Here is a 57,671-nt window from a genome sequence, read left to right on the forward strand (position 1 = left end):
TACTCAATACTCAATACTCAATACTCAATACTCTATACTCCCTTTTTAGTCACCCTGAGCTTGTCGAAGGGCTCACTACTCAATACTTAATACTAACTACCCACCTCCCTATAAAGTTCCAACATTCCCTCAACCATAATAGCCTCATGATGCTGAGTGGCAACAGTCTCTTGGGCTTGCATTCTCATAACTTCCAACTTGGATTCCGGTAAACTTTGAACACGCCTTACAGCCTCTGCAATAGCTTGTGAATCCCGAATAGGCACTAAAAACCCATTCTCACCATCCCTAATCACCTCAGCCATACCGCCACAATTGGTACTAACCACCAAAGTGCCCAAGGCCATGGCTTCCAAAACCACATTGGCAATACCTTCCTCTACGCTAGGCAATAATAATAGGTTGGCATGTCTTATCAAACCTTGCACAGTTTCAAATGATTGCCCTCCTAAAAGCTGCACCTCCTGTTCCAATCCCAAATCACGTACCTGATATTGATATTCAATCATATTGGCGCCACCAACAATTACATACTTAAAAACAATGCCTGAATCTTTCAACAATTTACAGGCATCCAAAGCATAAGAATACCCTTTTTTCCAATGGGGACGCCCCACCGAAATCAACTGTAAAATTTTGGAATCTTTTGAAGCAACAGGGCTATCAATAGACTTCAAATCCAAACCACTATACACTACACGCACCCGTTCGGGCCTGGCACCATACTGTTGCGCTTCCAATCCAATAGCTTTGGACACCGCATGAAAGCCATCCACTTTTGGGAAACAACTTCGGTACATCGCAGCCACCTTTGCATCCGCAATAGGCGAATAATTAATATGGGCACCCCGCAAACTCACAACCAGCTTTATCCCAAAATCCTGAACCCATAGCCATTCTTCCAGTCCTTTCGCCCATTGCACATGAAACACATCAGGTTGCTGCCACAATACAGGATAACTCTTTACCTTGCTATACAAATCACTGCGTCCATGCGCTCTCAAAAAGGCATCCAAACGTCGTTTGTCCCGGCTTCTAAATAAACCCAACAACATGCTATAACGCAACAAATACCAAAACTTATAAAACCGGGAATTCCGATACCCCAATACACGAACCGCCTCTGGATATTTAGAAGCATGTTTTAAAACCCCAAATAACAACACGGTTACCCCCTCCTTAGAAAGCCCTTGGATAAGCCGCTCTATAAAAGTCGTGCTTGGAATCTCTCCAGAATAAATCGCAATTTTCAAAGGTCTTTTCAATAATAAAATTTTAAAATCTTGATTAATACTACATGGCAATCATAAGAACAGCTCCCATCCCGTTTTCTATATGCTTTAATCTTGGTTCTCGGTTCTTGGTTCTTGGTTCTTGGTTCTTGACTCTTTTCTCACGATTCTACTCTCCCCTTCATTATTCATTCTTCATTATTCATTATTCATTATTCATTCTTTATTATCCACCTGAACAAACATGTCCTGATCTCAGCCTGCCCTTAGCATCGCCGAAGGGTCGAAGGATCGAAGGACTCACTACTCCCTGTTCTCTTTCGTCTTGGCTCTTTGTTCTATATTCGTGGTTCTCCCCACTACTCCGTCATCCTGAGCTTGTCGAAGGACTCACTACTTACATAAGCCCTAAAATCCTCCGAAAACTGCAAGCTCGCCACCTCTCTTCCCAAAGCATTTACATGAATGGCATCATAAAAATAACTAGTGTCATTTAGTAAGGTACTGTGGTTGATAACATCATAGGAATCCCGCTCTACTATAGCTTCTTGCTGTGCATGGGGAGACACATAACAAACCAATTGAATACCATAGGAATCGCACAAAGCCTTAATTTTAGATACATAGGCATTTTTAAAATAAATGGATTTAGGTTTTCTAGAGCTAATCCTTTCAGAAGCTTCTCTTCTCACCGGGTAGGTATAGTTCCCTTCAGAATCAAAACGGTTACGCTTTGTAGGATCAAGCAAACTAATGATAGACGGATAAAACAATTCAGCATTATAATACCCTACGCCTGCCATGGGCAACCATTTAGAGAGCCCCGAAACACCTGCTTCTGTCCCCGAAAAAGAAGCGTAATAATCTGCAATATAATCTCGAGACACATAGGGTAAAAACCGATAATCATTACCACTCAACTCATAATGCACCACATCATAATCTTTAAGACTCGCGGCCAAAACACATACGTTACTCCGTTTTCCCGAGGCCAGAAAATGTTGCAACATCAAATATTGACTAGATATAGAAGTGTCATCCATTGCCAAATTAACACCCGAGGTCCCCAAAACAGAATCAATCACTTTAGTATTTAAAGTGGTCAATCCCGTACTGGCTCCAAGTACGATATAATCAAAATCCGAAGCACTCACACCATCAACCAAAAAGGAGGGTTTATAAAAATTCCCCTCGCGAAGCGCCCATAAACTCCCCATGGAAACCAGCATGGACACGCCGAAAATCCCAAAAACAATAATCCCGATACGTTTTAGAAATGCCGTCATTTAAAACTGAAAATAAATAAAATCCGAGGGGTTTTTAAACACCCCCATAAACACAATCAACACCCCAATAAAAATAGCATGATAGCGTGATAAACGTACTTCCTGCTGATTCCCTTGCACTGCTAAAAATTCATAAAGCCACAACACCAAAATCCCAACTACCGTAATAAGGGCAAACAACAAACTTTTGGAGTTTTTATAAAACACCCCCAAATGATGTCCTTCAAAACTAAAAATCTTCACCAACATATCCCAAGCAATAGTCACACTATCGGCCCTAAAAAAAACCCAGGCCAAGCACACCATTAAAAACGTCAATAGCATCGATGGAAACTGGTACCCGGCAAGTTGGGTGTCACGGCCATACTTCTGAGACAGTTTAAAAACCAAAGGCACTAGAAACAAAAAAGCATGCACAGCGCCCCAAACCAAAAAGGTCCAATTGGCACCATGCCATAGGCCACTCACCAAAAACACGACGCATATATTTCGGGCATGCATCCCTAAAGAACCTCTGGAACCTCCCAAGGGAATATACACATAGTCCCGAAACCATGAAGATAAAGAGATGTGCCAACGGCGCCAAAATTCCGAAATACTCCTTGAAAAATAAGGAAAGGCAAAATTGGTCTGTAATGAAAACCCAAACAAACGCCCCACCCCTATGGCAATATCCGAATACCCACTAAAATCACCATAAATCTGCACGCCAAACAACAACACACCTAAAAACAGTTCCGCGGAATTCAAAGCACCATAGCCCTCAAAAATTTGATTCACAAAAAACGCACAATTGTCAGCCACCACAACCTTTTTAAACAATCCCCAAATAATCAAAGAGATACCACTATGGGCAAAGTCTGCATCAAACCGTCTTGGCTTTGCAAACTGGGGTAATAAATGGGAAGCCCGCTCTATGGGCCCTGCCACCAATTGCGGAAAAAAAGCTACGAAGGTTGCAAACTGAATAAAATCACGGGTAGCTTCCAGCTGTTTTCTATACACATCAATCGTATAACTCAAGGTTTGAAACGTGTAAAAACTAATCCCTACCGGAAGGATAATCTCCAAGGTAGAAGCATGCATCTGTATCCCAAACAAGGACCAAGCATCAATCCAACTTTCTATAAAAAAATGGTAGTATTTAAAAAAGCCCAACAAGCCAAGGTTCACACATAGGCTTAATAACAGATAAAACTTCCGCTGTTTGGGATCTTCTGTATTGCGTAATTGAAGCCCTACAAAAAAATCAACAAGGGTACTCAAAAGGATCAAACCCAAAAACCGCCAATCCCACCAACCATAAAACACATAACTCGCCAACAGCAATAGAACGTTTTGCCTTTTCAGGGAACGCTTAAAAACAAACCAATAGAGCATAAACACTATGGGGAGGAACACGGCAAAGGTCAAAGAGTTAAATAACATATTGTATAATTAGTTCGTTGGAAACCACTGGGCCATTAAGGGCTGCTGTACCAAGTCATCCAAACCCTCCAGTTCCATCTTAAAAAAAGCATCCAAGTAGGCTCTTGTCCCTGGAGACACTTCAAAGATACCATCCTCTTTCAAAGGATTGATATAACCGTGCAATTTGTGTAGAATCCGATACTTAAAAGGCATATCAAAAGTGATGTCTGGAGGAAAAGGCACATTGTTGGAATAGCGATAATCCCCCCGTTTTCGTAACAGATGGTTTCTGAATAGCTGTAGCTTAATATATTTCGGAACCTTGGTCTTATTTCTATGGATCTTTAAGGCATCCACATCCAATTTTGAAGGATCTAGCCCCAAAAAATGGCATAATAGGTCACAAACCGCCTTGGGCCGCTCTCGTAAGGCTTCAAAAGTCACCACTTGAATTCGTTCAAAAGGAAGATATTTATAATAAGCCTCCAACTGCGATTTATACAAACTGCGTTTGATAATACTGTCTGGGTTAAAGCGCAACGTATCTTCCAAACTATAAATGGCACGACCAGACTTTAGTAAATGTAAGTAATTCGAAATGCAACGCTCTGTAGGATGCCGCAACACAAAAATCATTTTAATAGGTTTTTCCTGCATGCCAATACGCTTGGCCGCCAACCCCGAAGTCAAATAGGTAGTAGAATCTTCTCCCACCATTTTATAGCTACCTATCAAATCTTTAAATTGCTTAGTATACCAATCCCACATGTGCTCAACGCCATACGCCATGGATTGCGAGATCCACTGCTGTGCAGTTTCGTTATAAAACCCAAAATCGGGATGTTGCAAGATGCTATCCATATCAAAAAAACCCAACTCCTCATGGGCAATCCCCACATCTGGATGACTATTTAAAATAGCGTGTAAAGTCGTGGTCCCCGATTTCATCGCCCCTCCAATGATAAAATCAGGTAACAATTCTGGTGTATTTAACTTCCAATTCATTAAAACAATATATTTTGGTGCATCTGAAAACCAAATTTAAATTATGATATCATATAGAAAAACCTCTCTATCTAATGATGGCCATTCACTTTTCTACTCTATAAGTTTAGTAGCAGTTTACAATATAATTTTTCATGAGATCCAATAAAGCTATCCATAGAAAAATGCGCTTCACAATACCTTCGCAAGGCCAATCCTAAGGCCAAGCGGTCTCGGGCAGACAACGCTCGGAGCTCTTTGATTGCCTCAACCAACGCTGTAACATCCCCAGCCTTAAAACGGCATTGTGGAAAATCTTTAAGCACAAAATTAATCCCCGTGATATCCGAGCCCAATACGGGAATCCCCATACTCATAGCCTCTACTAATGCCATGGGCATCCCTTCCTTCCTCCCTTCATCCAAAGTGGGGATCACATATAGATCGGCCCCCGCCAAATAGGGCCGCACGTCCATTTGTTTCCCTACAAATTGAACCTGCGCTTCCAGCCCTAAACGTTTAACATGGGCTTTCATTGCAACCCCATAAGTAGTATCGTCTTTACCCACAACCGTGAGATGGACCTCTTGACTAGAAAATGTTTGAATAGCGGCAAGCAACACTTCCAAGCCTTTCACCGGCACTAAATTAGCAACCGTAACAACTTGAAAAACAGAATTTTCACACTTCCTACGATAATGCTCTGGGCTGTAATAATTGGTGTCCAATCCCAACGGAATCAATTGTTGCTGCTTTTTGTTTGGAAAATACCCTCGCATCTCCTCATTGATGGTAACAATATAATCGGCCAAATAACTTTTAATATACCAGTGTTTACTGGAATACCCCATCGCTTTTTTGGTATACATCCATCTCACCCCTACCATACGGGCAGCCAAAGCTTCGGTCCAATCATTGCTCCATTGCCAAGAATGAATCAAATCATACTGCTGCTGTTTATAAAACTTGGCAATCTCCCAAGCACGAAACAACAAAGAATAATAGGGCCTATAGGCCGTTTTGGTTGGAAACACATGAATGGGCACCCCCAAGGAGGCTATGGTTTTAAAAAAAGCTCCCTTAGCATTGCCACAAGCGATTTCAATGGCAAATTGGCTTCGGTCCAATCCTTTGATCAAATCATAAATCACCTTACCACTACCGGCGGTATCAAAATTAGAAGTGGTAAAAAGAATGCGCAGTGGTCTACCCATGGGCTAAGGTCCTTATAATTTTGGCCGGATTACCGGCAATAACCACGTTGGAGGGCACATCCTTAACAACTACCGAACCTGCTCCAATGGTTACATGGTCACCTATGGTAATATCTCCAATAATCACCACTTGGGCCCCAACCGTTACATGATGGCCTATGGTCGGTAACAAACTGTTATCATTCCCCTTATTGCCAATGGTCAATCCATTCCTGAATTGAAAGTTCTTGCCTATAGACTTAGCATTGATCACAGTGCCAAAAGGATGGTAACATAGCATGCCCCCGTCTATTGGAGTACTTTTAAATATCTTACTATGAAAATCTTTTGCAAATTGATAGTAATACCAAGGCTTCCTCTTGATACGCCAAAAAAACAAAAAAGCATATTCTGGGTAGTAGATCATCAAATGTTCAAACCTTTTTTTGGGCGTATTGGGCATTACATTACACCCTCTAACACTAATAGTAACATCAATATCCTGTTGAATAATCAAATTACCTTCGACATAGCGACGATATAAATGGGATACAATTATTTTTTTTAATACATGCTGCAGCAATTGCATAAACTATAAATCATTAATATGTCTTTCCAAATACCATTTTGACAAATAGTAAATATAAAATTTCAAAAGTGTTTGGTTAGGCAAAACAACTAAAATACTTAAATAACATTTGATATAAAAAGGAATTTTAACAGACTCTAAAGCTCTAAGTAATTCGGGGTAAATTCTAAGTCTATTCTTAAGCCCTTTGGTGTGAAAAAGTATTTTACCCAAGCCACTAAACAACTGCCTAAAGAGCAGATATTTAAATTTCTCAGGAACGGTATTATTCAAATAAAAAGGAAAATGTTCCTTTACTAGTCTATTCCAAGTATGAAAAATTAGTTCATTTTTTTTCTTTACTATTTGGGTAGTAGAGCGCTCATGCTTTCTGTATAAATACACATAAGCATCCAATTGCACAATGGGGCAGCTCATTCCCAGCTTAATATCAAACGCTGTATCTTGACCAATTCTCAATGCTTCATTATACCCCCCTATAATATCAAATACCGTTCTCCTATATAAAAAAGCAGGAGGACCGACAACTGTTTTTAAATCTTCAAACCAAATCAACCCCAGAGTTGGTGGCTGTACTAAACAATCATTAAATGTTTCATCCGTGGGTTTTGGTGTATTTTGGAGGTCCTTTTTAGATTTCACCATTTTTCCTACAACAGCTTGGGCGCTAGGATACTGTTTTAGGGCTGTCATCATCTTTGATATAGCATTCGGGTAAAGTTCATCATCCACATCAAAAAGATATACAAAATCTCCCTTGGCGTTTTGGATTCCCAAATTCCTACTGGCCCCAGCCCCTTGAACCTTTTGAAACAACAGTTGGACCCGTGTATCCCGCCTACACAATTCCTTTATGATACTAACCGAAGTATCCGTTGAATTATTATCCACAAACAGAATCTCAAAATCAACCACCTCTTGATCCAATATTGCCTGATAGGCTTGATGGATAAAGCCGGCCCCATTAAATACGGGAATAATCACAGATAATAACATATCCTTAAGCCATTCTTAGCAAACCCAATCCATACTTATGCTGTTCGGGACGTTCTATAAATTCATAATGCACATATCGTTCCTTCAGCTCTCCCCAAAGTCGATCCACATAACAGTCCATCTCATGATGGTAATCAGAGGCCACGATATCATGAAACCCAACATATCCCCCGGGTCTCACCAAAGGATGATACATTTCGAAGTCCTGCTTAACTCCCTCATAGCGATGATCCCCATCAATAAATAAAAAATCAATCGCGCGTCCGTTTAAAAGGGCGACCAGCTGTTCATAAGTTTCCATAGAATGCGAATCTCCTCTTAACAAATGCACGTTCCCTTCCGGATGGTCGTTTAAAAAAGACTTCAAAAATGGCACTTTATGCTCTGGGTAACCACCTCCATGAATACCTCCCGGCAAGTCAACTGAAATAAGATGAGTTGGCTTAAAATACCGAGCCCAAACAAAAAAGCTACCTCCCCGTTTAGTGCCTATTTCCACTACCACCTTCGGCTCAATTTGCTTCACCTTATCAGCAAACTCCTTAAATTCAGAAGCATACTGATGCATAGAAATGCGCCCATACAAGCCAAGCCCCTGATAACTTTTGGTAAAAGCATAAATGGAATCTATATCTTGAAATCCAAACGACTTCTTTAACTGATAAAGAGAGTAGAAATACTTAAAACGGTTCAAAAAAAGGGCTCTTTCCATACTGTAATTTAATTAAACTAAAAGGTGCCTTGATATTTCCTACAAAATAAAGATAAAGTTAACAACATACTAACGGGATGCGAATATTCCCTTGAATCCTTTTGATAAAACCCTTCTAGCTGGGCATCTACCACAGATTTGGGTACCAATCTTTGAAACTCAGCAGCATCCAAAAAGCCTTTCAAATGCTGCTCATTAGACTCCCCTACAAATTGTAACTCATAGTTACGTTGTACATATGGGGTGCCAACCATTCCTAAAAAGCTACGCTTTAGTTTGTGATATCCGCGATAAGGCAAATTAAAAGGGACTCTGTTATAATGGTAATTATTCAAATGAAATGGACGTTGAGCCTGCCAAGGTATACGAGACAAGGCTACATCTTGCTTGATATGGGCTATTTGCAAGCGCCTGTCAGCCAAATAGGCTTCGGGAACACGACAGATAAATTCTAACATTCTATGGTCATAATATGGCAAACAAATAGGGTGTGCTTCCTTAAAAACAGCTAAATTGGTTGTTGTCCAACGATGCGCCCACTGCTGAGTTTTAAAAGCTCGAGCCTTAGCACTCACATTGTCTATCTTAATCCTCGCAAGTGCAGTTTCCACACGCCCAAACAAATACTCCTTAAAACAACCTTCCAACTCCCAAACCTTCCATAAACTTTCAGCTAAGGCCATCCCTCCTGGCTTCACCATTTTTTTTAGGAGCAGAAAAGGCAAATCTCCTTCTTTAGTAAGTTCTGAGGCACCGCGGTCAAACAGCACATCTCCCCAATGTCCTAAGGCAAAAACGCCTTGCAAATCTTGCATTTGGGGAAAAACGGCCATTTGCCTAGGATGGGTAAATTCTGAATAACATCCAGTAATCTCAGCTAAATGCTCAATACTGCCCCATAAATATCCTCTCGGAATTCTAAAAGCTTTAAATTCAAACCCACAGGCCTGAGCAATTTTACGGGCTATCTTGGTTTCGGCATAACCGTTCGTAAACTCATAACTAAAAGCACTAACCGAATTACTATGCGCCTTCAACACCATAGCCAGACTACGGCTATCCAAACCACCAGACAAAGGCAAAATCACTTCTTGCCCTTCAAGCCCTTCTCGCATTATTCCGGTAAGCAAACTACTGTATTCTTCCAAGGCATCATCAAAACTTCTGGCCTTTGGTTCATAATACCAATGAAATCTAGGTGTACTGGAAACCAAACGCCCAGTTGAATCTAACACATGGTCATGTCCAGGTAACAAACAAACATGATCTCTCCAAAAAGTATCATCATCCATAAAAAAGCCCGTAGCGACATAAAGACAGATAGCCTCCAAAAAAAGCCTATGGGGTCCTTCTGTCTTGGCAAAATGATGACTGCTTGGTAATATAGGTAATTGTAGTTCCATAAATTCGTTTCGAAGATAAACATTCAGGCCGTTTTAAAACAGCCTATCAACAGAAAAGGACATACAAAGTCATAATCTAATACTTACCAAAGGGTTTCTTGAATTTTATTTATCAAATCCTTGGATACCTCATCAAACTTTCGGGCAAACAAAACCTCCTTTTGACCTTTCAACTCTTCATAATCACGCAAATCCAATACTACGGGAGTACTGCCACGCCCCTTGGTCCAATCAATATACCGTAAATTGCTATTGACAAGCTTATGCTTTAAAGGCGAATTGCACAACAGGGTTTGAAAGTATAGCTCCTCAGCACAAAAACTATACTGAAAGCGTTTCAAAAATTTAGGATGATCTTGCGTATACCTAACAACATATAACAATGACTCCCTAGTTAAGGACCAATAAGTAGACCCTCCATATAGCTCAGGAAATTCTCTGATTTGTGGGCGATCCAAACCAAGCTTCCGTTGTAACCGTACCAATTTTCGGATTAACCGTTTGTGCTTTTTAGCATCTAGCACATCATACAAATGAAAATACTTCAGGCGATCCATCCCCCCATAATGCCAATCCAAATTAGGCAAAGGTTTAAACCTTATATAATCTCGGTCAATTCCCTCAGGTTGCTCCTTAAAAATCCTTAAAAATTTTTCTTTTGAAACAACAGGCAAATCCTGGCCTGTGATAAGATGAAAATAAGAAGACGAAGCTTCTTTTAAAGCTTCCATGGCTAAAAAAAGATAGGCCTTTAAATGATTCACCCCTCCCCAATTAACTTTATATTTCTGGGTTAATAATCGTACCTGAGGCTTCTCCTTGAGTCTTTGAAAAACTACAGAATCATAATTTCCTTTCTTATCCAAATGAATATAAATCCTAAAAGAATCTTCTGTAAAAAAATCCACTAACCGCTCAAGCTGTTCCAAGTTCTTATAAGCGGTAATGAGAATGGCGTGGGTCATAAAGTTTTCTGATTACGATGCTATGATGAGTAAAGAAACAAATGACTCATAGTTCTATTTAAAACGCTTCTAAAAGTTGAAGACACACCAACAAAAGGCAAACAAATTAAAAGAAAACTAAAAAGTACTTTCAGTGTTAGATAAAAATCCAAGGGCCTCAACGAGATAAACAGCTTCCATACTTTAAGTAATTGGGGGCTAAATTCTGAAAAACCGAGCCCTCTAATAAAAATGAGTTTCTTAAACATCATACAGAAATATTTAGGATACAACTCTCTATCTACGAGCCCAATACATTCCATATCTGTTTTTAGTTGATAATCCTTTTTCTTAGAAATCTCCAAAGAGGAATACGTGCCCTTGTCATGAAAGCGGTAGGCTGCCGTTACAATATCCAAAAATTTTATTTTACCAATTCGAGACTGATATAATAGCATATAAACATCATCTCCAGGTACGGTTCTACTCAAGTCACTAAAGTCCCTATTTCTAAATATCTTGGTTGAAACTGGCACCATGGCAGGTAAATCCTTCGTTTCAAAATCTGTTCTTCTTCCTTCAGGAATCAAGCGTTCTTTAATAATAGTACCATTGTCTCTTATGGTACTGGAGTTGGTAAAACACACCTCATAATCCGGATGGGCTTCTAAAAAATCCACTTGCTCTTGTGTTTTATGGGGATCAATCCAGATGTCATCACCATCACACATAGCAATATAATCGCCTTGAGCAGCATTTAACAAATACATCAAGTTATCAATCATACCTAAATTTTTAGGCTGCTTTGCAAGGTGCACATTAACAAAGGAATGGTTACTGTTCTCAATCTTGCTTTTAACCAATTCATAAGAATGATCTTTAGAGCAATCATCAGAATAAATGAATTCAAGGTCAAAATTAACGGTTTGATTCAAGATCCCTTTTAAGGCCTCTAAAACAAATTCTTGATTATTATAAGTTCTTAAGCATATACTTAATAAAGGTTTTTTCATTTTATCAATTTTAATCAAGCTCGAGAAAGTATCTTAAGAAGATGGTCTTTGAGACATAAAGTATTAGCTTGGCTTTCATTTTTATGGTTTTACTTTACGTTATTTATAAGCGTTAATCGACACTTTTGATAGGCCTCATTTGCTTCTTTTAACAAATGTTCTGGTAGTTGTATATGAGAATGTCCAACCGTGGCTTTCAATACACCAGATTTTATATCTTCAAGAGGATCTCCATAAGCTATCACTCCTGTATCCTTAAATGTAGAATAGGTTGTTTTTAAAGGCGCTTCCAGTTGCAACCAATTTCCAATTTTTTGTAGCGTATTTTGAGGATTATCTACTAAATCCTCAGACTCAATATACAAATTTCCCGCTCCAGCCCTAAAAGACAGCGCTTCAAGCCTTAGTAATCTTTTACAATAATAAGAAGTGACCTTTTCAGGATTTTTATAACGTTTTACACCTGTTTTATACCCCATATTAATAATACTTTTTAGGGTATCCTCTGGCTCTCTCAACAAAAAAAGAATTTTCGGTTGCGCCTTTTCCAGAATGGAATCCGAAATATCATAATTATTTAAAATTTTATCCAAAAGGTATTTGTTCTTAAAGTCAGGACTTAAATCTATTGCTAACTTTAATTGCATGCGCAAAAGAGACATAGGTCCTTTATAAGGTTGATGCAGCTCTTTATAGCCACATATTTCAGGATTACTGCCTAAAATATGACTCAATACACTAGACCTGCTTCTCATATGACTGCAAACAAACAAATATTTCCTTTTTCCAAACAGGATGTCAGGATTTGCCATTAACATGGCCATTTTCTTGGCCTTTATATGTAGTGACATTTTAATTCAATTTTTGCATTTTGATTCTATAATAAATAATATGGGCTTCTCTCTCTAAAATCAATTGGACATAAAATATTTTAAACAGTTCTGATATTTTATTTGAGTCAATTATAATGCATATCTAAGAGATATACTTTTTTTAATTTTCTCGCCCCAACTTCATTTATTTATACTTTCATTAAAATTATAAAGTTCATTATACTGCTGAACCTCGTTAATTTCTGTTTGAAAAATTGTTTTGGCAGCCTCATTTTGAATGTACAGCCTAAGTTCATTATCATCAATTAAACATTTTGTTTTCAAAGCAAGCTCATCAAAATCATAAAACGAAAACAACAACCCATTTTTATGATCTTCAATAATTTCAGGTATTCCATCAGTTCCAGTGGCTACAACTGGAAAACCGCATTTTAATAGAAAATATAGGGTATTGGGTATTCCTTCATTCAAGGTAGGTAGCCAACAAATATCTTGACTTAATAAGACTTCTTTAAAATCATTCTCATTAACATAACCGTGTAAATAAACGATTTCCACCAACCCGAGCTTTTTGACCAAATAAAGAATTTTATTCTTTTCTTTATCCGGAAACCCTCCAAAAACATGATATTCTAATTGATATCCCCAATCTAATAATTTCTTTATAGCAATTAAAGATTCTCCAATGCCCTTTTTCCAGTGTACTCTAGAGATTGTAAAAATTTTGATAGGCTGATCTAATTTGGGTTTAAACTCCTTGTTAAAGATATTCTTAACCAATGGGGTTCTATAAATAACATTTACTTTTTGTGATGAAATTCCAGATAAATTAATGGCATCATATTTTAAACTCTCACAAACCGAATGAATTCTCCAGGAATGTTTTAATACTTTAATGGTATAAAGTTTGGTTTTCGTATCATTTAAGGGACGTATCGTTACATCATTCCCTCTTAACGAAACAATGTACTTTATTTTGCAAGCAACCAATAAATCTAACAAGCTTGGATTAATAGAATGTAAATCATGAAAATGAAAGATAGATTGAGGGTTTTGAAAAATAAATCGGTACAACCCCAAAATGGGTATCATCTTTTTCTTAGAACTCAACCCTGTCAATAAACTTCGATATTTCAATAAAATAAAGGCCCCTAGATAAAAGTTACAACACCTCACAATAAAACCATTTCGCTTTAACCGCATAACATCTGTTTCACCCTCAAGTTTGCTTCCAAAAAGAGAAACAACCTGAATATTCATTTGTTCACTCTTCTTCAAGCTATTTATCAATCGTTGGTTATAAGATTGATACGGATTATTGATGTTTTTGAATATATGAAAAACCTTTATTCTTCCCATTCTCACACGTTTGCTTCTTTCAAAAATGATTGATTGATAATTTGATCATAGAAAAAAATTCCTTTCCCAGTGAATCTATAGGTCGGATAAATCAAAATTAAAAGTGCTTTACTTTTAAGTGACAATCCTTTAAATTGGATTACATGGTTAACATAGGTTTTCCTGTGATAATTTTTAAGAGCGTACTTTAAAATTTGAAAATAAATAATAGTAAGTTTTCTTAAAGCTTCAGGAGGTTCTGTTTCTGGAAATCTTTTTATTAGTTGACACTTTACCTTTAAAATGGATTTAAGGGTTTCCTTGGTATAGTTTCCGGTTATCGATTTTCGGTGTCTTCTAATTTTAACCAGAGACTTGTTAAACAATATCACCTCGTTTTGATAAGATGCCAAGATACTTTCATAAAACAGGACCTCTTGACTTTTTTTAAGGCTTTCATCAAATGTAATCGATTTTAAGATTTCCTTCTTAAAAAGGGTAGTAGGTAAATGAACTTTCAATTTTCTCAACACAAAATCACTATAAACAGAAAAATGAACATTATGTTCTTGTCCCATTTTTAATAACGTCGTGAAATCACCGTCGTAACGATCTAACAGACAAACAGATATGGATTTTGATTTTTTTAAAATTTGTGCTATTTGTTCTTCAAGCAAGGTTTCAACCATTAGATCATCACTATCAAAAAACTGTACAAAGCCCCCTTGACTTAACTTTAAACCATAATTACGTGCTCCATTTCCTCCTTGCAAATAAGCTTCAGGGCGGTGATGATATTGAAACCTAGAGTCTATACTACAATAAGTAGTCATCACTTCGGAGGTATGATCCCTACTGCCATCATCAACTACAAGACATTCCCAGTTTTTATAAGTTTGGGCTAAAACACTATCCAAAGTGTCCCCAATTAAATGAGCACGGTTATAGGTAGGGATGATAATGGAAACTAAAGGTAAACTACTCATAAATCTATTAACATTGCTTTGATGTACCTACGCATAAAAAAATATTTCGGCCTAAAAAAACTATAACAAAACAGTATTAAAAAACTACGAAAATTTAAATATCCTAACTTATATAGATTAATTAAAAGTATATGCAGATCTTTCACAAAACCAAAATCTACACTTCTTAAATAATTCTTCTTAAAATAGTACAATATGTCATTTTTAGGAGCTCCTATTTTATACAAAGTCACCAAATAGTAATTAAGTACTAACAATCGATCCCTAAAAAGGGCTCCACTAAATTTATTCACTGCTGTGGTATTGAATTCATGTAATCTCATAAAGTTCAATCGCTCTGGCAAATAACCAATTTTAGTATGTAAAGCAATACCGATATAAGCAAATCGATCCCCTGTATTACTGAACCGTTGTAAACTTTCCAAATCCAAACCAAGAAGAGCTTCCCGTTTAAATAAAACGCTACTAGCATTAACAACAATCATTTTTTTCAATAAAAACTCACTAACATTTTGCTCATCTATTATAAAATCATAAGGTTTTAAATTACTTTGCCAACTAGTGCCCTCAAATTTATAATTACCCCTAACGATATAATTATCCGTGAATATCATGCCGCATTGGCTCCTCTCTTCCAAAAATGCAACAGTTTTGGATAAAAATGTTACATCTGCAAAATCATCACTTTCGGCAATCCATATATACTCCCCTTGGGCCAACGCTATACCCTTTACCCATTGTTTAAAAACAGAACCTGAATTCACTTCATTAAAAACCACATGAGCTACTTTAGGATGCTGCCTATAAGTTTCTAGAATGTCTTGGCTGTCATCTATTGAAGCATCATCCAACAAAATCAATTCAAAATTTTGGTACGTTTGATAGAGTATAGAACCTATTCTCTGCTTTAAAAAAGAAGAGTGATTATAGTTGGGGACAATTATAGAAACTTTCATCATAAGTTAGCCAATTTGTTTGTCACCTTTTTAAAAAAACGGTTCAATTCGTTAATTTTAAAAACAGCTTTCAACAACTTTAAGGTTACTTCAGGATGCAAATACAACAGATAATGCCTTAACATCAATTTTTCCAAGTACTTTTTTTCCCTATTCTTCACTCCCTTTTGAGCATTAACCTGGGAAGCTTGTTCTCCATGTAACCTAAATTGAACCAATGGCTCATCAATAAAAACTAAATTATAATGAGGCATTAATCGATACCAAAATTCAATATCTAAAGCTTGGTCCAAATTTTCAGAAAAATAACCTACTTTGTTAAAACAATCTCTAGGCATCAATGTTGCTGTAGGTTCACCAATTTTGTTAACAGGCTTTCCAATCAAACACTTATCACTCAAATACAATTTACCCGAAACCGCTCCCTTTTCAATATCCAAGGTACACCAAAAGCCATGCAACTCTTTGAAATTACGAAACCAACGTTGATCATAAAGTTTAGTTTTGTCACATATTATGGTTCTTCTACAATACACCAATCCTACATTATCAGAAGACTCCATCATGGCTACCATTTTTTCAATACAAGAAGGTTCCATCACATCATCCTGAAACAAAAACTTGATATAGGCTCCTTTGGCATGTTTAACACAGTGGTTCCAATTGGCTCCAATACCTTTGGGTTCATGCCTCACAATCCTAACCGGAAATACATTGCGCTGTTGAAAGGCTTCCACCAAGGCCATCGTAGCATCGGTAGAAGCATCATCGCTGACCACAACCTCAAAATCTCTATAGGTCTGACTCTCTATTGAAACCAAAGCCTCTTCAATATACTGGGCGCCATTATAAGTGGGGATACAGATGGAAACTAAAGGATTATTACTCATTAAAGATGGGTTTACCTAACAAAACTTTTACAGCCGTTTTTAATTTATTCCTAACGATGTACCTTTTAGTTTTCTTTATCAAAAGGTGATTAACATCCAAATCATTAAGTAAAGTTTCATAGCAATCTGCATAAAACAAAGGGTGCTTTTTAATCAAATAACTCAAAAGCAAGCGGTAATTTGGTTGTGAAATTGTAGCAGACAAAGAATGTGCACTTACTCTATAGTAAAAACCAATTCTTGGTAAATAATAAAATCTTTTTTTATTCTTCAACATTTTAATCCACAATTCCCAATCTTCATTGCTCATAATAGCTTTACTCTCATCATAGCCCCCTATGTCCAGTAAATCTTCTTTTCTTATTAATGCACAAGTATCTATCTGATTGAGTAACATCATTTTTCTAACATTCAATTCGCCCACCTTCCATATTCCTTCTTTATCACCCATATATTCCGCATCTGTATAAACAACCGAAATATCTGGATTAGCTTCTAAGATCAAAAAGGCCTCTTCGAAAATTTTCACATTGATGGTATTATCAGAATCTAAGGGCAATATGTAGGTTCCTTTTGCTTTTAAAATTCCTGCATTTCTAGCCTTTGCTGGCCCACCATTTTCCTGATCAACTACAAAAACCCCTTCTTTCTTCAACTCCTCCAGAACATGTAAGGTTTCTGGTTCCGTCGAACCATCATTAACTACAATCACTTCTGTGGGCACTTTAAATTGACGAACACTTTCAATAGCCTCCCTTAAATACACCCCATGATTATAACATGGTATAACAACTGAAATCCTCATTCAACTCAGAGTTTTAAAAGTCTTTTTACTTTAAAATATCCTCTCACAAATTTTAATGATTTAATTGCCTTTAATTCTTTATTGGTAATTTTTAATTTTTTCTCGAGTAATTTTATATACTCCAAATCTGCAAATATTTGTGGAAATTCTGCCCTCAAAATTGTATTTCTTTCGTCTAACAAAATTTCTCTATTTTCCAATCTTGAACTAATCCCTGTATAGTCATAATATACCAAAGGCTTCCTTAGATACCTATAACTAGCACCCCATTTACAAATGGCTAAAACAAAAAATTTCCAATCTGAAGAGATAACCAAGGTTTCATCAAACTGAGCATTCCATGTCACAAACAAGCTTCTTTTTATAAAAGCCCCTTGATGAGGTAGTGTATCATTATAAAAATAATACAGGGTTGGTACTTTATTGTATTTTTTAAGCCATATTTCTTTACCTGGCTCAACAATAAAAATATCTCCATAAACAATATCTTTATCTAATAAAGGTACAACGGTTTCTAACACTTGATTATCTACAAGAACATCTCCCGAATTAAGAAAAAGAATAAAATCTCCCTTCGCCTTTCCAAGTCCCTTGTTTTGAGCATGGTAAATACCTCCATCAGATTCACTTACATAATAAGCCAAGTGATCTAGATTCCGCTCAATAACCTGGACACTCCCATCTGTTGAACCACCATCTATAACAATATATTCAATAGACTCATAGGTCTGCCCTATGACACTATTCATTGTTTTATCGAGGCCTATTTTGTTGTTGTAATTTATGGTTATAATTGAAATCTTCATTTTAGTTCCCCACGTATTTTTAATAACCTTTTTAAAGCTAAAAATGGCCAGAGAATAAATTTCCCTACTTTAAAACTATTAGACGCTTTTATATCACGAACCTTCACATTAAGTTTCCATACCGAATCACTCAATTCCAAAAATTCACGAAACACAACTGTACTCTTACCTCCATTACTTTCATAATCCCCATAACTATTTAAAAATTGAGGAGTTAAATAAGATTCATAACCTAAAATAAATTCCTCCCAATAGCTGTCTAAACTTTTTAGTTTAGATCCCTTATCATGATTCCTCATATTATTTTGGTATGGGTCTCCAAATATGCCTTTGTATTTTTGATTCAAGTGTGCATCTATAACTTTAGAATCATAATGTATCCCCAACCAACTATATAGCCTTTTTACCACCACCTCCCTGTCAGCAACCAAAGCTTCATAAGTAATCGAATAAACTTGGCTATTTTGTGCATGTTTTTCTGTAAAAGTGTGCAAAGCTTTTGGAGCTATCAATAAATCCCGCCGATAATTAAACAATTCCCTAAAGTTTGAGATATCCCAAGTTTTTATTATTGATTCCGCAACATCAATGGGGTTTCGCTTTAATATTATAAACTTACTTTTAGGAAACCATTTCAGTAACTCATCCATCAACTCCCAATATCGTGGAGTCTTATCAATTACAAAATCATAGTCATTTGCTAATGGCTTGTATAAATTCAATATAAATTCCTTTAATTTTTGATTAAAACCCAACTCAGGATACTTTTCTACAAAATCTGTAAATGCTAAATGTGCCCAATGTGGATTATACCCCGCCTGTATCAAATCTGGTTTAAAAAAAGGAGAGAAATTAAGCATTACCCAAGGCTCACTACAGGTATTAACTTGACCATTGTTAGATAACAAGTTTTGCAAATAAGTAGAACCACTTCTAGGTTGAGAAATTATAAATATGAGTTGGTCTTCTTTCAAATTTCAGTGATTGATTAAAATTTATAGTTTTCCAAATTTATTTAAGCCTAAGCCTTCTAAATATTACAATTTTAAAAAAAACTTGGCCTACATTTCCAATTGTTACATCTTAATTTTTTGAACTAAAACCAATATGCAACCTTAACATAAAAAAACTGCCTACCAATATTATATCCCTTTCAATCCAGAATAAGCCACTTTGCATCTAAACAAAACGGGGGCCAATAATCTCGTTTTGATGAAATACTAAAATTTTCCAAATTATTTTCACGATAAATGGGATTAAGATTTTCATCCTTATGAACCTCTATGGCTAAAGAATATTTCCCATTTGTTAATTGAATATTTTGAATTTTCAATCGCATGTGAAGCCTTTCCCCTATTTCCTTCGACTTAAAAATAGAATCATTGGGTATCAATGCTATCGGGCGTTCTTCTTTATCATAAATAAAAACTTTTATAAAAGGGATTTTTTCTAACTTCAAATTTTCAAATTCTATATCAAAATTCAAATCACTATTCCATTCTATCTCTGATTCACCTGAATTAGAATAAACTTTAAAGGAACTTAATTTTAAACTCCCATCATCAAATATGATATTTCTAGTTTTATCATTAAAACTTTTATAATACAAATCGATTCCTTTAGAGACATCTTTGCCCTTAAATTTCATTTCTCCCTTCTCCATCAAAATTATAGAATTGCATATTCTGGAGACCATGGTCATTGTATGTGATACAAATACAATAGCCGTTTTAGGTAACAACTGATCAATGGTTTTAAAACACTTTAAAATAAAACCTATATCTCCCACAGCTAGTACTTCATCAATCAACAATACATCAGGCTCCATTTGGGCGGCTACGGCAAAGCCCAAACGCACCTTCATCCCACTGCTATAATGCTGTACAGGCATATCAATAAACTCCTCCAGCTCAGCAAAGGAAATAATGGCTTCCAACTTGGCATCAATCTCCTTCCGGCTAAACCCCAAAATGGCCCCATTGTTATAAATATTTTCACGCCCGCTCAAAATAGGATTAAACCCGGCCCCCAATTCAATCAAAGCCCCTACCCGGCCCGTAATGTCTATTTGTCCTCCATCTGGGTAGATCAAGCCATTCAATAGTTTCAAAAGCGTACTCTTTCCTGCACCATTATGGCCTATCAAACCCAAACACTCGCCGCGGCGCAACTCAAAGCTCACATCCTTCACCGCCCAAAACTCCTTGGGTCGCAAATCAGGTTCATACCCGCGCCCCAACATGCCATTGGTCAAATCCTTAACTCCATACCACAAACTAGTCTTCAAGTCCTTGCAAAACTTCTTGCTAAGCCCCTCAACCCTTACCAGCACTTCATTGCTGTCTTTTATGTCTGTTTGCTTTACCATGTTATCTTTTATAATTACCACACGTCACTTCGAGTGATTTTATGCAACGCAGTGAAATAAAATTGTATCGAGAAGCTCACCACTCTTTACTCTTTACTCTTTACTCTTTACTCTTTACTCTTTATTCTTGCTTCTTGGCTCCTTTCACGCTTCATGCTCCTCACTACCGGTTCATTCTTCATCCTTCATTCTTCATTTTTAATTATTACCCGTCACTTCGAGTGATGTTATGCAACGCAGTGAAATAAAATTGTATCGAGAAGCCACTCACTACTTACTACTCCCTATTAAACCATTCATTTTTTCCTCATCCTAAGCCTATCTGTCGACAGGAAGGCTTGCCGAAGAACTCATGCTCTATTCTCTATTCTTTGTTCTTTCCTCTCCATTCTATAGGGTTACACTTTCATCACACCTCACCACTAACTACCTCTAAGCACTCAACCGCTCCACCACAATAGGGATAGAGAACCGGTACAACACCAATCCAAAAAACAACAACGGCAAACACGCTAAAACCACTACCCCATAATACCCCAAAAACTCAGGAACCACCCCCGTTAAAACATCTCGGGGCACCATTACCAAAGGCGTTACAGGATTATAACTCATAATAGTCCGCATAAGTCCTGCATTTGGTATGGCATACACTACAGGGGTCGCATACATCAAAAACTGCATTCCAAACGTAATAAGTTTACTTATATCTTTATAAAGCAACCCTATAGGGGTCAACAAGAGGCCAAAAGTAGTCCCTACAAAAATGGCTCCTAACATTCCCAAGGGAAACAACAGCATACTCCAATGCCACTCCATCCCATAAAACAGGATAAATACTACCAGCAACAAAACTTTCACTAGACTGTTAAAAAGCAATTTCAAGATACCCGAGACCAATAGGGCCTCTTTAGGAAAGTTAATCTTGGTTAAAATAGACCGTGCCGCATTAGTACTGCTAACAGGAGAGTTAATTGCCTCGATAATAATAGACCAAATCAAAGTGCCAGAAAACACATAAACAGGATAAGGAATTCCCGTATCCGACAAGGCTACGGTACCGGTCTGTCTTAAAACCATCCACACTAAAGCCGTCATTAAAGGGGTGATAAAGGCCCATAAAATCCCAAAAAAAGATTGCCGGTATTGGGCTTTAATATCACGAACAGCCAACTGGGTAGCCAAAAACCGTGACTGAAAAAGGTCTCGCAAACTCGCTTGCAAGAGGCGTCCAAATTGTAATTGATTGTCTTTTAGATACGTACGGGTTTCCAATAAAAAGAATAGGTTCTGGTTAGCTCTAGGCGAAGATAACAAATAGTGCGTAAAACCATAATACTTTCAACAGAGTATATCGATCAACCTCATCATTTATAAGTTACACGCTTTCGATATAGGCTCTAGTGTAGTTTTGTTCGGGAATCAAGGTCCTTTTGTTATTGTAATTTCTCCACAAATACCCGAATAGTATATCTTTTTAATGGATACACTGGTGAATTTATGTCACAGGTTCTCGATACAGCCCGCTTTGCAAGCAGCCCACTCGAACTAACATTATTAATCTTTGTTGTGCGTATCTATTTAACCTAAATTCGATATAAAAGATACTGATGTTTAGAGTATTGACTAAAAAAGACATCCCTAAAGTCCTTCAATGACAATCCTATGGAGTGAGATTCCTCCCTTGAGGGAGGATTAAGGAGGGTGTTTTTAATCAAAATATGTTCAACATTATTAAAATAAGTGGTTTGAAATAGGTTTTTATAGGTTGACTTATATCGATCTCACTTTATTTATTTATTTATTTATTTATTTATTTATTTATTTATTTATTTATTTATTTATTTATTTATTTATTTATTACTTTATTTATTTATTTATTTATTTATTTATTTATTTATTGGACCGTTCGTCACTTCGATTTCTATGACAAAAGCAAGCGATTTTGATAATAAGTTTGATTTTTAATAAGTGCCATGGCTATGTGTAATAATTTGTTTCTAACAGCATTCAATACGCTCATTTTGTTTTTGCCTTCCTCAACTTTCTTTAGATAATATATTTGTAAATCATTGCTCATCCTTACCGCACGCATAGCAGCCATTTGAAGTACGGATTTCAGTTCCATATCGGCCATTTTAGAGACTCTTGGCTTGGTTTTTAGGCTACTGCCGCTTTGTTGTTCAAAAGGCACAACACCTGCAAAACAGGCTAGTTTTCTTGGGTCTATTAGACGCAGAAAGCCTTCTGTTTTGACTGCAATCATCCAGGCCGTTATATCACCTATGCCGGGAACAGTCTTTATTCTTTTAATCTGTGATTGCAAACTTGGATCTGATTTAATTTCAGCACGTATCAAAGTCTCTATTGCCTTGATGTGTTGATCAAGTTCCTTAATGGCCTTCTGATTGATTTTGATCAACTTTCTAGTGCTGTTGTTGAAAACAATATGTTTTAAATCGGCCATTTGCTGCAATAACCCTTTTCGTTGCTTAACCTTTGATTTACGTTGGCTCATTAATATTTTTATAGCCTTGATGGCTTCATTGGAAGGCTTCCAACATTCAAAATCCTGATGGTTTCTTTCGATAAAAACCGCTATTCTTTTAGCATCCACCTTGTCATTTTTACCGCGAACCAAACCGATACTTCGTTTAATATGCTTAGGATCCACCACATATACATTGAAGCTAAAACTTTCTAAAACTTGGTAAAGCTTATAGTTGTAATACCCTGTGTTTTCCATAGCTACAATAGCTACTGCATCAAGTTTAGATATCTCCGTCAATAGTTTACGGATGCCTTTAACGGTGTTCTCAATCTTGTAAAAGGCAATATCGCCAGAGGATTTAACACAAAAATCTAAAGTGTTTTTACTAATGTCGATGCCTACATAAATTCTTTTCATAAGTTTGTAATGCTTTGAGATAAGAGGGATTTCATCTATAACTCGACTCCTTGATAATGGGCTTTAAATCCCGAATTTCTATTAGAGATTATTGATGAAAGTCTGAACCTAGGTCTGAATCGAAGGATGAACTTTAAAGTTCGGAGTGCAATTAGTGTACCTAAGCTCAGCTCTCTTTTCTTTTTGAAACTTCTTCTAAATATATAAATGCAAGTCTAAAGGAGTGGTTTTATAGAACGTAGTGATATAAAACTGTATCGAGAAGCTCCATTCTCTCTTCTTTACTCTTTATTCTTTATTCTTTATTCTTTGTTCTTGTTTCTCTATTCCCACCTCACTTCTCAATACTCAATACTCAATACTCAATACTCAATACTAACTCCACACCATCCCCATACCAACCCCATACCAACCCTATGGGAACCTTATGAAAAAGCAAAACCGTACACAAAGACCAGAAATAGGAACCATCCGGAAAAAAACGGAAAATTCAGGCCACAAAAAATACCAGACCACACAAAACCACCGTAAACGACCAAAAAAGGGAAAGGAACAACCAAAAACAGAACCATCAACAAAAACGCCATCAAAAACGCCCTAGCTTTAAAATATCAGGACAGCCAATGGGTACATCGGCATTCAGCCTAGGACAATGAACAGCCCCACCATTGAAAACTGATAAAAACAAAGTTCCACCGTAACCTCACGGTTACATAAATCTTAGAAATCATGCCTAAAGTAAAATCAATTTTCAACGTAGAAGGAACACTGGGAGAAGTAACCTTCTACAAAGGTGAGGAAGGATACTTCATCCGTGGCAAAGGAGGCGTTAGCCGTAACCGCATTTTAAACGATCCGGCCTTTGCAAGAACCCGTGAAAACATCACCGAGTTCGGCAACGCGGCCACCAGTGGCAAAATGCTACGCCGAAGCATCATCGGTTTGATGAACGACGCCAAAGACCTCAGAGTCACCTCGCGTTTAACTCGGGTGATGAGCCAGGTCAAAAATCAAGACCTGTCCTCCCCGCGTGGCGAACGCAATGTAGCCACTGGAATCGAAACCGCTATGGGTAAAGTCTTGCTCAACGGCTTCAATTTCAACAAGCACGCGGTCCTAGATTCCGTGCTTCAGGCCACCTACAGTTTGGACACCGTCACTGGGGAAATTTCCATCCCCAACTTTGTGCCCATCCAGCAGTTGGACAGCCCAGAGGGCGCCACCAATGTCGTGCTCTCCTCAGGGGTCCTTAACCTCGATTTCGAAACCGGCACCAAAGACCTGCAGTTAAGTGCCCCAGAAAACTTGGTCATCGATGCCACGGTGTCAACGGTCACCTTAATCCCGGCTGCCATGCCCTCAGGAACTGGTCAAACCCTGTTCTTCCTCAAAGTAGCCTTCTTTCAGGAAGTCAACGGCCTCCAGTACCCCTTAAACAACGGAGCCTTCAATGCCCTACAGTTAATTGAAGTCCTCTAATCCCTAAAACCAAAAAGAGGAGCCCAAAAGCTCGTCTTTTTAATATTTATAAATACCACATCCAATTTATCTCCCTGAGCTCAGCCTGCCCTGAGCATAGTCAAAAGATCGAAGGACACTACTCACTAACATCCCAAACACATTATCACTTTTACTCTTTATTCTTATTTCTTGGTTCTTTGTTCTTTGTTCTTGGCTGTTGATTCTTCATTCTTCATTTTTAACTTTTAATCACCCTCATCACTTCGAGTGATGTTATACAACGCAGTGAAATAACATCGTATCGAGAAGCCCTTTAATCATTTAGCCTTTACTCATTGGTCTTTTTTCTTAGCTCTTGCTTCTCTATTCTCAACTCCCCACTCACTACACTTTACTCTTTACTCTTTACTCTTTGTTCTTTGTTTTCGCCTCACTACTCACTACTCATTTCTCAATACTCAATACTATCCATTAAACGATTCCCAAGTCAACCGCAACCCCTCGGCAACACTCACTTCCGGACGATACCCCAACAAACGTTCCGCCTTCGAAATATCCGCCAAACTGTCCCGAACATCCCCTTGCCGCGGCGGCCCATAGTTGGGCTCCAACTCCGAACCAGCCGCCTCACGCAACGATGCCCACAACTGGTTCACACTAATACGTTCCCCACAGGCTACATTAAACACCTCATTGGCCGCTTCAGGCCCTGCAAAAAAGGCCTTCACATTCGCCTGCACCGCATTGGCCACATAGGTAAAATCACGGGTCTGCCCTCCATCCCCATTAATGGTGGCTGGCATATCGTCTTTCAAGGCTTGCATAAATAAGGGAATCACGGCTGCATAAGCGCCTTTCGGACTCTGCTTCGGCCCAAACACATTAAAATACCGCAGTCCAATAACATCGGTATTATAGGTTTTACCAAACACATCGGCATACAGCTCATTCACATATTTGGTCACCGCATAAGGCGATAAGGGCTTCCCAATAATCGCTTCCATCTTGGGCAGACTTTGACTATCCCCATAGGTAGAACTGGAGGCCGCATACACCATACGCTTCACGGTAGTGCTCTCCTTAAGGGCCACCAACATATTCAAAAACCCCGACACATTCACCTCGTTACTGGTAATAGGATCATGGATAGACCGCGGCACCGACCCCAAAGCCGCCTGATGGCTCACATAGTCCATCCCTTCCATAGCTGCCTTACAGGTAGACAAACTCCTAATATCCCCCTCCATCAACTCAAAAGCAGGATGCTCCAAAAACTCATGAAGGTTCTCACGGTACCCATTGGAAAAATCATCCAGCACCCGCACCTGCTTCGCACCATGTGCCAACAAATGCCCCACCAAATTAGACCCTATAAACCCAGCACCTCCTGTAATTAAGTAGCTATAGTTTTTAATATGTAACATGCTAATATTTGTTTTACTTTAATTCTTGACCTGTGAAATAAGATTTGAGGCGATTTCCTAAAAACAATGTCCCGTAGTGCGTTTTAAGATACTTTTCTCGTCTTAATGCATCCTTCTGAGATAAACAACCCTCAAAATTTATTAATTCAAAAGGCCTCCTATGTTTGGTAGACAACACGTTCCCTCTCTGATGTGTCTCAAATCTTGATGACAAGTCTTGGGTATACCCCGTGTATTTCTTACCATCTTTTAAAGACTTTAAAATGTAAATATAATAATATGTCTTTTCCATACTTATCATCATTTCACGGGTTGACCCCAGCACCTCCTGTAACCAAATAACTATAATCTGAAATGTTTGCTATCCCCATATTCTTAAAAATTGTCAAGTAAATGTAAGCTTTTTATAGCAAAAGCCATATTAAGAAATCATACTTGTGAGTTATATGGATCAATACAAGAATAACTCTACGAGCACCTCCAAAACACCTCCCTAACATAAAAACATACCCTACCCAGCTCCCCTCTTCAGACGTAGCCTGTACAGAGCGTAGTCGAAGTAAGGGGAATGAATTTGCAAAGCAAAGAAAGGGAAGTTTAACAAGTAGAAAAAAAACAATAACCTCCTTTTAACCAACCACCTAAGAATATTAAAAAATGATTACCCAACTTAGGCATAAGGACCAAAATCCCTCCGCTCACTCCTTAAACAAAGAAGGGAATAAATTTGAAGAGTAAAGAAAGAGGAGTTTGATTCGCTACAAAAATAATACTTAAACGGTTTGCTTATTATATCAAACTTTACATCAGATTACATTATAAATTGCCTAAACAGATAAGCATGAAAGACAAAATATACACAGCTCCCCTCTTCAGACGAAGAGGGGAATGAATTTGCAAAGCAAAGAAAGGGGAGTTTGACCTTTTTAAACTCCAAATAGTTATGTATATTTAAATATGTCCAAACAAAAACTACATACTTTAAAAAAGCTAAAAGCCCTCAGGCAAGAATTGCGACAACATTTAACCCCAGCAGAAGCATTCTTATGGACACACTTAAAAGCAAGACAGTTATCTGGAAAGCGATTTACCAAACAGCACAGTATAGGCCATTACATTGTTGACTTTTATTGCGCCTCAGAAAAATTAATTATAGAACTTGATGGAGAAGCCCACAACAATCCCACTGCCCAAGAATACGATAAGCTACGAACCGAATATCTGAACAATTTAGGATATACAGTCCTTAGGTTTGAAAACAAACTTGTTTTTGACAATCTTGAAGATGTATTAAAGGAAATAACCAACCATTTTAAAAGAACCTCATCCCCACACTAAGAATTAATTGGATTGTAGATGACTTTGAGCTCCCTTCTTCGTCTGAAGAGGGGAATGAATTTGCAAAGCAAAGAAAGGGGAGTTTGACTAGCAGTATCTCAATTACAGTCACTGTCCCCTATTACAACCGCGCATCCACAATACCCTTAGGCAACAAAGACTTCACATCAAACAATACACACCCCTCCGATTTCAAGCCCTGAATATCCAACTCCAAAAACTCCTTATGGGACACAGCCAAAACAATCCCCTCATAATTGGCCTGCAATTGATCGGAGCAACAAATTAAGTCCAAGCCGTATTCCTCATGTACTTCTTCGGCAGAAGCCCACGGGTCAAACACATCCACTTCCACCCCATAAGTCTCAAACTCCCTAATAATATCAATCACTCGGGAGTTCCGTATATCCGGACAGTTCTCCTTAAAGGTAATCCCCAACACCAAGACCTTGGCTCCCTTAATACGGGCACCGTTCTTGATCATCATCTTAACGGTCTCCTGGGCCACATACTGCCCCATACTATCGTTCATTTTCCGTCCCGCCAAAATAATCTCCGGATTGTAACCGGTCTCAATAGCTTTTTGGGCCAAATAATAAGGATCAACCCCAATACAATGCCCACCTACCAAACCAGGGGTGAAATTGATAAAGTTCCACTTGGTACCCGCAGCCTCCAAAACAGCCTGCGTATCAATATCCAATAATCGAAAAATCTTGGAAAGCTCATTCACAAAGGCAATATTAATGTCGCGCTGAGAGTTCTCAATTACCTTGGCCGCCTCAGCCACCTTTATCGAGGGCGCCTTATGGGTCCCTGCAGTAATAATGGAGCGGTACAAGCGATCAACCACCTCGGCAATTTCGGGTGTTGATCCAGAAGTTACTTTTAAAATCTTGGTCACCGTATGGGTCTTGTCCCCTGGATTGATACGTTCCGGTGAATAGCCCGCATAAAAATCAGTATTAAAAACAAGTCCGGAATGTGTTTCCAAAATAGGCACACAAATATCCTCCGTCACCCCAGGATACACGGTCGACTCATATATAACAATATCGTCTTTCTTCAACACCTTCCCCACCGTTTCGCTAGCCTTTACCAAAGGCGTAAATACGGGTTTATTCAGGGCATCTGTAGGCGTTGGCACCGTTATAATATAGATGTTGGCATCCGCCATATCAACAGGCTCACTACTTACAAACAGGCCATTTCCCTCAACAGCAGACTTACGAACAACATCTTGCAGCTCTTTGGTGTCTACTTCCAAAGTAATATCAACACCGTCCAACAACTGCTGGACACGTTTCCTATTAATATCAAAGCCTACTACAGGATACTGCTTGGCAAATTCAACGGCTAAAGGAAGGCCAACATAGCCCAATCCGATGATGGCAATTTTAGGGTGCGTGCTCATAAGTTGATTTGAAATGATTGAAAAATGTATGTCAAATCTACAAAAAAGCGCCAATTATGCACATACTTTTTGTTGATTTCCACTTTATCCGGCCAAATAACCTTTTTATTATACCTCTCAGGATCAGATTGTTGCCTCAAAACCTCATCTTCATTGGCATACTTAAGGGTGGCCGGGCCCGTAATGCCAGGTTTCACCTCCAAAACCACCCGATCGTCCCCTTCCAAGACATCCGCAAACCCCTCAACATCAGGCCGTGGACCTACAAAGCTCATATGCCCATAGAGCACATTGAACAATTGCGGCCATTCATCCAGTTTATGCTTCCGCAACCAATTCCCAAAAGGACTGGCATACTGCTCAAACTGACCCAAAGAATGCTGGGAACCTCGTAGGCTGCGTATTTTATAAATGGGAAACAAACGTCCATACTGCCCTACCCGCTTCTGGGAAAACACCCCCCACTGACGGGTATCCCAACTGGCCAACAACACCAACAAAATTATGGGCAACATAAAAATAGGGAGCAACAGCGCACTCAACACAAAATCAAAGCTACGTTTCAAAATCTTCTGAGATGGTGACAGCACTTAAATGCGTTTTATAAAGTTCTGTACTTTTTTAAATACCCCACGTTTGTTAGGGTCTTCATGATAGGCATCACCATACACACCGTAACCATAGCCATAACCGTAGCCATAACCGTAACCATAACCATAGTTATGGTTGGTCTTATGCTTGTAGAAGTTCAAAACAAAACTGATATTCTTAAGCTCTCCAGCCCGGTGTTTGGCATTCACCAAAGCCAACATGCCTTTTTTGGTATAGTCCAATCGCACCATAAAAATGGTCGCATCGGCATATTGGGTCAATTCCAAGGCATCCGTTACCAACCCAAGGGGCGGCGTATCCAAGATAATAATATCATAAGTTTCCCTCAACGTTTTAATAAGCTCTGGCATGGCCTCTCCCATCAACAATTCCGAAGGGTTGGGTGGTACCGGACCAGAAGGAATCACATCCAAGTTCTCAATATGCGAATGGAACACCACCTCATCCAAGGTCCTGTCTCCAATCAAATAATTCACAACCCCATTATCATTGGTAATATTAAAATCACCAAAAATCTTCGGCTTGCGTAAATCCAAACCTAACAGAATGGTCTTCTTCCCAGAAAGGGCATATACCGTAGCAATATTAATAGAGGTAAAGGTCTTCCCCTCCCCACTCACGGAAGAGGTAATCATGATACTCTTTCCTTGGTCTTTAGCCCCAGTTTGTTTCAACAAAAATTGCAAGCTGGAACGAATGGAACGAAAGGACTCCGAAACCGCTGCCTTAGGCTTTTCATATACCACCAAGTTGTTTTTATAATTGTATTTCCCAATCAAGCCCAAAATAGGAATATGGGACAACAGCTCTACCTCATCCGACCCATGAATGGTATGGTCCATCAAGAAAATAACAAATATCAATACCAAAGGAACAAAAGCCCCCATCATCAAAGCCATCATATAATTTAGGCTCTTATTGGGCCCTATAGGGCCATTCCCAATATCCTTAGCGGCATCTATCGGTGTAATATCCGAGACGTTCGCAGCTTTAACAATAGCCGCCTCACTGCGTTTCGCCAAATACACATCATAAGCCTGTTGGCTTAAATTTAATTTCCTCTGGATTTTAAGATAATCCTGCTCATCCTCCGGCAAATTGCCCAACTCTGCTTCCAACCTCCCAATCTTGGAACTAATACTGTTGATGTTGGCATTAATAGTCTGCCTAGTGGCAGCAATGGTTTCCAGCAACACATTCTTTTCGGCATCAATCTTACGGTCCAAATCCTTAAACAGCACATTCCCTTCCTTAACTGTATACTCCAAATTTTGTCGTTCTATCGCCAATGCGGTAATGGTCTTAACGCTAGTTAAAATATTTCCCTCTTCAATTCCTACGGAAGTGGGCGCTGCAATTTGGGTATAATCAGTTTTAGTACGCAAATAGGTTTCCAAAGCTTCCAGATAATTCAATTTGGCCTCCTCTCCATCCTTTTCTAAATCCAAGGCTTTCAATTTTTGACTCGTGAGTGCCATTTCCTCACTAATATCAAAGACTTTATTCTCCTTGCGGAAGCGGTTCATCTCATCGGTCACATCCTTCAAATTGGCATTCACCGCGGCCAGACTGCTATCAATAAACTTAATAGTATTGGTAGCATATTGGTTCTTACGTTCCAATTCACTCTCGCTCAAGATAGCGGTCGTGGTATTCAAATAATCCACGATCTTGGCCTTATTGACACCTGACAAGGACAACTGCAACACTGAAGAAGAGGAAGAAACGGGCTTGATTTTAATGGCATTCTCATACCTATGGACCACACCATCAAAATTCAAAAAACGGATATAAAAGGTCTTGCCTGCAATGAGGCGTTTCCCCTCACGAAGCTTAATGCTGCCATTAAAAAATGGCAATCGTATAGCCTGTCCTAATCGAAATACCTCTTTAAAATTCCCAAGAGGGACGTTGACACTATACTTCGTTTTATCATCATACCGCTGCACACTCCTAATGCCTGTTTCAAATTCGGCAAACAATTCAAACTCCGTTTCACTAATAAAATGAATCCCTATCGCCTGCCCCAACATCTGTCCTTTGGTCTTATCTATAGCCACAACAAATGGGGCTGCGGTATAGATATCTTGCATTCGATACTTCCCTTCTACCATATACTCCATATAATATTTCAAGGAATCTACCACGCGTTCATTATGGCTACGCGTTTTGACTGTAGTCAAAATCTTCCCGACCTTACCGGACACCCCTCCCCAATTAAAAGAAATACTCGTATTGGCCGTAAAAAAAGGATTTTGCTCACTCTCTACGGAAACAAGGGAAGAGAGCATATAAACATTTTCCTTTCTCACATTAACCCAATAAGCAATTAGCAAAGCAATACCAATAGAAACTAGAACCAATTTCCAAAGATTGAGAACCTTGAATAAAAATCCTTTAAAATCAAAGGTAACACCTCTTTGATCAGTATTGTCTACATCATTAATTTCTTCTCTAAACATGGTTTACAAGCGATTAATTAACAATAAAGTGGTAGTCAATAATGACACCACAGCAACCACCGATGTCAACACCTCACGTCCAGAGGTCCCTGTTCCCCAGGCCTTCTGCTTTAAAGGTTTTACATAAATCATGTCATTGGGCTGTATATAATAATAAGGCGATTGCATCACATTCTTATCGGTCAGGTCAATCTCATGGATTTCCTGCCCCTGCGGGTACTGTCTGATGATCTGCACATGTTGTCGGTCTCCAATCACTGGAATATCCCCAGAGTTGGCGATGGCCTCAAAAATATTCACCCGCTCCTGGAACAGAACTTTTGACCCCGTACTTCCCAACTCCCCTAAGGTGGTATAGCGCAAACCGGAAAGCTTGACCGTTATAAAAATATTGGCCGTTTCTTTAAACTGTTCTTCCAACAACTGTTGCTCCAAAAGCTTCTGGATTTCCTCTGTAGTACGTCCCAATACATTCACTTCGCCTAAAACAGGAATACGGATATTCCCGTGCACATCTACAGTAAACCCATCATAATAGGCACGCTCACTGGAAGAGGCATTCAAATCGGCGGCATCGGCAATAGGGTTAAAAATACTCACATTGTCCTGGTCCAACACCTTGATACGGATACTCAAAATATCATTGATCTGTACGCGGTAAGGTTTTGGGGTCTCCACCATCAGCTGTAAAGAATCGGTAGCCGTGGATTTGTCCTGAAGGTACAACATGTCCTTATGGGGCACACAGGAAGTCATGACACCCAAAATAAGGATGGCAATAAGGAGTGTATATTTCATGTAAAGCAACGTTCTTAACAGACAAATATAGACCATCAACAGGAATATCAAAACTATTGGTTCTTTTTTTGGTTTATTTCCGTTATTTGCAAAAAAAATACTGTGAACTACCTAAACGTCGAAAATATTTCGAAATCATATGGAGAACTGGAGCTCTTTTCCAGCCTCTCCTTTAGCATCCATAAAGACCAAAAAATTGCCTTTGTGGCCAAAAACGGAAGTGGAAAAACCTCTATTTTAAACATCCTTTCGGGTGAGGACACTCCAGATGCGGGACAGGTAGTGATGCGCAAAGGCTTGCGGACGGCCTTTTTATCCCAAACGCCCGAGTTTGATGAAAGCGCCACCATCAACAGTACCATTTTCAATGCCGATTTGCCCATCCTAAAAATAGTCGACCAATACGAAAAGGCGCTTTTACACCCCGAGGACACCGAGGCCTACCAAGCGGCCTTCGAAGCCATGGAACGTCACAATGCCTGGGAATTTGAATTGCAGATCAAACAAATTCTGTCACAGTTAAAACTGGAAGACCTCGAGCAAAAAATCAGCACCCTCTCCGGAGGGCAAAAAAAGCGTTTGGCTTTGGCCCAAGTGCTCATCAGTCATCCCGATCTACTTATTTTGGATGAGCCTACCAACCACTTGGATCTGGAAATGATTGAATGGCTGGAACAGTATTTTGCAAAAGCACAATTCACCATCTTTATGGTAACGCATGACCGTTACTTCTTGGAACGCGTCTGCAACGAAATTATCGAATTGGACCACGGGCAACTCTTTACCTATAAAGGGAACTATTCCTATTATTTGGAGCAAAAGGAAAACCGAATCGCCACAGAAGCCACCGAAACCGGAAAGGCCAAACAGCTATATAAAAAGGAACTGGAATGGATGCGCCGCCAACCCAAGGCACGTACTACCAAATCCAAATCCCGTATCGACGATTTCCACGATATCAAAGCCCGTGCCCACCAACGCCGCAAGGACCATGTCATGCAATTGGAACTGAACATGGAGCGTTTGGGCAGTAAAATTGTAGAGCTTCATAAAATCTCCAAAGCTTATAAGGACAAGGTCATCCTAGACCAATTTGAATACGTTTTCAAAAAAGGGGAACGCATCGGGATCATAGGCAAAAATGGAACCGGTAAATCCACTTTCCTCAACATGCTCACCCAAACCATCAAACCGGACGCAGGAAAAGTCGTGGTGGGAGATACCGTAAAATTTGGCTATTACACCCAAGGCGGGATTAACATCAAACCCGAGCAAAAAGTTATTGAAGTCATTAGAGAATTTGGTGATTACATTCCCTTGAAGAAAGGACGCCAAATAAGTGCCCAACAGCTATTGGAGCGCTTCCTCTTCGACCGTAAAAAACAGTACGACTACGTGGAAAAACTAAGTGGAGGGGAACAAAAACGCCTATACCTCTGCACCGTTTTAATCCAGAACCCTAACTTTTTAATTCTGGATGAGCCCACCAACGATCTGGACATCGTGACCCTAAACGTCTTGGAAGAATTCCTGTTGGATTTTCCGGGCTGTCTTTTGGTAGTGTCCCACGACCGTTACTTTATGGACAAGATTGTAGATCACTTATTTGTATTCAAAGGTGAAGGTGAAGTTCAGGACTTCCCTGGCAACTATACCGATTACCGCATCTACGAACAATCCGCCCCTCCAGCAGAAAGCACTAAGGAGAACACTTCCAAAACTACGGAGGCGTCCAAACAAAACGAAGCCCAAAAACTAAGCTATAACGAACAAAAGGAACTCAAGAATCTGGAGAGCAAGATCCGTTCCTTGGAATTGGACAAAAAAGCATTGGAAGCAAAGTTCCTGGATGAAAGTCTTTCTACAGAAGCCATCAACAATCTATCCCAAGAACTTCAAGAGCTTATGGATAGTATTGCGGAAAAGGAAGCCCGTTGGTTTGAACTTTCAGAAAAGTTGGAAGGAGATGCCTAACAGTAATCGTCCAAAACATCGCTCCTTGTCAGGCTGAGCCTGTCGAAGCCATTTCATATCCCATTTTTAATTATCTTTATGTACATGAGGTTTTACTATGTTTACATTTTACAATGTGCAGACGGCTCCTACTACACGGGCGTAACAAATAATTTACAGGAACGCTTGACACAACACAACTTAGGCATAAACAAATCCTGTTATACAGCAACAAGACGCCCCATAAATTTGGTATGGCATATCCAATGCACTTCTCCAACAGAAGCTATCAGTAGAGAAAAACAAATTAAAGGTTGGTCTAGAAAAAAGAAGAAAGCTCTAATCGACAATAATTGGAAAGACTTAGAACGATTTTCAAAAAATTATACCCAATACGGAATACCACGTCCTCCTTCGACAAGCTCAGGATGACAAAAACACAAACCCCAATTGACATCAATTACCCTCATTCACGCCTGCACTATAGAATAGCATCCGCTTAAACAACACTTAGCACTATCAGATTGAACCGGTAGAAGCCGATATTTTCCAATTGAAATCCTTTTTACAAATGGGATAGAATCCTATTTTTGCCACAACATGTACCAACTCCTACAATATTTCATATTCCTTTGGCGCTCAACCAACCAACATGGCGTCCACTCCCCTTTTGTATACCAGTTGGTCACCCTGTGTTTTTACGACCGAAAAAAGCATGAAAGCTACACCCTTTTAAAGCAATACCGAAAAGCCCTCTATCGTAACCATTCCGAAATCACCATAACCGATTTGGGTGCAGGCAGTAGAATTTTTAAAGACAACACACGAAAAGTATCCAAAATTGCCAAAACATCTGGTATTACATTAAAACGTGCTAAACTTTTAAATCGATTGGTAACCTATTTAAAAGCCAAACACATCTTGGAATTGGGAACTTCCCTCGGCATGGGCACCACTGCTATGGCAATTGGACATCACGAATCGCAAATCACCACCATTGAAGGCTGCCCCAATACTGCCGCTGTAGCCCAAAAACAGTTCCAACAGTTTCAATTGAATAACATCAACTCTATTATTACCGAATTCACTCCTGCTATTCAGCAATTGGACAACCAAACTTACGACCTTATTTACATGGATGGTAACCATCAAAAAACAGCTACCCTATACTACTTTTCAGAGCTTTTGGATACGGTCCATAATGACACCGTAATCATCTTGGACGATATTCACTGGTCTAAAGACATGACCGAAGCTTGGGAAGAAATTAAAGCCCACCCAAAGGTCACCGTCACCATCGATACCTTTTATTGGGGCATGGTATTTTTTAGAACCGAACAAAGGAAAGAACATTTCTCCATTAGGGTGTAACAACTTCGCTTCGGCAACGTCCTATTGAAAGAATTCTGCTATCTTGCAGAAGCAATCCAAACCCACTAAGCTTTTATCTTTTTTTATGGACAATGTCATTCAAATTCGCAGCATTACTAGGGATTTTCAATTAGGGCAAGAAACCGTTCACGTATTAAAGGGCATCGACCTGGATATAGAACGCGGCGACTACATCGCCATTATGGGACCGTCAGGTTCAGGAAAATCCACCCTAATGAATTTACTGGGATGTTTGGACACACCAACTAGCGGCTCTTATATTTTGAACAGTAAGGACGTAAGCCAAATGACTGATGACGAACTGGCCGATATTCGTAATAAAGAAATCGGCTTTGTATTTCAAACCTTTAACCTGTTACCCCGAACCACCGCTTTGGACAATGTGGCGCTACCTATGGTGTATGCCGGCGCTTCCAAAAAAGAACGTGACGCACGTGCCGAAGAAGTCCTAACCGATGTAGGATTGGCCGACCGCATGGATCACCGCCCCAACCAACTATCGGGAGGGCAACGCCAACGTGTGGCCGTTGGAAGAGCTTTGGTTAATAAGCCTTCCATTATTCTAGCCGATGAGCCTACAGGAAACCTGGATTCCAAAACTTCCGTGGAAATCATGGCCCTTTTTGATGACATCCACCAACGAGGCAATACGGTGATTTTAGTAACCCACGAAGAGGACATTGCCGCCCACGCCCACCGTATCATCCGTTTACGTGACGGGATGATTGAAAGTGACACCAGACTTAAGTAAACCGCAACACATCCAAAGCCAATTGGCTAGCAGTGGAAACTATACAAAATACTGTACCTTTGGGGCACGAATCTAGAATTTTGAACCCATGAAAATATACACCAAAACTGGCGATAAAGGTAGTACAGCCTTATTTGGCGGCACCCGCGTTCCCAAACACCATATACGCATAGAAAGCTACGGCACCGTAGATGAACTCAATTCCCATATCGGCCTTTTAAGGGACCAAGACATGGCTGCGGAATTCAAAGCCTTATTGGTAGCTATCCAAAACCATTTGTTTACCGTAGGTGCCATTTTGGCCACCGACCCAGAAAAATGGACCTTAAAAAACGGCAAAGAACGTTTGAACATCCCAAAAATATCGGAAGCTGACATTCAAGTTTTGGAAACAGCCATAGACCAAATGAACGACAGTTTACCGCCTATGACACACTTTGTCCTACCCGGAGGCCACCAAACCGTGTCATTCTGTCACATTGCTCGCTGTGTATGCCGTAGAGCTGAGCGTTTGGCCTCTGCTTTAAACGAGATCAGCCCCTTTCAACCAGAAACTTTAATGTATTTAAATCGTCTCTCAGACTATCTGTTTGTATTGGCACGAAAGTTGTCCTACGACTTGCAAGCCGAAGAAATTAAATGGATTCCTAAAAAAGAATCTTAATAAATTTTGGAAGTGCATTTTTTTTGTAGTATCCTAGACAGAAAGTTAGGAATTTCACAAAAAAGGGACGCTCTTATTATTAATGATTAGTTAACATTGAAATAATTCATTTTTTTCTTGACTTTTTCAACTAAAAATTTATTTTTGCAGAAAATTCTAAATCTATAAGAAATGTATTGGACCTTAGAACTCGCATCTTATTTAAGTGATGCTCCGTGGCCAGCCACTAAAGACGAATTAATAGATTATGCTATCCGTACAGGAGCGCCATTGGAAGTAGTTGAAAACCTACAGGCCATTGAGGATGAAGGTGATTCGTACGATTCTATTGAGGAGATCTGGTCAGACTATCCAACAGACGAAGATTACCTCTGGAACGAGGACGAATACTAAATAAATCAGAAAGAATAGTTAAAAAGTCTCAACATAGAGACTTTTTTTATACGCTATACTTTAATAAACATTGCACAAACCTTATCTTTGGAAGCCTTTAAACGCTTGCAAAGGCAACAACATATTTAATAACATATACGTTGGCATCCCACCAACGACAAGCTAAACAACACACCATGAGTTTTTTAAATTCAGTATTAAAAGTATTTGTTGGCGACAAATCCAAACAGGATGTCAAAGCAATTACACCCATAGTCAATAAAATAAAGTCCTTTGAAAGCGCCCTAGAACAACTGTCACATGATGAACTTCGTGCCAAGACAGCTGCTTTCAAAGCGCAAATTGCAGAAGCGAGACAGCCATTGAACGATAAAATGGAGGCCCTATTAAAAGAAGCTGAAGCCACTGAAGACATTGACAAAAGAGAAGATATATATGTAGAAATCGACGGTATTAAAGACGAAATCTACAAGGTTACCGAAACCGTTTTAACCGACATCCTTCCTGAAGCCTTCGCTGTAGTTAAGGAAACTGCAAAACGTTTTAAGGACAATACAACCATTTCAGTAACGGCCAACGCTTTCGATCGTGAACTATCAGGTTCCAAAGAATATGTGGTGCTTGAAGACGATAAAGCAGTTTGGGCCAACTCATGGGATGCCGCAGGAAAAGCCATTACTTGGGACATGGTACACTATGATGTACAGCTGATAGGTGGTATCACCATGCACCAAGGAAAAATTGCTGAAATGCAAACAGGGGAAGGGAAAACCTTGGTGGCTACCTTACCGGTATACCTTAACGCCCTTGCAGGGAAAGGGGTGCACTTGGTAACCGTAAACGACTATTTGGCAAAACGTGATAGCGCGTGGATGGCGCCGTTGTTTGAGTTCCACGGAATGAGCGTGGATTGTATCGACTACCACCAACCTAACTCTGCTGCTCGTAAAAAAGCCTACAATGCCGATATTACTTATGGTACCAACAACGAATTTGGTTTTGACTACCTACGTGATAACATGGCCCATTCGCCAGACGATTTGGTACAACGCCCACACCACTACGCTATCGTGGATGAGGTGGACTCGGTATTGATTGACGATGCCCGTACCCCATTGATTATTTCTGGACCAATCCCACAAGGAGACCGTCATGAATTCACAGAATTAAAGCCTAAAGTTGATTCTATCGTTGCTACCCAACGTCAATATTTGACGGGAGTCTTGGCAGAAGCAAAAAAATTGATTACCTCAGGAGATACTAAAGAAGGTGGTTTCCAATTATTGCGCGTATACCGTGGGATGCCAAAGAACAAGGCACTTATTAAGTTTTTGAGTGAAGAAGGAATCAAAATGTTGCTTCAGAAAACCGAAAACTTCTATATGCAGGACAACAACCGCGAAATGCCGAAAATTGATGCGGAGTTGTACTATGTAATTGATGAAAAAAACAATCAGGTAGAACTTACCGATAAAGGAGTAGAATACCTTTCTGGAAATGACGATCCTAATTTCTTCGTCATGCCGGAAATTGGCGTGGAAATTGCCAAAATCGAAGCTCAAAACCTTTCAAAAGAAGATGAAGCTGACGCAAAAGAAGAACTGTTTAGGGATTTTGGTGTAAAATCTGAGCGTATCCATACGCTTAGCCAATTGTTGAAAGCTTACGCTCTATTCGAGAAAGACATTCAATATGTAGTCATGGACAACAAGGTCATGATTGTGGATGAGCAAACGGGACGTATCATGGAAGGGCGTCGTTATAGTGACGGATTGCACCAAGCTATCGAGGCCAAGGAAAATGTAAAAATTGAGGACGCTACCCAAACCTTTGCTACCATTACGCTTCAAAACTACTTCAGAATGTACCGCAAACTTTCGGGAATGACAGGTACAGCAGTAACCGAAGCTGGGGAGTTCTGGGAAATCTACGAATTGGATGTTGTGGAGATTCCAACCAACAGACCAATTGCGCGTGATGACCGTGAAGATTTAGTCTATAAAACTAAGCGTGAAAAATACAATGCTGTTATCGACGAAGTAACCAAACTATCACAAGCAGGACGTCCTGTATTGATTGGTACAACCTCGGTGGAAATCAGTGAACTTTTAGGGAAAATGTTGAGCATTCGCAAGATCCCTCACAATGTATTGAACGCGAAACTTCATAAAAAAGAGGCCGATATTGTTGCTGAAGCAGGACAACCAGGTCAGGTAACCATCGCTACCAACATGGCGGGTCGTGGTACCGACATTAAATTAACCGAAGCCGTGAAAGCTGCAGGCGGTTTGGCCATTATTGGTACCGAGCGTCACGATTCACGTCGTGTAGACCGTCAGTTGCGTGGTCGTTCTGGACGTCAAGGAGATCCGGGTAGTTCACAGTTCTACGTATCGCTTGAAGACAACCTAATGCGTTTGTTCGGTAGTGAGCGTATTGCAAAAATGATGGACCGAATGGGATTGGAAGAAGGAGAAGTAATTCAACACTCCATGATTTCCAAATCTATTGAGCGTGCCCAGAAAAAAGTAGAAGAAAACAACTTTGGAATTCGTAAACGTTTATTGGAATACGATGATGTCATGAACGCCCAAAGGGAAGTCATCTATAAGCGTCGTCACCACGCCCTATTTGGAGAGCGTTTACGTGTGGATTTGGCCAACATGATTTATGATACAGCTGAAACCATTGCTGAATCCAACAAAGGAGCCAACGATTTTAAAAACTTCGAGTTTGAACTGATTCGTTATTTCTCTATGAGCTCTCCCATTACCGAGGCTGAATTCGGAAAACAATCGGTACAGGAAATCGCTGGTAAAGTTTACAAAGCGGCATTTGAACACTATCGTGAAAAAATGAACCGTAACGCAGAATTGGCCTTCCCCGTAATTCAAAATGTATTTGAAAACCAAGGCGATAAATTTAAGCGTATCGTAGTACCTTTCACTGATGGGGTAAAAACACTTCAGGTAGTAACAGACCTTCAAAAGGCTTACGAAACCAATGGTAAGCAACTTATCAATGACTTTGAAAAGAACATTACCTTGGCCATTGTGGACGACTCTTGGAAGACTCACTTACGCAAAATGGACGAGTTGAAACAGTCTGTACAGTTGGCAGTTCACGAACAAAAAGATCCGTTATTGATCTATAAATTCGAAGCCTTTGAATTGTTCAAGCGCATGTTGGATTCAGTGAACAAGGATGTAATTTCGTTCCTTTTCAAAGGGGAATTACCTACAGAAACCCAAAGCACCATTCAAGAAGCTCGTGCCAAACGTGCAGAAAAACTGGAAACGACTAAAGAAGAAATCCCTAATATGGATGAGCGAGCTGCTCAAAGTCGTGCTGCCGGGAATACCCAAAGCCAGCCCGAAGCTGTAGAAACCGTTGTAAGGGACAAACCAAAAATTGGGCGTAACGACAAGGTTACCATCAAAAACGTCATGAGCGGTGAAAACAAAACCATGAAATTCAAACAAGCTGAGCCTTTATTGGCCAAGGGTGATTGGGTAATTATTGAAGAATAACCACAATTACTAACCTATATTCTTAAAGCTCCTGATAAAAAACATCAGGAGCTTTTTTTTTATAGTGTTTACAGGGCTTTCGGACTATAAAAATCGCTTTTTCAATTATTTATATTGATTTTAAATCCGATTTTATTACTTTTATTCTCCATCAAAGAACTTAACCTATGCTATCGGTTTCTAAAGTCAAGACCAAATTTTACTCTTGCGCCCTGTTGACGCTGCTTCTTTCTGCATGGAGCTGTAACATTAAACAGCATAAAAAGCCAACGGATATGGCTCTAAAAACACAAGCCACCCTTGAATATAAAATTAAAGCCCAATTGGGAGAAGGTGCCTTTTGGAACCACGAAACCCAAGAATTATACTGGGTAGATATTGACGGCAAGGCCCTGCACATTTACAACCCAAAATCAAAAGCCGACAAGTCTATTGAAACGCCATCTAAAATAGGTACAGTAGTGCCCGTAGATGCCAATAGAGCTGTGGTAGCCCTTGAGGACGGTATTTATATTTTACAAATAGACACCAAAACTTTCACCCTATTATCGGATGTTGAGGCAAATATCCCAAGCAATCGCTTTAACGATGGAAAATGCGATCCTTCAGGCCGCTTTTGGGTAGGTTCCATGGGCTTGGAACAACGTCCTCATGATGCTAAACTCTATATGATAGACCAAAAAGGGAATGCCCAACTGAAGAAAGACAGCGTAACCATTTCAAATGGTATTGTATGGACTAAAGACAAACACACCATGTACTATATAGACACGCCTACAGCAGAAATCAAGGCTTATGACTACGATGATACAACTGCTGAAATTTCAAACGAACGCGTGGTTGTTAAAGTTCCAGATTCCTTAGGTTTTCCTGACGGAATGACCATTGATGAAGAAGACAAGCTATGGGTTGGAATGTGGAATGGTAATGCCGTGATTCGTTTCGATCCATTAAGTGGCGAGGTGCTTTCTAAAATACAGGTACCTGCTCATAACGTGACCTCTTGCGCTTTTGGAGGTGAGAATTTGGAAACCCTTTTTATCACAACTTCCAGTCAAGACATGACTACAGATGAATACGGTACTTATCCTTTGGCAGGTTCTATCTTTATGGCAGTACCAGGTGTAAAAGGAGTAAAAAGTCCGTTTTTTAAAGCCGAACAAAACATTATAACTGCAGTAGAAAATTAGGATTCGGACAATTGTTTCGATAGAAGTCTACTTCCAATTTATGGCATACCCCAGGATAGTCCCCTACCTTTCCCTGCAAATCCCTAATAATCTGAAAATGCAAATGTGGAGGATAATCGCCATTAACGGCAGCAGTCCCCAATGATGCAAACACTTCTCCTTTTTCTATAGGCTTCCCAACTGATACGGATTTCAAAGACTCCAAACTTAGATGACCGTATAGAGTATAGAAAATTGCCCCTTCAACCTCATGTTCCAAAATAATGGTAGGCCCATAATCTCCAAAATTGGTGTTGTCTTGAAAGCTATGAACACGTCCAGCTAAAGGCGCGCAAACCCCCGTTCCTTCTTCAGCCCAAAAATCCATCCCCAGATGAATGGAACGTTCCAAATCACCATCCATAGGTTTAAAATGTGTGCTCCTCTGGTAAATATTGCGTTCTTCCAAATAGCCTCCAAAAGCCACTTTAGCATTATGAATTTCTAAATGGTAATTGACAAATACTTCCAATTTTGAGCTATTGGAAACATCTACAGATTGAAGTAATGCATTGTCTTTGGAAAGGTCCAATAAGACATAGCTTTCCCTAGAAATATTCGTATCCAAAACCATCAATTTTGAATTGCCTAAACCTATTAGTAACTGGGAAAACTCCTTAGCTGTCATTGTCTCAATGTTTCTTCAAAAATAGCATTCTCTATTAAGTTAATCTCCAAATGACTTCAGATATTATCGCATAGTAACATGACTAAATTTAGCATTGATCACAATACTTTTATTGCTGCTTAACAAATTATTGGAAAAGGAAGTCATATTTTGTGAAGGGTCCTTTTGGGGATGACTAAATCTGGAGCGATTACCATTGTACTGCAGGTTATGTTCTGTTTTGGGCAGATTAATAATAGCATCGCTATTTTCTAGAACGACATTAAGGTTTTGAAAGGAATCGTCAATTTTATCGATGGTCAAGTCGCCAAAACTTCCGTTGATAACCGCATTTCCCTTTAAGGCTTCAATGCTAATATTGGAGGAATTGGAACTAAGCACCAATCTATCGGCCGACTTGATGTGAGCCTCCTCCACATAATTCAATTTGAGTTCTCCCATATCCCAAACATCCACCCAAATTGGCGAATAGGCCACATTGATGGAAGTATGCTTTCCATCAATGTGATTGGCCAATAAAGTTGCATAAGACAATTCGCCTTTAAGGTCTTTTATGGTTGAAGTAAGTTTCAATTCTCCATGTCGCACATTCATTTTCAGCTTGGCATCTTTGGGCATTTTTATCTTAATCACCCTTTTCACCTTGCTTTGTTTGGCTTCCATGGAGCGCTCCAGTTCTTCACGACGTTGTTCATGAAACTGTTGGCGCTCTTCAAAACGTTTCATACGTTCTTCTTCTCTACGTTGTTGGGCCTCGATACGCTGTTCCAACTGTTTTTCCATTTCAGCCTGACGACGTTCCTGTTGTGCTTGACGTCTTTCTAATTCTCTAGTGTGCATTTCTAACTCCTTTTCGTGACGCTTCTCCCATTCACGCATCTTTTCTTCATATGCTTTGCCCCATTCTTCATCAAACTGTTTGCTCCAGTTTTCCATTTTCATTTGGTATTCTTCTCCAAACTGTTTTCCAAAGGCTTCTCCCCAAACTTTCATTTGCTCTTCATAAGCCTTAAAATCTACCTTACTCATTTCCTTGGCCCAAGCTTTCATTTTATCCTTGTAGGCTTTGCCGTATTTTTTTTCATACTCCCTACTCCATTCTTCCAAATATTTCTCTCCCTCCTTTTTATAGGCTTCTGTATCAAAATGTACATTATGGATCCCTTCGGGAAGTTCTGGCAACTCTGGAAGCTCGGGCATTTCTGGCATAGCCATATTCGGAAGTTCAGGCATAGGGGGCATCTCCGGCAATTCTGGAAGCTCTGGAAGTGCTGGCAACTGTGCCAACTCAAACTCTAGATCCCGGATGGCATCGAATTCAAAATTATAGTCGAAATCAAAATCGTCTACATAAACCCCATTCCAACTGGTTCCTGGTTCTTTGGAATGGATTGATATCAAATTTCCAGAACCATCAACAGTCAACTTCCAAGCCTTCATGGCGGCTTCCAATTCTGCAGCGGAGAGTTTATCGCTTTCAACATAAGCTTCGATTTCTACCACATCGCGGTTCCAAGTATCTACTTCAATCTGAACATGACTGGTATTTAAATCGATGGTGACATCATCGGCCACTTTTATGGACTGCGATACTTTATTTAGTTTCTGCTGTGCCGATACGCTGAACGTTACGACGAGCAACAATAGCCCTAACAGGCGTTTATAGGTATGTGTCATTGTTGTTTTCATTTGTTATACATTGTCCTGACCAAACTCGGAATCGTTCAGGTCTCTTAATTGTTCTTTTAAACGGTACAATAGGTTAAGGCGTAATTTCAGATTATCTATCAAGGCGCTTACGGTCAACTCATTTGGACCTGACTGAGTCAATTCCACAGACAGACGCTGGTATTCCTTATTCAATTCCTCAAGGCGTACCACATAGCTATCAAACAGCTCCTTATTATCGTCATTCAACTCCACTTTGGACAGTTCCAAGTTGATGTTGGCCAAATAATAATCTTCCACCTTTTTTAGATCTGGGGAAATATCTCCCAAAGATTTCAGGTTTGAAGCCATCTCTTTTGTTTTATCGGGAGTTACGGTTTCTTTCCCCTCGTAAAAGGTATAAGCTCCAATTGCAAACCCAAGCATAACCACAATACTCGCCGCCATACTAATTATCCTAAACATTGAACGGGAGTGCTTTTGTTGTGGTAGTTCGGCTTCCAATTTCTCCAAAAAACGGGCTTCGTGCCCTTTAGGCATTACTTGATTGGACACCTTGGATTCCTCCTTAAACAGATTTCTAATATCTTGTGCCATTGTTCCTTTGTATTAATAGTTCTTTTAATTTAGTCTTCCCTCTTGAGAGTTGGGTTCTGGAGGCTACTTCGGTAATGTTGAGGATTTCTGAAATCTCCTGATGGTCATAACCTTCCATCAAATACAACATAACCACATATTTATACCTTTCCGGTAATTCTTGAATAGCCGCCTTAACATCCTCCAAGCCAAGGGAATCTTCTACCAACCAATTGTCATCTTCTGGACCATCGACCACCTTGAGGTGCACCTCTTCCAATTGCAACAAATGTTCCTTTTTGGATTTTAAAAGATCGATGCTTTTGTTGATGACAATACGTTTTAACCAAGCTCCAAAAGTAACTTCTCCCTTATATTGGTGCAGTTTGGTAAAGGCTTTGATAAAAGACTCCTGTACGATATCTTCAGCTTCCATGGAGTCCTTCACAAAACGCATGGCCACCACAAACATGCCGTCGCAATATTGCTTGTACAACTGCAATTGTGCCGCACGGTTGTTCTGCTTGCATTTCTCAATAAGGTCAATTTGAAACATTCGCTTCGAAACTTTTTGGTTACTCGGTTAAGTTCAACTTAAAGACGTCTAAAAAAATAAAGTGTGGCAAATTGTGTTATTTTTTTCTTCGACCTAGGTCATTTTTATGTATTTGAAATACAAAGTAGCATTCAAACATTCTCTACAACTTTCTATTTGTTATAAAATTACGGGAATTCCTTTAAATTTGAATTCCATTTGTCATGGCATACTAAAGCCTGTATAATTAACGTTCTGCTGTTTTGAAAGCTTTTCAATATCCTTATATTTACACTTCAAATTAGATGGCGAATGAATAGATTTTTTAAATGGGTATTATGGGTACTGTTGGTGGTTGCCATTGGTCTTTTTTTATACTCTTTTTTTGTTGAAAACATCTTCTCGAAACGTTTAAGTCCGAAGGATACCATAGAGTTTACACTAAACGATCTGGACCTAAAAGTACAGTACAACCGTCCCTACAAAAAAGGAAGGGAAATTTTTGGGGGCTTGGTGCCTTATGACCAAGTATGGCGTACTGGGGCAAACGAAGCCACAACTTTTGAAACCAACAAACCGCTTTACATTCAAGGAATTGCCATTCCTAAAGGTATTTATACGCTTTGGACGATTCCAAGCGATAGTTCATGGAACGTGATTTTGAATACCAAACTTTATCCCTGGGGAGTGGATGAACAAATGAAACCTATGCGCGAGCCACAATACGATATTTTGGAAATAGAAGTTCCAGTAGAATCCTTGAACAATACTGTGGAACAGTTCACCATTGGGTTTGATAATACTACTGGTAATTTAGACTTGACTATGGCTTGGGACCAAACTAAAGTTGCGGTACCTATTTCTGTTAAGAAGGATACTTTACCCTAAGATTTATAGATCTAAATTGAAACTCCATTTCAAGTTTCAACATAAAAAATAAAGGGTACACAATGTGTACCCTTTATTTTTTTCAATATCTGTTAAATCTCTTTATAAAAACGTTTCCCTATACCATGCCACTTGGGCTTTTACCGCTTCCAACAAGGTGGTTTGTGGATTGTAATCCAATAAACGGCGTGCCTTATCAATATTGGCCTTAGTACGCAATTGATCGCCAGGACGCTTAGGAATCACATTAATGGCTATAGGTTTACCCAATACTTCTGCAACGGCATCAATACCATCCTGCGTGGTATGTTCTACTTCTGTACCTAAATTAATAACCTCTCCATTCACCTTGTCTTCCTTTCCAACAACACTTGCAATCCCGTCAACAATATCACCTACATAGGTAAAACTCCTTAAGTGTGTATCGCTGCCTTCATACAAAGGAAATGCTTCTCCCTTAATTCCCAATTCAATTAATTTGGTGTACATTTTTTCAGGACGTTCCCTTGGCCCTATCACCGAATATAAACGCAACGAACACGCCTTAAACAATTGTTCTCTACTTTTTTGAAGCACCATTTGTTCAGCCGCCAACTTAGTCACCCCATAATGTGAAGCTGGTTTTGGGGCGACATCTTCTGTAAAAGTAGCCTCCAATCCATAAATGGAGGACGTAGCAATATTTACAAATAATTTAAGGTTGGGACATTCCAAAGCATAATCCACAAGTTGCTTTGTAGCCAAAATATTGTTGCTTAAATAATCTTCAAAGGTGGACGTGGTAGAAATACCTGGCTGTGCTGCAAAATGAAAAATATAGTCTACATCTGTAGGCAACACCTCTGAAAGTGCCTCATCCCTAAGGTCCTTCTTGATAATTGAGATCCCCTTTTTAGCAAGTGCTTCGGCATTTATTTCCTTGGAAGCTACACTATAATAAGGACAAAAATTATCCACTCCAATCACTTCATGTCCCAAGGACTGCAAACGTTCTGCTGTGTGGGACCCTATAAATCCGGCGGCTCCCGTAACAAGTATTTTCATTTGTGACACTATTTTAGACAAAGTAACGACTATTATATCAATAAGAATAATTTCGATTTACTTAAAAAAGAATATTTTTGTACCACCTAATACATTTTAGATGCATTACAAATTTACCATAATTGTTCCTGTTTACAATGAAGAAGATAATTTAGAACGCGTGGAACAGGAATTATTGGCCTATACCAAAATTGCAAGAGTCCCAAGCTCCGTGTTATTTGTAAACGATGGCTCCAAAGACAATAGCCAGCAACTTATTGAAACCATTTGCAATAGAAACGACGCTTTTAATTACATTCTCTTTAAGGAAAATAGAGGTTTAAGCGCAGCCATTAAAGCTGGTTTTGACTATGCCGATACAGAACTGGTAGGCTATATCGATTCTGATTTACAAACCGATCCTCAGGATTTCAACCTACTCTTGGAACACATTGGCGAATACGATCTTGTTACCGGCGTAAGGGCAGACAGAAAAGATTCTTTTGTAAAAAATATGTCTTCCAAAATTGCCAATGGCATAAGAAGAGCTTTTACCCACGATGGGATGGACGATACAGGTTGCCCTTTAAAAGTCATTAAAACTGACTATGCCAAAAGAATCCCAATGTTTAAAGGCCTTCACCGCTTTTTACCTGCAATGATCTTATTGCAAAACGGAAAGATATTGCAAGTCCCTGTGAAGCATTTCCCTAGAATTGCCGGAACCGCAAAATTTGGACTTTGGAATAGACTTATTGGTCCTTTAATGGACTGCTTCGCCTATTTGTGGATGAAGAAAAAATACATCAACTATACGGTTTCCAAATCAAGTAAATGAGCGATTGGCTAATATATAGTATTGGGTTTATCGCCCAAACCTTGTTTTCCTCCAGGTTAATCATTCAATGGGTCACCTCGGAAAAACAACAAAAAGTCATCACTCCTACCCTGTTTTGGTCACTTAGCTTGATCGCTTCCTTTTTATTGTTTGTGTATGGATATTTGCGTAATGATTTTGCCATCATGCTTGGGCAAGGGCTTACCTATTACATTTACATCCGCAACCTTCAACTACAAGGAGAATGGCAAAAACTATTCAAACCCCTGCAATATTTTTTATTGGGGTTTCCTGTGCTTATTGTAGTTTATTATTACAATAACAATATTATTGATAGGGAACTGCTGTTTAAAAACGAAGCCATTCCATTTTGGCTCTTGCTTTTGGGAATTGTATCCCAAGTAATTTTCACCCTTCGGTTTGTGTACCAATGGATTTATTCCGAACGAAGAAAACAATCGGAATTGCCTTTTGGATTTTGGCTTTTGAGCCTTATAGGTTCCTTGCTCATTTTAACCTATTCCATTATAAGAAAAGACCCTGTTCTTTTTACCGGCCATAGTTTGGGATCGCTTATCTATGCCCGAAATTTACTTTTAATAAGAAAATCAAATGCTCAAAAAACTTCAGCATAACCCTATCATTGCACTACTTTTATTTGTAGTGTTGATGTTAGGATTTACGATTCACTACCTTCCAGTTAGCATTATGGAAGCCCGTAATTTTATTACAGCCCGAGAAATGTTAACCGACGGTAATTGGCTTTTGACCACCATGAATGGAGAAGCGCGTTACGAAAAACCACCATTACCTACTTGGTTTACGGCTATTTTCGCTCAAATATTTGGAATTACAAAATTGACAGCCCTCAGGTTTCCTGCCATTATTTTTATTGCCCTTACAGGAATTTTCACCTACCTCCTTTCAAAACAGCTTACGGAAAACACCAAACATAGCTTTATAAATGCCTTGATTGTAGTAACGTCTTTCTATGTCATCGGCATTACTATGGAAGCGCCCTGGGATATCTTCACCCATGGTTTTATGCTTATGGGGATTTATTTTCTGTTTCAGTTTTTTCAAACTCCGAACACCAACTACAAATATGCCATCATTGCAGGGGTTATGTTGGGAGGCTCCATTCTGTGCAAAGGTCCCGTTTCCTTTTATGCACTATTGCTTCCGTTTCTTATAGCTTACGGTATTGTTTACAAATACAAAGCCATTACCAAAAAAATTCCAGCACTTTTGTTGTTCCTTGCTACGGGACTCTTGATTGGGGGATGGTGGTATCTGTATGTTAGACTAAACGATCCTGGTACGTTTGCCAAAATTGCAGAAAAAGAAACGGGCAACTGGGGAAGCTACAACGTAAGACCGTTTTACTACTATTGGAGCTTTTTCACCCAAAGCGGCATTTGGACCATTCCTGCTTTTATAGGTCTCCTATATCCTTATCTGAAATCGCGAGTATCCAATCTAAAAGCCTACCGTTTTAGTTTTTATTGGACGATTTTGGCCGTGGTTCTGTTGTCTATTGTACCAGAAAAAAAGTCAAGATACTTAATGCCTGTGCTTATTCCATTGGCAATTAACACTGGATTTTATATTGAATATCTGTTTAGAAGCTTTAAGGATCTAAAAGATAAAAGAGAAACCATTCCTGTGTATTTCAATTTTGGATTGATTGCCCTCATTGGAGTGGTATTTCCTATTGCGGCTTACTTCTTTTTAGGTTCCAACATTTCCAACTATTGGTTTGTGTATATACTCACTTCTCTTACTGTATTGGGGCTAGGTATTGGAATTATTATACAATTGAAAAAGAAGGATTTCCCTAAAGTATTTTATTTTACAGTACTGTTTTTCGCTTCTTTGTTCCTAACAGGGTCGCCTTTGGCCAATGCCTTAAAAGGCTCCAATTACAACCCAGTTTCAAGTTTAAAAGCCGAAGCAGATGAAGAGCAACTTCAAGTTTATGGATTGGGCTACGTTTCTCCTGAAGTGATATGGCAATTTGGAGACAAAATTCCTTCATTAAAAACTGAAGAAGGTACATTTCAGCTTCCAGAAACAGTTGCATTCGGACTCCTAACCCAAAAATTATCCGAGGAAGATAAAGTCTTCTTATCCAATCAATACGAGATGGAGTTTCAAACCACTTTCGATTTGAACTTAGCAGAAAAAGACTCCAAAAAACATAATGGTAGGTTGGTAAACGAGTATTATATTCTTAGGAAGAAATAAATCGGGAATCGGCCTTTTGTTTGAGTTTGTAAAACAAAAAACCAGACAATGCACCAAAGGTCATTCCGCAGATAATATCCAAAGGATAATGCACGCCCACATAAATCCTGCTATAAGCCACAAAAGCACTCCAAAACAATAGTGCAAAAATCAAGGATTTATAATAGGGCCTCAATAACAAACCTGTAAAAACCGCTATCGCCATAGAATTGGCGGCATGTGCGGAGAAGAAACCGTAGCGCCCACAACGTTCTGCAATATATCGCATTTGCTCCATTAAGTCAGCTTCTTTACAAGGTCTGGGGCGTTGTATACCATGTTTGAACAAACTACTAATCTGGTCTGTAAAAGCAATCATAAAAGCAATCACGACTACAGAAATTAGCAATGACTTGGCCCCCATTTTTCTGTAAAGCAAATACAGTAATACCGCATACAAAGGTATAAAGGTAAATTTATTGGTGACCGCCAACCAAAAGCCATCCCATGTAGGATTGCCCAAATTATTTAACCATAAAAATAAGTCGGTGTCATACTGAATGAGTTGCTCCATGCCTACTCTTCGTAACGTGCCACCTCACGGTCATAAAAGTCGGTAGCTGCATTAATCAAATTTTCAATTTCAGCCTCCACTTCCTTTTGATCGTGTTCGTCGAACTCTTCCAACCATTCAATATCATCGTTTTCCAAATTGATGATGAACCTAGGAAAATCGGTATGAACAATATAAATGGCTTCAGGGAAATCGGTGTTGTCTCCCAATAAAAATTTTGGTAATTCCATGGTGTATTATGAATCTAATTTGTTTGTTTCTATTAATTTATTGGTCAAATAATTGAACCTGATGTACAATAAAATGGCCGCTGCGGTCAAACCAGCCAAAAGGCCTATCCAAATCCCAAAACTGCCATAGGCTTCTTCCTTCCCCAAAAACACACAAACAGGAAACCCTATGACCCAATAAGATATAAAAGTAATGATTGTTGGTATTTTTACATCCTGTAAACCTCTTAAGGCACCCAACATCACCACTTGGATACTATCGCTAATCTGAAAAAATCCCGCAACAATTAGCAAAGTCGAAGCTATGCCAACCACTTCGGCATTATCCATGGCATTTTTAGCATCATTAAAGTCGACATATAGTTTCGGTAAACTTCCGTGGAAGACGTAAAAAAACAGTCCAAAAATCACCGCAAAGATAAAACCCATTAAAAAGATGGAGAAGGCAATTCGTCTTAATTCGGTATAATTTTGAAGTCCTTTTTGGTTTCCTACTCTAATCATAGCAGCCACGCTCAAACCTGTGGCAACCATAAACGTCATTGAAGATAGGTTTAATGCAATTTGATTGGCCGCTTGGGGGTTTTTACCCAACAACCCACTTAACCAAATAGCACCAGTAAAAATGGCTACTTCAAAAAACATTTGCATGGCACTGGGGGTTCCCAGTTTTAAAAGCTGGCGCAGCATCAATCTATCGAGTACAAATATTTTTATATGGGTTACAAAGGCCTTGGATTTTTCCTTTTTCATTAGCAACATCCATAAAAAGGCCACCATTATAAATCTGGATGCCAAGGTTCCGTAAGCAGCACCAACAATTCCCAGTTCTGGAAATCCAAATTTTCCAAAAATGAAAATATAATTCAATACTACATTTACTATGTTGCCCAATAAGGTAGCGTACATTGGGTATTTGGTCATGGACAAACCATCACTGAATTGCTTAAAAGCCTGAAACACGATTAAGGGAATCAAGGAAAATGCCACCAAATCCAAATAAGGCATGGCATATTCCACAACCTCTGTAGGTTGCTTCATCAAATACATTAAAGGCTTAGAAAAATAAACCACCAAGAACAACAAAATACCCAAGAGCGTACACAAAAACAAGCCGTGTTTAAAAGCTGATTTTCCTTGTTGAAAATCCTCGGCACCATCGGCTTCTGCAACCAAAGGCGTAATGGACGTAGAGAAACCTATTCCTAAGGACATGGCGATGAACATAAAACTGTTCCCCAAGGACACTGCCGCCAATTCGGCGGTCCCCAACTGCCCCACCATAACGTTGTCTACAAAGCTCACAAAAGTATGGCCCAACATCCCTAACATCACGGGGGCTGCCAACTTCCAATTGTATTTAAACTCTTTGGTGTAAAGGGAAAGATTCACGTTATTCTTTTTAATGCGACAAAGATATGCTTTTATAACGTATAGTAAAGAAGAAGCTGAAACACTGTATTTAATTACAAATCAATTAATTACATTTAAAATTGTTAATAACTCCTTTAGGAATTCCTTTTAACAAGAGCATTTAATTCCTAAATTTAAGTAATTATTTGAGTTAGTTCTAGTTGAAACTTTTTACGCCATAATTTTTGAGGGATTTTTAAAGATTAAGTCGTGAATGGTTTCAAACAAAAAGGAGACAAGATCTCCTTTTTGTTATTTTATGGCTTACCGTTTTAGTCGGCATTTGGCAAACTGCCTTCCTTTCTCTGATAAAAATCCCTAAATTTTTAATCCCATTAGTTGAGTATGCGCTTCTCTAAATTCCTGTACCATCTCACTTACAATATCTTGAACGGGCTTGATATCGTGGATCAGACCTGCAATCTGGCCAATTTCCAATTCTCCTTCTTCCAAATCCCCTTCAAACATGCCCTTTTTAGCTCTAGCTCTTCCCAAAAGTGCTTTCAAATCCTCCACCGAAGGACTTTTGGCATATAGCTCCTGGATATCATTAAAGAACTTATTTTTCACCAAACGCACTGGCGCCAGTTCCTTTAAAGTTAATTGCGTATCCCCTTCCTTGGCATTTACCACCACTTCCTTAAAGGCTTGATGTGCCGAAGATTCTTCACTTGCCACAAAGCGGCTTCCTACTTGAACACCATCTGCCCCCAAAACCATGGCTGCCAACATCCCTCTTCCTGTAGCAATTCCCCCTGCAGCAATCAATGGAATTTGTAACTGCTCCTTCACCATAGGAATCAAAGTCAACGTAGTTGTTTCATCACGACCATTATGTCCTCCTGCCTCAAACCCTTCAGCAACAATAGCATCCACTCCTGCCTCTTGGGCTTTCAACGCAAATTTCACACTACTTACTACATGCACAACTGTTATGCCTCGCTCTTGTAGCCAAGACGTCCAAGTTTTAGGGTTTCCCGCCGAAGTAAAAACAATCTTTACACCTTCCTCCACAATGATATCCATAATTTCATCAATGTTCGGGTACAGCATTGGAACGTTCACCCCAAAAGGTTTTGTTGTTGCCTTTTTACATTTTTGAATGTGTTCACGCAATACTTCTGGGTACATAGAGCCTGCACCAATCAATCCCAATATACCAGCATTGCTGGCTGCAGACGCCAGTCTCCAGCCACTGTTCCAAATCATTCCTGCTTGAACTATGGGGTATTCTATATCGAAAAGTGTTGTAATTCTATTTGTCATTTATAGTTTGATAAGTTTTACCGATTTGATTTGTGTTTTCGTTTTCAAAGAAAGTACATACATGCCTTGAGCCAAGCCAGAAACACTAATATCTTCCACCTGTTGTGTCAGTGTACCTGATTGTAATTCCTTCCCTTGGAGATTATACAAGGAATATGTTGTTTCCTCATAAAGCGTTCCCATTTGAATGGTCAATTCTTCTCTAATAGGATTGGGATACAATTGAATTGCATCTAAACTCATCTCATGCAAGGACAAGAGCATATCATAGGCCAATCCAAAATCTGGAATGCCAAAGCCTAACAAATTGTCAGGCGAATCATATTGAGAGGAAGATGATTGGATCCGCTGCTTAATTTCTGCATTCGTTTCCAATGGGAAAGCCTGCCACAAAGAAGCCGCGGCACCAGCAATAATTGGACCACTAAAAGAAGTCCCGCTATTGGATACCAAAGCATCACTCGGACTAATAATGGACGCTCCTGCTCCTTGAGCCACCACATCTGGTTTTTGGGTAGGCTGCGTTTCATTTCCTTGAGAACTAAATGCCGCATAATTTCCTTCCGAATCCACAGCACCTACAGAAAGTACATTGGCAGCATCAGCCGGTGCTCCAACAATTTGCCATGTGGTTGCCCCAGAATTTCCTGCGGAAGACACTACTAAAATCCCTTTTTCAAAAGCAATATTGGCTCCTTTTGAAATAAAAGCCGTGTTTCCATTCATATCCGCTGTAGTGTAACTATAATTAGGATTGTCATATTCGTTATAGCCCAAAGATGAGTTGATAATGTGTACCCCCAAACTATCGGCACGCTCGGCAGCTTCCACCCAATAACTTTCCTCTACAGGATTTTCACTTCCCGCATCTTCAGTTCTAAAAAGATAATAGGAGGCATCTGGCGCGGTTCCTACAAATTGATCTTCCACGTAGCCTGCCATGGTGCTCAATACCCGTGTACCATGATCATTATCTGCATAGGCATAGACATCTTCGGTTCTATTCACAAAATCATAGCCATCCAATAAATCATCATTGTCTCGTAATCTTTGGAATCCAGCCATGGTATTGACATTTGGAAATCCCGCATCCAATACCGCCACTACAATACCTTCTCCCGTAAAATCGAGTTGATGTAAGGTTTCCAAATTGAGCATTTCCACTTGGTTTTGGGCATTTCCATAAACAAAATCAGCTGTGGTTTCTTCTAAACTGAATTTATTTTGAAGGGCTGCCATTTTTCCTAAAGAAAGGTCCAAGCTATTATCTGCAAAGTCTATACTGTCTACAAAAGGCAAGTCCAATAATGCAGAAATATCTGTTTGGGTTCCCCTAACATGCACCGCATTGAACCATTTCGATTTTGCTAAAACAGTAATGCCTGTTTGAGTTTTAAGCGTTGAAATATAAGCTTCGTTAACAGGAACATCGCGATTGTCGATAGGAATGCCATGCGCATTTTTACGGTCGATGGCTGCCTGTGATAAAATGGAAATGGGATTGTTGATGGATGTCTCAACATCCAATTTATCGGTAAGATATACCCATGCATCTTCTTGGGCATGGCCCAAATAACTTATGGCAAGTATGCCAAACAGCAATATTTTTTTTAACATCTAGTTGTATTTGGGAATCGGTTGGTGCAATTTAAGAAATTACTCCCGATCCTACCAATTCCTCACCTAGATACCAAGCTACAAATTGCCCTTCGGTAATAGCCGATTGTAAATTTTGAAATTCCACGTAAAGTCCATTGTCAACTTTGTACAAAGTTGCTGGTTCCAACGGCTGTCTATACCTTATACGCGCCATCACTTCCATAGTTTCCCCTTGGTGGAGTTCCAAATCTTCACGAATCCAATGCACTTCATCATTAGCCACAAAAAGGGCTCGTTTTAACAAGCCAGGATGGTCTTTCCCCTGCCCTGTATAAATGACATTGTCTTCCACATCCGTATCGATAACGAACAATGGCTCCACAGTCCCCCCAACACCAAGACCTTTACGCTGGCCTTTTGTGAAATAGTGAGCACCTTGATGCTTTCCAACCACCTTTCCGTCAGTGATATGATAGTCTACCTTTTTTGTTAAATATTGAAGTTCTTCCTCTTTGGAATCAAAACTAGAAGCCCCATTTAAGTACACGTCCCTATCAGAAGGGATCTCTACAATCACGCCTTCCTTTGGCATCAATTTTTGTTGCAAAAATTCAGGAAGTCTCACTTTACCAATAAAACACAGTCCTTGGGAATCCTTTTTATCAGCGGTAACCAAATTTAATTTTGTGGCAATTTCCCTAACTTCTGGCTTTGTCAATTCTCCAATTGGGAAAAGTGCTTTCGACAACTGCTCTTGAGACAATTGACACAAGAAATAGGACTGGTCTTTATTGCCATCTATACCTGCCAATAACTGATAAGTTTCTTCTCCGTCTTTTTGAATCGTTCCTTTTCTACAATAATGTCCTGTTGCCACATAATCGGCTCCTAAATCCAAGGCAATTTTCATGAAGACGTCAAACTTGATTTCACGATTACAAAGCACGTCCGGATTAGGAGTTCGGCCGCGTTGGTATTCATCAAACATATAATCCACAATACGTTCTTTGTATTGCTCACTCAAATCTACCGTCTGGAAAGGAATTCCCAATTTATCGGCAACCAACATGGCATCATTGCTATCGTCCAACCATGGACATTCATCGGAAATCGTCACCGAATCGTCATGCCAATTTT

Annotated in this window: 53 protein-coding genes (1 of these 53 running past the window's edge); 14 read left to right on the forward strand and 39 right to left on the reverse strand. The window is 39.3% G+C overall.

What is annotated here, in order from left to right:
* Positions 1 to 92: 92 nt before the first annotated feature.
* From AC6I5C_RS14610 to AC6I5C_RS14715, 22 genes are all read right to left on the reverse strand, one after another.
* A complete protein-coding gene (locus AC6I5C_RS14610) occupies positions 93 to 1,265 on the reverse strand; it encodes a glycosyltransferase family 4 protein (protein ID WP_497905797.1) in 1,173 nt (390 codons plus the stop codon).
* A gap of 326 nt (positions 1,266 to 1,591) precedes the next feature.
* The gene (locus AC6I5C_RS14615) at positions 1,592 to 2,518 is read right to left on the reverse strand and encodes a hypothetical protein (protein ID WP_497905798.1); all 927 of its coding nucleotides are present in this window, start codon (positions 2,516 to 2,518) and stop codon (positions 1,592 to 1,594) included.
* On the reverse strand, positions 2,519 to 3,946 hold the full coding sequence (locus AC6I5C_RS14620) for an MBOAT family O-acyltransferase (protein WP_497905799.1): 1,428 nt from the start codon (positions 3,944 to 3,946) through the stop codon (positions 2,519 to 2,521).
* 9 nt (positions 3,947 to 3,955) lie between these two features.
* Positions 3,956 to 4,933 carry a sulfotransferase family protein gene (locus tag AC6I5C_RS14625; protein ID WP_497905800.1) on the reverse strand — a complete coding sequence of 326 codons (978 nt, stop codon included), beginning with the start codon at positions 4,931 to 4,933 and terminating at the stop codon, positions 3,956 to 3,958.
* Positions 4,934 to 5,031: 98 nt separating this feature from the next.
* Positions 5,032 to 6,126, reverse strand: coding sequence for a glycosyltransferase (locus tag AC6I5C_RS14630; protein WP_497905801.1), 1,095 nt, complete (start codon positions 6,124 to 6,126; stop codon positions 5,032 to 5,034).
* Positions 6,119 to 6,694 carry an LbetaH domain-containing protein gene (locus AC6I5C_RS14635; RefSeq protein ID WP_497905802.1) on the reverse strand — a complete coding sequence of 192 codons (576 nt, stop codon included), beginning with the start codon at positions 6,692 to 6,694 and terminating at the stop codon, positions 6,119 to 6,121. Before AC6I5C_RS14635 ends, AC6I5C_RS14630 begins: the two co-directional genes overlap by 8 nt.
* 3 nt (positions 6,695 to 6,697) lie before the next feature.
* Positions 6,698 to 7,690, reverse strand: a complete 993-nt coding sequence (locus tag AC6I5C_RS14640) for a glycosyltransferase family 2 protein (protein ID WP_497905803.1) — start codon at positions 7,688 to 7,690, stop codon at positions 6,698 to 6,700.
* 4 nt (positions 7,691 to 7,694) lie between these two features.
* The gene (locus tag AC6I5C_RS14645; RefSeq protein WP_497905804.1) at positions 7,695 to 8,402 is read right to left on the reverse strand and encodes a class I SAM-dependent methyltransferase; all 708 of its coding nucleotides are present in this window, start codon (positions 8,400 to 8,402) and stop codon (positions 7,695 to 7,697) included.
* 17 nt (positions 8,403 to 8,419) lie between these two features.
* On the reverse strand, positions 8,420 to 9,805 hold the full coding sequence (locus tag AC6I5C_RS14650) for an asparagine synthase-related protein (protein WP_497905805.1): 1,386 nt from the start codon (positions 9,803 to 9,805) through the stop codon (positions 8,420 to 8,422).
* Between the two features lie 83 nt (positions 9,806 to 9,888).
* Positions 9,889 to 10,770, reverse strand: coding sequence for a beta-1,6-N-acetylglucosaminyltransferase (locus AC6I5C_RS14655; RefSeq protein ID WP_497905806.1), 882 nt, complete (start codon positions 10,768 to 10,770; stop codon positions 9,889 to 9,891).
* A gap of 20 nt (positions 10,771 to 10,790) precedes the next feature.
* A complete protein-coding gene (locus AC6I5C_RS14660) occupies positions 10,791 to 11,762 on the reverse strand; it encodes a glycosyltransferase (protein ID WP_497905807.1) in 972 nt (323 codons plus the stop codon).
* An 89-nt stretch (positions 11,763 to 11,851) separates the two neighbouring features.
* Complete coding sequence (locus tag AC6I5C_RS14665; RefSeq protein WP_497905808.1) at positions 11,852 to 12,613, reverse strand: sulfotransferase family protein; 762 nt, start codon at positions 12,611 to 12,613, stop codon at positions 11,852 to 11,854.
* A 162-nt stretch (positions 12,614 to 12,775) separates the two neighbouring features.
* Positions 12,776 to 13,954: a glycosyltransferase gene (locus AC6I5C_RS14670; RefSeq protein ID WP_497905809.1), complete on the reverse strand. Its 1,179-nt coding sequence runs from the start codon at positions 13,952 to 13,954 to the stop codon at positions 12,776 to 12,778.
* A gap of 2 nt (positions 13,955 to 13,956) precedes the next feature.
* A complete protein-coding gene (locus tag AC6I5C_RS14675) occupies positions 13,957 to 14,919 on the reverse strand; it encodes a glycosyltransferase family 2 protein (protein ID WP_497905810.1) in 963 nt (320 codons plus the stop codon).
* A complete protein-coding gene (locus AC6I5C_RS14680) occupies positions 14,916 to 15,878 on the reverse strand; it encodes a glycosyltransferase family 2 protein (protein WP_497905811.1) in 963 nt (320 codons plus the stop codon). Before AC6I5C_RS14680 ends, AC6I5C_RS14675 begins: the two co-directional genes overlap by 4 nt.
* Positions 15,875 to 16,765, reverse strand: a complete 891-nt coding sequence (locus AC6I5C_RS14685; RefSeq protein ID WP_497905812.1) for a glycosyltransferase family 2 protein — start codon at positions 16,763 to 16,765, stop codon at positions 15,875 to 15,877. The genes AC6I5C_RS14680 and AC6I5C_RS14685 overlap by 4 nt, the downstream gene beginning before the upstream one ends.
* Positions 16,758 to 17,570: a glycosyltransferase family 2 protein gene (locus AC6I5C_RS14690; RefSeq protein ID WP_497905813.1), complete on the reverse strand. Its 813-nt coding sequence runs from the start codon at positions 17,568 to 17,570 to the stop codon at positions 16,758 to 16,760. The genes AC6I5C_RS14685 and AC6I5C_RS14690 overlap by 8 nt, the downstream gene beginning before the upstream one ends.
* Before the next feature lie 5 nt (positions 17,571 to 17,575).
* Positions 17,576 to 18,376, reverse strand: a complete 801-nt coding sequence (locus tag AC6I5C_RS14695; protein WP_497905814.1) for a glycosyltransferase family 2 protein — start codon at positions 18,374 to 18,376, stop codon at positions 17,576 to 17,578.
* On the reverse strand, positions 18,373 to 19,350 hold the full coding sequence (locus AC6I5C_RS14700) for a sulfotransferase family protein (RefSeq protein WP_497905815.1): 978 nt from the start codon (positions 19,348 to 19,350) through the stop codon (positions 18,373 to 18,375). Before AC6I5C_RS14700 ends, AC6I5C_RS14695 begins: the two co-directional genes overlap by 4 nt.
* 179 nt (positions 19,351 to 19,529) lie before the next feature.
* Positions 19,530 to 20,744: an ABC transporter ATP-binding protein gene (locus AC6I5C_RS14705; RefSeq protein WP_497905816.1), complete on the reverse strand. Its 1,215-nt coding sequence runs from the start codon at positions 20,742 to 20,744 to the stop codon at positions 19,530 to 19,532.
* A gap of 432 nt (positions 20,745 to 21,176) precedes the next feature.
* Positions 21,177 to 22,016, reverse strand: coding sequence for an ABC transporter permease (locus tag AC6I5C_RS14710; protein ID WP_497905817.1), 840 nt, complete (start codon positions 22,014 to 22,016; stop codon positions 21,177 to 21,179).
* A 649-nt stretch (positions 22,017 to 22,665) separates the two neighbouring features.
* Complete coding sequence (locus AC6I5C_RS14715) at positions 22,666 to 23,649, reverse strand: IS110 family RNA-guided transposase (protein WP_497905818.1); 984 nt, start codon at positions 23,647 to 23,649, stop codon at positions 22,666 to 22,668.
* A 729-nt stretch (positions 23,650 to 24,378) separates the two neighbouring features.
* Here AC6I5C_RS14715 and AC6I5C_RS14720 point away from each other — a divergent pair.
* A complete protein-coding gene (locus AC6I5C_RS14720; RefSeq protein WP_497905819.1) occupies positions 24,379 to 25,128 on the forward strand; it encodes a hypothetical protein in 750 nt (249 codons plus the stop codon).
* A gap of 446 nt (positions 25,129 to 25,574) precedes the next feature.
* Here the strand turns inward: AC6I5C_RS14720 and AC6I5C_RS14725 are convergent, their stop codons facing one another.
* Together AC6I5C_RS14725 and AC6I5C_RS14730 are read right to left on the reverse strand one after the other, a co-directional pair.
* Entirely contained in the window at positions 25,575 to 26,534 is a 960-nt protein-coding gene (locus AC6I5C_RS14725; RefSeq protein WP_497905820.1) for an SDR family oxidoreductase, read from the reverse strand.
* A 13-nt stretch (positions 26,535 to 26,547) separates the two neighbouring features.
* Complete coding sequence (locus AC6I5C_RS14730) at positions 26,548 to 26,838, reverse strand: GIY-YIG nuclease family protein (protein ID WP_497905821.1); 291 nt, start codon at positions 26,836 to 26,838, stop codon at positions 26,548 to 26,550.
* 653 nt (positions 26,839 to 27,491) lie between these two features.
* Here AC6I5C_RS14730 and AC6I5C_RS14735 point away from each other — a divergent pair.
* Positions 27,492 to 27,872, forward strand: a complete 381-nt coding sequence (locus AC6I5C_RS14735) for an endonuclease domain-containing protein (RefSeq protein WP_497905822.1) — start codon at positions 27,492 to 27,494, stop codon at positions 27,870 to 27,872.
* Between the two features lie 121 nt (positions 27,873 to 27,993).
* On the opposite strand, the gene AC6I5C_RS14740 is transcribed toward AC6I5C_RS14735, so the two are convergent.
* From AC6I5C_RS14740 to AC6I5C_RS14755, 4 genes are read right to left on the reverse strand one after another with little or no spacing between them, the layout of a single operon-like run.
* Positions 27,994 to 29,286, reverse strand: coding sequence for a nucleotide sugar dehydrogenase (locus AC6I5C_RS14740; RefSeq protein ID WP_497905823.1), 1,293 nt, complete (start codon positions 29,284 to 29,286; stop codon positions 27,994 to 27,996).
* The gene (locus AC6I5C_RS14745; protein ID WP_497905824.1) at positions 29,283 to 29,876 is read right to left on the reverse strand and encodes a sugar transferase; all 594 of its coding nucleotides are present in this window, start codon (positions 29,874 to 29,876) and stop codon (positions 29,283 to 29,285) included. The genes AC6I5C_RS14740 and AC6I5C_RS14745 overlap by 4 nt, the downstream gene beginning before the upstream one ends.
* A complete protein-coding gene (locus AC6I5C_RS14750; protein ID WP_497905825.1) occupies positions 29,877 to 32,360 on the reverse strand; it encodes a polysaccharide biosynthesis tyrosine autokinase in 2,484 nt (827 codons plus the stop codon).
* Positions 32,361 to 32,363: 3 nt separating this feature from the next.
* On the reverse strand, positions 32,364 to 33,158 hold the full coding sequence (locus tag AC6I5C_RS14755) for a polysaccharide biosynthesis/export family protein (RefSeq protein WP_497905826.1): 795 nt from the start codon (positions 33,156 to 33,158) through the stop codon (positions 32,364 to 32,366).
* Between the two features lie 102 nt (positions 33,159 to 33,260).
* Here AC6I5C_RS14755 and AC6I5C_RS14760 point away from each other — a divergent pair, with 102 nt between their 5' ends.
* The 8 genes from AC6I5C_RS14760 to AC6I5C_RS14795 all read left to right on the forward strand — a co-directional run bounded on the left by AC6I5C_RS14760 (position 33,261) and on the right by AC6I5C_RS14795 (position 43,031).
* Positions 33,261 to 35,132 carry an ABC-F family ATP-binding cassette domain-containing protein gene (locus AC6I5C_RS14760; RefSeq protein WP_497905827.1) on the forward strand — a complete coding sequence of 624 codons (1,872 nt, stop codon included), beginning with the start codon at positions 33,261 to 33,263 and terminating at the stop codon, positions 35,130 to 35,132.
* An 84-nt stretch (positions 35,133 to 35,216) separates the two neighbouring features.
* Positions 35,217 to 35,543, forward strand: a complete 327-nt coding sequence (locus tag AC6I5C_RS14765) for a GIY-YIG nuclease family protein (protein ID WP_497905828.1) — start codon at positions 35,217 to 35,219, stop codon at positions 35,541 to 35,543.
* A gap of 168 nt (positions 35,544 to 35,711) precedes the next feature.
* The gene (locus AC6I5C_RS14770) at positions 35,712 to 36,482 is read left to right on the forward strand and encodes an O-methyltransferase (RefSeq protein WP_497905829.1); all 771 of its coding nucleotides are present in this window, start codon (positions 35,712 to 35,714) and stop codon (positions 36,480 to 36,482) included.
* Positions 36,483 to 36,567: 85 nt separating this feature from the next.
* Complete coding sequence (locus tag AC6I5C_RS14775; protein WP_497905830.1) at positions 36,568 to 37,254, forward strand: ABC transporter ATP-binding protein; 687 nt, start codon at positions 36,568 to 36,570, stop codon at positions 37,252 to 37,254.
* Between the two features lie 88 nt (positions 37,255 to 37,342).
* Positions 37,343 to 37,918, forward strand: coding sequence for a cob(I)yrinic acid a,c-diamide adenosyltransferase (locus AC6I5C_RS14780; RefSeq protein ID WP_497905831.1), 576 nt, complete (start codon positions 37,343 to 37,345; stop codon positions 37,916 to 37,918).
* Positions 37,919 to 38,089: 171 nt separating this feature from the next.
* Positions 38,090 to 38,311, forward strand: coding sequence for a DUF2795 domain-containing protein (locus AC6I5C_RS14785; RefSeq protein WP_010177336.1), 222 nt, complete (start codon positions 38,090 to 38,092; stop codon positions 38,309 to 38,311).
* Positions 38,312 to 38,487: 176 nt separating this feature from the next.
* Positions 38,488 to 41,841: a preprotein translocase subunit SecA gene (gene secA, locus AC6I5C_RS14790; RefSeq protein ID WP_497905832.1), complete on the forward strand. Its 3,354-nt coding sequence runs from the start codon at positions 38,488 to 38,490 to the stop codon at positions 41,839 to 41,841.
* A gap of 167 nt (positions 41,842 to 42,008) precedes the next feature.
* Positions 42,009 to 43,031 carry an SMP-30/gluconolactonase/LRE family protein gene (locus AC6I5C_RS14795; protein WP_497905833.1) on the forward strand — a complete coding sequence of 341 codons (1,023 nt, stop codon included), beginning with the start codon at positions 42,009 to 42,011 and terminating at the stop codon, positions 43,029 to 43,031.
* On the opposite strand, the gene AC6I5C_RS14800 is transcribed toward AC6I5C_RS14795, so the two are convergent.
* From AC6I5C_RS14800 to AC6I5C_RS14815, 4 genes are all read right to left on the reverse strand, one after another.
* The gene (locus tag AC6I5C_RS14800) at positions 43,009 to 43,698 is read right to left on the reverse strand and encodes a peptidoglycan DD-metalloendopeptidase family protein (RefSeq protein WP_497905834.1); all 690 of its coding nucleotides are present in this window, start codon (positions 43,696 to 43,698) and stop codon (positions 43,009 to 43,011) included. The two genes, AC6I5C_RS14795 and AC6I5C_RS14800, sit on opposite strands and share 23 nt — an antisense overlap.
* 63 nt (positions 43,699 to 43,761) lie before the next feature.
* On the reverse strand, positions 43,762 to 45,375 hold the full coding sequence (locus AC6I5C_RS14805; protein ID WP_497905835.1) for a hypothetical protein: 1,614 nt from the start codon (positions 45,373 to 45,375) through the stop codon (positions 43,762 to 43,764).
* A gap of 15 nt (positions 45,376 to 45,390) precedes the next feature.
* The gene (locus tag AC6I5C_RS14810) at positions 45,391 to 45,963 is read right to left on the reverse strand and encodes a hypothetical protein (protein WP_497905836.1); all 573 of its coding nucleotides are present in this window, start codon (positions 45,961 to 45,963) and stop codon (positions 45,391 to 45,393) included.
* Positions 45,947 to 46,498, reverse strand: coding sequence for an RNA polymerase sigma factor (locus AC6I5C_RS14815; RefSeq protein WP_497905837.1), 552 nt, complete (start codon positions 46,496 to 46,498; stop codon positions 45,947 to 45,949). Before AC6I5C_RS14815 ends, AC6I5C_RS14810 begins: the two co-directional genes overlap by 17 nt.
* A gap of 291 nt (positions 46,499 to 46,789) precedes the next feature.
* Between AC6I5C_RS14815 and AC6I5C_RS14820 the strand changes: the two genes are divergently transcribed.
* A complete protein-coding gene (locus tag AC6I5C_RS14820; RefSeq protein ID WP_053977477.1) occupies positions 46,790 to 47,365 on the forward strand; it encodes a DUF2911 domain-containing protein in 576 nt (191 codons plus the stop codon).
* A 102-nt stretch (positions 47,366 to 47,467) separates the two neighbouring features.
* Here the strand turns inward: AC6I5C_RS14820 and AC6I5C_RS14825 are convergent, their stop codons facing one another.
* Positions 47,468 to 48,409, reverse strand: a complete 942-nt coding sequence (locus tag AC6I5C_RS14825) for an NAD-dependent epimerase/dehydratase family protein (RefSeq protein ID WP_497905838.1) — start codon at positions 48,407 to 48,409, stop codon at positions 47,468 to 47,470.
* Positions 48,410 to 48,509: 100 nt separating this feature from the next.
* Here AC6I5C_RS14825 and AC6I5C_RS14830 point away from each other — a divergent pair, with 100 nt between their 5' ends.
* Genes AC6I5C_RS14830 through AC6I5C_RS14840 form a run of 3 tightly spaced genes read left to right on the forward strand, consistent with a single transcriptional unit; the run spans position 48,510 to position 51,473 of the window.
* Positions 48,510 to 49,226 (forward strand): glycosyltransferase family 2 protein, encoded by a 717-nt coding sequence (locus AC6I5C_RS14830; protein WP_497905839.1) that lies wholly within the window; start codon positions 48,510 to 48,512, stop codon positions 49,224 to 49,226.
* Positions 49,223 to 49,861: a lipid-A-disaccharide synthase N-terminal domain-containing protein gene (locus AC6I5C_RS14835; RefSeq protein WP_497905840.1), complete on the forward strand. Its 639-nt coding sequence runs from the start codon at positions 49,223 to 49,225 to the stop codon at positions 49,859 to 49,861. The genes AC6I5C_RS14830 and AC6I5C_RS14835 overlap by 4 nt, the downstream gene beginning before the upstream one ends.
* Entirely contained in the window at positions 49,839 to 51,473 is a 1,635-nt protein-coding gene (locus tag AC6I5C_RS14840; protein ID WP_497905841.1) for an ArnT family glycosyltransferase, read from the forward strand. The genes AC6I5C_RS14835 and AC6I5C_RS14840 overlap by 23 nt, the downstream gene beginning before the upstream one ends.
* On the opposite strand, the gene AC6I5C_RS14845 is transcribed toward AC6I5C_RS14840, so the two are convergent.
* From AC6I5C_RS14845 to mnmA, 6 genes are all read right to left on the reverse strand, one after another.
* Positions 51,460 to 52,026: a phosphatase PAP2 family protein gene (locus tag AC6I5C_RS14845; RefSeq protein WP_497905842.1), complete on the reverse strand. Its 567-nt coding sequence runs from the start codon at positions 52,024 to 52,026 to the stop codon at positions 51,460 to 51,462. The two genes, AC6I5C_RS14840 and AC6I5C_RS14845, sit on opposite strands and share 14 nt — an antisense overlap.
* A gap of 2 nt (positions 52,027 to 52,028) precedes the next feature.
* A complete protein-coding gene (locus AC6I5C_RS14850; RefSeq protein WP_076663460.1) occupies positions 52,029 to 52,256 on the reverse strand; it encodes a DUF8828 family protein in 228 nt (75 codons plus the stop codon).
* A gap of 6 nt (positions 52,257 to 52,262) precedes the next feature.
* On the reverse strand, positions 52,263 to 53,648 hold the full coding sequence (locus AC6I5C_RS14855) for an MATE family efflux transporter (protein WP_497905843.1): 1,386 nt from the start codon (positions 53,646 to 53,648) through the stop codon (positions 52,263 to 52,265).
* Between the two features lie 339 nt (positions 53,649 to 53,987).
* Entirely contained in the window at positions 53,988 to 54,935 is a 948-nt protein-coding gene (locus tag AC6I5C_RS14860) for an NAD(P)H-dependent flavin oxidoreductase (protein ID WP_497905844.1), read from the reverse strand.
* Positions 54,936 to 56,552, reverse strand: a complete 1,617-nt coding sequence (locus AC6I5C_RS14865) for a S8 family serine peptidase (RefSeq protein WP_497905845.1) — start codon at positions 56,550 to 56,552, stop codon at positions 54,936 to 54,938. It lies immediately after the preceding gene.
* Between the two features lie 31 nt (positions 56,553 to 56,583).
* Positions 56,584 to 57,671, reverse strand: the 3' portion of a protein-coding gene (mnmA, locus tag AC6I5C_RS14870) for a tRNA 2-thiouridine(34) synthase MnmA (protein ID WP_497905846.1). It continues 100 nt past the right edge of the window; only the last 1,088 of its 1,188 coding nucleotides appear in the window; the start codon falls outside the window, past its right edge; it ends in the stop codon at positions 56,584 to 56,586.

Source organism: Mangrovimonas sp. sgz306409, assembly GCF_059735265.1.

What these genes read in the sequence shown, in the direction of transcription:
- AC6I5C_RS14815 (WP_497905837.1), bottom strand. Translation starts at nt 46,498, where the DNA reads ATGTTTCAAATTGACCTTATTGAGAAATGCAAGCAGAACAACCGTGCG.
- AC6I5C_RS14805 (WP_497905835.1), bottom strand. Translation starts at nt 45,375, where the DNA reads ATGACACATACCTATAAACGCCTGTTAGGGCTATTGTTGCTCGTCGTA.
- AC6I5C_RS14785 (WP_010177336.1), top strand. Translation starts at nt 38,090, where the DNA reads ATGTATTGGACCTTAGAACTCGCATCTTATTTAAGTGATGCTCCGTGG.
- AC6I5C_RS14860 (WP_497905844.1), bottom strand. Translation starts at nt 54,935, where the DNA reads ATGACAAATAGAATTACAACACTTTTCGATATAGAATACCCCATAGTT.
- AC6I5C_RS14800 (WP_497905834.1), bottom strand. Translation starts at nt 43,698, where the DNA reads ATGACAGCTAAGGAGTTTTCCCAGTTACTAATAGGTTTAGGCAATTCA.
- AC6I5C_RS14655 (WP_497905806.1), bottom strand. Translation starts at nt 10,770, where the DNA reads ATGACCCACGCCATTCTCATTACCGCTTATAAGAACTTGGAACAGCTT.
- AC6I5C_RS14645 (WP_497905804.1), bottom strand. Translation starts at nt 8,402, where the DNA reads ATGGAAAGAGCCCTTTTTTTGAACCGTTTTAAGTATTTCTACTCTCTT.
- AC6I5C_RS14660 (WP_497905807.1), bottom strand. Translation starts at nt 11,762, where the DNA reads ATGAAAAAACCTTTATTAAGTATATGCTTAAGAACTTATAATAATCAA.
- AC6I5C_RS14830 (WP_497905839.1), top strand. Translation starts at nt 48,510, where the DNA reads ATGCATTACAAATTTACCATAATTGTTCCTGTTTACAATGAAGAAGAT.
- AC6I5C_RS14725 (WP_497905820.1), bottom strand. Translation starts at nt 26,534, where the DNA reads ATGTTACATATTAAAAACTATAGCTACTTAATTACAGGAGGTGCTGGG.
- AC6I5C_RS14770 (WP_497905829.1), top strand. Translation starts at nt 35,712, where the DNA reads ATGTACCAACTCCTACAATATTTCATATTCCTTTGGCGCTCAACCAAC.
- AC6I5C_RS14825 (WP_497905838.1), bottom strand. Translation starts at nt 48,409, where the DNA reads ATGAAAATACTTGTTACGGGAGCCGCCGGATTTATAGGGTCCCACACA.
- AC6I5C_RS14810 (WP_497905836.1), bottom strand. Translation starts at nt 45,963, where the DNA reads ATGGCACAAGATATTAGAAATCTGTTTAAGGAGGAATCCAAGGTGTCC.
- AC6I5C_RS14695 (WP_497905814.1), bottom strand. Translation starts at nt 18,376, where the DNA reads ATGAAGATTTCAATTATAACCATAAATTACAACAACAAAATAGGCCTC.
- AC6I5C_RS14650 (WP_497905805.1), bottom strand. Translation starts at nt 9,805, where the DNA reads ATGGAACTACAATTACCTATATTACCAAGCAGTCATCATTTTGCCAAG.
- AC6I5C_RS14680 (WP_497905811.1), bottom strand. Translation starts at nt 15,878, where the DNA reads ATGATGAAAGTTTCTATAATTGTCCCCAACTATAATCACTCTTCTTTT.
- AC6I5C_RS14850 (WP_076663460.1), bottom strand. Translation starts at nt 52,256, where the DNA reads ATGGAATTACCAAAATTTTTATTGGGAGACAACACCGATTTCCCTGAA.
- AC6I5C_RS14765 (WP_497905828.1), top strand. Translation starts at nt 35,217, where the DNA reads ATGAGGTTTTACTATGTTTACATTTTACAATGTGCAGACGGCTCCTAC.
- AC6I5C_RS14675 (WP_497905810.1), bottom strand. Translation starts at nt 14,919, where the DNA reads ATGAGTAGTTTACCTTTAGTTTCCATTATCATCCCTACCTATAACCGT.
- AC6I5C_RS14780 (WP_497905831.1), top strand. Translation starts at nt 37,343, where the DNA reads ATGAAAATATACACCAAAACTGGCGATAAAGGTAGTACAGCCTTATTT.
- AC6I5C_RS14750 (WP_497905825.1), bottom strand. Translation starts at nt 32,360, where the DNA reads ATGTTTAGAGAAGAAATTAATGATGTAGACAATACTGATCAAAGAGGT.
- AC6I5C_RS14755 (WP_497905826.1), bottom strand. Translation starts at nt 33,158, where the DNA reads ATGAAATATACACTCCTTATTGCCATCCTTATTTTGGGTGTCATGACT.
- AC6I5C_RS14690 (WP_497905813.1), bottom strand. Translation starts at nt 17,570, where the DNA reads ATGAGGATTTCAGTTGTTATACCATGTTATAATCATGGGGTGTATTTA.
- AC6I5C_RS14630 (WP_497905801.1), bottom strand. Translation starts at nt 6,126, where the DNA reads ATGGGTAGACCACTGCGCATTCTTTTTACCACTTCTAATTTTGATACC.
- AC6I5C_RS14705 (WP_497905816.1), bottom strand. Translation starts at nt 20,744, where the DNA reads ATGGTAAAGCAAACAGACATAAAAGACAGCAATGAAGTGCTGGTAAGG.
- AC6I5C_RS14665 (WP_497905808.1), bottom strand. Translation starts at nt 12,613, where the DNA reads ATGTCACTACATATAAAGGCCAAGAAAATGGCCATGTTAATGGCAAAT.
- AC6I5C_RS14615 (WP_497905798.1), bottom strand. Translation starts at nt 2,518, where the DNA reads ATGACGGCATTTCTAAAACGTATCGGGATTATTGTTTTTGGGATTTTC.
- AC6I5C_RS14625 (WP_497905800.1), bottom strand. Translation starts at nt 4,933, where the DNA reads ATGAATTGGAAGTTAAATACACCAGAATTGTTACCTGATTTTATCATT.
- AC6I5C_RS14775 (WP_497905830.1), top strand. Translation starts at nt 36,568, where the DNA reads ATGGACAATGTCATTCAAATTCGCAGCATTACTAGGGATTTTCAATTA.
- AC6I5C_RS14720 (WP_497905819.1), top strand. Translation starts at nt 24,379, where the DNA reads ATGCCTAAAGTAAAATCAATTTTCAACGTAGAAGGAACACTGGGAGAA.
- AC6I5C_RS14735 (WP_497905822.1), top strand. Translation starts at nt 27,492, where the DNA reads ATGTCCAAACAAAAACTACATACTTTAAAAAAGCTAAAAGCCCTCAGG.
- AC6I5C_RS14730 (WP_497905821.1), bottom strand. Translation starts at nt 26,838, where the DNA reads ATGATGATAAGTATGGAAAAGACATATTATTATATTTACATTTTAAAG.
- AC6I5C_RS14715 (WP_497905818.1), bottom strand. Translation starts at nt 23,649, where the DNA reads ATGAAAAGAATTTATGTAGGCATCGACATTAGTAAAAACACTTTAGAT.
- AC6I5C_RS14670 (WP_497905809.1), bottom strand. Translation starts at nt 13,954, where the DNA reads ATGGGAAGAATAAAGGTTTTTCATATATTCAAAAACATCAATAATCCG.
- AC6I5C_RS14740 (WP_497905823.1), bottom strand. Translation starts at nt 29,286, where the DNA reads ATGAGCACGCACCCTAAAATTGCCATCATCGGATTGGGCTATGTTGGC.
- AC6I5C_RS14620 (WP_497905799.1), bottom strand. Translation starts at nt 3,946, where the DNA reads ATGTTATTTAACTCTTTGACCTTTGCCGTGTTCCTCCCCATAGTGTTT.
- AC6I5C_RS14820 (WP_053977477.1), top strand. Translation starts at nt 46,790, where the DNA reads ATGAATAGATTTTTTAAATGGGTATTATGGGTACTGTTGGTGGTTGCC.
- secA (WP_497905832.1), top strand. Translation starts at nt 38,488, where the DNA reads ATGAGTTTTTTAAATTCAGTATTAAAAGTATTTGTTGGCGACAAATCC.
- AC6I5C_RS14640 (WP_497905803.1), bottom strand. Translation starts at nt 7,690, where the DNA reads ATGTTATTATCTGTGATTATTCCCGTATTTAATGGGGCCGGCTTTATC.
- AC6I5C_RS14840 (WP_497905841.1), top strand. Translation starts at nt 49,839, where the DNA reads ATGCTCAAAAAACTTCAGCATAACCCTATCATTGCACTACTTTTATTT.
- AC6I5C_RS14835 (WP_497905840.1), top strand. Translation starts at nt 49,223, where the DNA reads ATGAGCGATTGGCTAATATATAGTATTGGGTTTATCGCCCAAACCTTG.
- AC6I5C_RS14865 (WP_497905845.1), bottom strand. Translation starts at nt 56,552, where the DNA reads ATGTTAAAAAAAATATTGCTGTTTGGCATACTTGCCATAAGTTATTTG.
- AC6I5C_RS14685 (WP_497905812.1), bottom strand. Translation starts at nt 16,765, where the DNA reads ATGAGTAATAATCCTTTAGTTTCCATCTGTATCCCCACTTATAATGGC.
- AC6I5C_RS14795 (WP_497905833.1), top strand. Translation starts at nt 42,009, where the DNA reads ATGCTATCGGTTTCTAAAGTCAAGACCAAATTTTACTCTTGCGCCCTG.
- AC6I5C_RS14845 (WP_497905842.1), bottom strand. Translation starts at nt 52,026, where the DNA reads ATGGAGCAACTCATTCAGTATGACACCGACTTATTTTTATGGTTAAAT.
- AC6I5C_RS14635 (WP_497905802.1), bottom strand. Translation starts at nt 6,694, where the DNA reads ATGCAATTGCTGCAGCATGTATTAAAAAAAATAATTGTATCCCATTTA.